55 protein-coding genes and 1 pseudogene (1 of these 56 cut by a window edge) are annotated in these 54295 nt (G+C 66.3%); 30 read left to right on the top strand and 26 right to left on the bottom strand.

The features are described 5' to 3' along the window. A protein-coding gene (locus U5A65_RS07095; RefSeq protein WP_321945914.1) for a 2-aminoethylphosphonate aminotransferase crosses the window boundary here: on the top strand, nucleotides 1-559 show its 3' portion. The gene continues 509 nt to the left of window position 1, outside the view; the window shows 559 of its 1068 coding nt (coding positions 510-1068); its start codon lies off the left edge, out of view; the stop codon is at nucleotides 557-559. A 106-nt stretch (nucleotides 560-665) separates the two neighbouring features. Here the strand turns inward: U5A65_RS07095 and U5A65_RS07090 are convergent, their stop codons facing one another. From U5A65_RS07090 to U5A65_RS07065, 6 genes are all read right to left on the bottom strand, one after another. After that, nucleotides 666-1895, bottom strand: coding sequence for a PepSY-associated TM helix domain-containing protein (locus tag U5A65_RS07090; RefSeq protein ID WP_321938484.1), 1230 nt, complete (start codon nucleotides 1893-1895; stop codon nucleotides 666-668). Between the two features lie 548 nt (nucleotides 1896-2443). Next, nucleotides 2444-3031, bottom strand: coding sequence for a nucleotidyltransferase family protein (locus tag U5A65_RS07085; RefSeq protein WP_321916051.1), 588 nt, complete (start codon nucleotides 3029-3031; stop codon nucleotides 2444-2446). Nucleotides 3032-3186: 155 nt separating this feature from the next. Continuing rightward, nucleotides 3187-5418 carry a xanthine dehydrogenase family protein molybdopterin-binding subunit gene (locus U5A65_RS07080; protein ID WP_321916050.1) on the bottom strand — a complete coding sequence of 744 codons (2232 nt, stop codon included), beginning with the start codon at nucleotides 5416-5418 and terminating at the stop codon, nucleotides 3187-3189. Continuing rightward, nucleotides 5415-6431 carry a xanthine dehydrogenase family protein subunit M gene (locus U5A65_RS07075; protein ID WP_321945913.1) on the bottom strand — a complete coding sequence of 339 codons (1017 nt, stop codon included), beginning with the start codon at nucleotides 6429-6431 and terminating at the stop codon, nucleotides 5415-5417. Before U5A65_RS07075 ends, U5A65_RS07080 begins: the two co-directional genes overlap by 4 nt. A gap of 17 nt (nucleotides 6432-6448) precedes the next feature. Then, nucleotides 6449-7165, bottom strand: coding sequence for a (2Fe-2S)-binding protein (locus U5A65_RS07070; RefSeq protein WP_321916048.1), 717 nt, complete (start codon nucleotides 7163-7165; stop codon nucleotides 6449-6451). Nucleotides 7166-7528: 363 nt separating this feature from the next. Then, a complete protein-coding gene (locus U5A65_RS07065; RefSeq protein ID WP_321916047.1) occupies nucleotides 7529-9181 on the bottom strand; it encodes an FAD-dependent oxidoreductase in 1653 nt (550 codons plus the stop codon). Here U5A65_RS07065 and U5A65_RS07060 point away from each other — a divergent pair. Further along, entirely contained in the window at nucleotides 9180-9359 is a 180-nt protein-coding gene (locus tag U5A65_RS07060; protein WP_321945912.1) for a hypothetical protein, read from the top strand. The genes U5A65_RS07065 and U5A65_RS07060 overlap by 2 nt on opposite strands. 17 nt (nucleotides 9360-9376) lie before the next feature. Here U5A65_RS07060 and U5A65_RS07055 read toward each other — a convergent pair whose 3' ends face one another. Beyond that, complete coding sequence (locus tag U5A65_RS07055; protein ID WP_321945911.1) at nucleotides 9377-10345, bottom strand: LysR family transcriptional regulator; 969 nt, start codon at nucleotides 10343-10345, stop codon at nucleotides 9377-9379. Nucleotides 10346-10416: 71 nt separating this feature from the next. Between U5A65_RS07055 and U5A65_RS07050 the strand changes: the two genes are divergently transcribed. Beyond that, the gene (locus U5A65_RS07050) at nucleotides 10417-11487 is read left to right on the top strand and encodes a zinc-binding dehydrogenase (protein ID WP_321945910.1); all 1071 of its coding nucleotides are present in this window, start codon (nucleotides 10417-10419) and stop codon (nucleotides 11485-11487) included. Between the two features lie 81 nt (nucleotides 11488-11568). Here U5A65_RS07050 and U5A65_RS07045 read toward each other — a convergent pair whose 3' ends face one another. Further along, nucleotides 11569-12861, bottom strand: a complete 1293-nt coding sequence (locus tag U5A65_RS07045; protein ID WP_321916044.1) for an aspartate carbamoyltransferase — start codon at nucleotides 12859-12861, stop codon at nucleotides 11569-11571. A gap of 301 nt (nucleotides 12862-13162) precedes the next feature. On the opposite strand from U5A65_RS07045, the gene U5A65_RS07040 reads away from it, so the two are divergent. The 4 genes from U5A65_RS07040 to dapA all read left to right on the top strand — a co-directional run bounded on the left by U5A65_RS07040 (nucleotide 13163) and on the right by dapA (nucleotide 16144). Beyond that, nucleotides 13163-14113, top strand: coding sequence for a M23 family metallopeptidase (locus tag U5A65_RS07040; protein WP_321945909.1), 951 nt, complete (start codon nucleotides 13163-13165; stop codon nucleotides 14111-14113). Further along, complete coding sequence (locus tag U5A65_RS07035) at nucleotides 14106-14462, top strand: hypothetical protein (protein ID WP_321916042.1); 357 nt, start codon at nucleotides 14106-14108, stop codon at nucleotides 14460-14462. The genes U5A65_RS07040 and U5A65_RS07035 overlap by 8 nt, the downstream gene beginning before the upstream one ends. A 55-nt stretch (nucleotides 14463-14517) precedes the next feature. Continuing rightward, on the top strand, nucleotides 14518-14967 hold the full coding sequence (locus U5A65_RS07030; RefSeq protein WP_321916041.1) for a polymer-forming cytoskeletal protein: 450 nt from the start codon (nucleotides 14518-14520) through the stop codon (nucleotides 14965-14967). A gap of 322 nt (nucleotides 14968-15289) precedes the next feature. Further along, nucleotides 15290-16144, top strand: a complete 855-nt coding sequence (gene dapA, locus U5A65_RS07025; RefSeq protein WP_321916039.1) for a 4-hydroxy-tetrahydrodipicolinate synthase — start codon at nucleotides 15290-15292, stop codon at nucleotides 16142-16144. Nucleotides 16145-16337: 193 nt separating this feature from the next. Here the strand turns inward: dapA and U5A65_RS07020 are convergent. The 4 genes and pseudogenes from U5A65_RS07020 to U5A65_RS07005 all read right to left on the bottom strand — a co-directional run. Next, a pseudogene (locus U5A65_RS07020) lies at nucleotides 16338-16568 on the bottom strand (DUF2866 domain-containing protein); the annotation flags it as partial. Between the two features lie 290 nt (nucleotides 16569-16858). Then, nucleotides 16859-17056, bottom strand: coding sequence for a DUF3562 domain-containing protein (locus U5A65_RS07015; RefSeq protein WP_158760939.1), 198 nt, complete (start codon nucleotides 17054-17056; stop codon nucleotides 16859-16861). 262 nt (nucleotides 17057-17318) lie between these two features. Next, nucleotides 17319-18380: an alkene reductase gene (locus U5A65_RS07010; RefSeq protein ID WP_321916038.1), complete on the bottom strand. Its 1062-nt coding sequence runs from the start codon at nucleotides 18378-18380 to the stop codon at nucleotides 17319-17321. A 114-nt stretch (nucleotides 18381-18494) separates the two neighbouring features. Beyond that, a complete protein-coding gene (locus U5A65_RS07005) occupies nucleotides 18495-18818 on the bottom strand; it encodes a metalloregulator ArsR/SmtB family transcription factor (RefSeq protein ID WP_321916037.1) in 324 nt (107 codons plus the stop codon). Nucleotides 18819-19109: 291 nt separating this feature from the next. Between U5A65_RS07005 and U5A65_RS07000 the strand changes: the two genes are divergently transcribed. Further along, nucleotides 19110-20519 (top strand): cytosine permease, encoded by a 1410-nt coding sequence (locus U5A65_RS07000; RefSeq protein ID WP_321945908.1) that lies wholly within the window; start codon nucleotides 19110-19112, stop codon nucleotides 20517-20519. A gap of 27 nt (nucleotides 20520-20546) precedes the next feature. On the opposite strand, the gene U5A65_RS06995 is transcribed toward U5A65_RS07000, so the two are convergent. Next, a complete protein-coding gene (locus U5A65_RS06995; protein WP_321916035.1) occupies nucleotides 20547-21473 on the bottom strand; it encodes a LysR family transcriptional regulator in 927 nt (308 codons plus the stop codon). Between the two features lie 172 nt (nucleotides 21474-21645). Here U5A65_RS06995 and U5A65_RS06990 point away from each other — a divergent pair, with 172 nt between their 5' ends. The 4 genes from U5A65_RS06990 to argE are packed head-to-tail and all read left to right on the top strand — an operon-like array spanning nucleotide 21646 to nucleotide 25258. Then, nucleotides 21646-22986 carry an NAD(P)/FAD-dependent oxidoreductase gene (locus U5A65_RS06990; RefSeq protein ID WP_321916034.1) on the top strand — a complete coding sequence of 447 codons (1341 nt, stop codon included), beginning with the start codon at nucleotides 21646-21648 and terminating at the stop codon, nucleotides 22984-22986. Beyond that, entirely contained in the window at nucleotides 22986-23417 is a 432-nt protein-coding gene (locus U5A65_RS06985; RefSeq protein ID WP_321916033.1) for a RidA family protein, read from the top strand. Before U5A65_RS06990 ends, U5A65_RS06985 begins: the two co-directional genes overlap by 1 nt. A gap of 10 nt (nucleotides 23418-23427) precedes the next feature. Next, the gene (locus U5A65_RS06980; protein ID WP_321945907.1) at nucleotides 23428-24105 is read left to right on the top strand and encodes a DUF1028 domain-containing protein; all 678 of its coding nucleotides are present in this window, start codon (nucleotides 23428-23430) and stop codon (nucleotides 24103-24105) included. Beyond that, nucleotides 24098-25258, top strand: a complete 1161-nt coding sequence (gene argE, locus U5A65_RS06975) for an acetylornithine deacetylase (protein ID WP_321945906.1) — start codon at nucleotides 24098-24100, stop codon at nucleotides 25256-25258. The genes U5A65_RS06980 and argE overlap by 8 nt, the downstream gene beginning before the upstream one ends. A gap of 6 nt (nucleotides 25259-25264) precedes the next feature. Here argE and U5A65_RS06970 read toward each other — a convergent pair whose 3' ends face one another. Continuing rightward, on the bottom strand, nucleotides 25265-26545 hold the full coding sequence (locus U5A65_RS06970) for an MFS transporter (protein WP_321945905.1): 1281 nt from the start codon (nucleotides 26543-26545) through the stop codon (nucleotides 25265-25267). A 25-nt stretch (nucleotides 26546-26570) separates the two neighbouring features. After that, nucleotides 26571-28004: a M20 family metallopeptidase gene (locus tag U5A65_RS06965; protein ID WP_321938467.1), complete on the bottom strand. Its 1434-nt coding sequence runs from the start codon at nucleotides 28002-28004 to the stop codon at nucleotides 26571-26573. Between the two features lie 129 nt (nucleotides 28005-28133). Between U5A65_RS06965 and U5A65_RS06960 the strand changes: the two genes are divergently transcribed. Beyond that, the gene (locus U5A65_RS06960; RefSeq protein ID WP_321945904.1) at nucleotides 28134-29033 is read left to right on the top strand and encodes a LysR family transcriptional regulator; all 900 of its coding nucleotides are present in this window, start codon (nucleotides 28134-28136) and stop codon (nucleotides 29031-29033) included. Between the two features lie 12 nt (nucleotides 29034-29045). Here U5A65_RS06960 and U5A65_RS06955 read toward each other — a convergent pair whose 3' ends face one another. Continuing rightward, on the bottom strand, nucleotides 29046-29627 hold the full coding sequence (locus U5A65_RS06955; RefSeq protein ID WP_321945903.1) for a cytochrome b: 582 nt from the start codon (nucleotides 29625-29627) through the stop codon (nucleotides 29046-29048). Nucleotides 29628-29891: 264 nt separating this feature from the next. Here U5A65_RS06955 and U5A65_RS06950 point away from each other — a divergent pair, with 264 nt between their 5' ends. Together U5A65_RS06950 and U5A65_RS06945 are read left to right on the top strand one after the other, a co-directional pair. Next, nucleotides 29892-31373, top strand: coding sequence for a methyl-accepting chemotaxis protein (locus tag U5A65_RS06950; RefSeq protein WP_321916026.1), 1482 nt, complete (start codon nucleotides 29892-29894; stop codon nucleotides 31371-31373). Between the two features lie 169 nt (nucleotides 31374-31542). Next, entirely contained in the window at nucleotides 31543-31977 is a 435-nt protein-coding gene (locus tag U5A65_RS06945) for a hypothetical protein (protein WP_321916025.1), read from the top strand. A 195-nt stretch (nucleotides 31978-32172) separates the two neighbouring features. Here U5A65_RS06945 and U5A65_RS06940 read toward each other — a convergent pair whose 3' ends face one another. After that, nucleotides 32173-32868, bottom strand: coding sequence for an NADPH-dependent F420 reductase (locus tag U5A65_RS06940; RefSeq protein WP_321938460.1), 696 nt, complete (start codon nucleotides 32866-32868; stop codon nucleotides 32173-32175). A 103-nt stretch (nucleotides 32869-32971) separates the two neighbouring features. Here U5A65_RS06940 and U5A65_RS06935 point away from each other — a divergent pair, with 103 nt between their 5' ends. Beyond that, nucleotides 32972-33937, top strand: a complete 966-nt coding sequence (locus tag U5A65_RS06935) for a LysR family transcriptional regulator (RefSeq protein WP_321916023.1) — start codon at nucleotides 32972-32974, stop codon at nucleotides 33935-33937. Between the two features lie 41 nt (nucleotides 33938-33978). On the opposite strand, the gene U5A65_RS06930 is transcribed toward U5A65_RS06935, so the two are convergent. Then, complete coding sequence (locus U5A65_RS06930; RefSeq protein ID WP_321916022.1) at nucleotides 33979-34812, bottom strand: isocitrate lyase/phosphoenolpyruvate mutase family protein; 834 nt, start codon at nucleotides 34810-34812, stop codon at nucleotides 33979-33981. A gap of 300 nt (nucleotides 34813-35112) precedes the next feature. Between U5A65_RS06930 and U5A65_RS06925 the strand changes: the two genes are divergently transcribed. Further along, on the top strand, nucleotides 35113-36108 hold the full coding sequence (locus U5A65_RS06925) for a LacI family DNA-binding transcriptional regulator (protein WP_321916021.1): 996 nt from the start codon (nucleotides 35113-35115) through the stop codon (nucleotides 36106-36108). A 30-nt stretch (nucleotides 36109-36138) separates the two neighbouring features. Here U5A65_RS06925 and U5A65_RS06920 read toward each other — a convergent pair whose 3' ends face one another. Continuing rightward, the gene (locus tag U5A65_RS06920) at nucleotides 36139-36885 is read right to left on the bottom strand and encodes an IclR family transcriptional regulator (protein WP_321945902.1); all 747 of its coding nucleotides are present in this window, start codon (nucleotides 36883-36885) and stop codon (nucleotides 36139-36141) included. A 201-nt stretch (nucleotides 36886-37086) separates the two neighbouring features. Here U5A65_RS06920 and U5A65_RS06915 point away from each other — a divergent pair, with 201 nt between their 5' ends. Further along, entirely contained in the window at nucleotides 37087-38274 is a 1188-nt protein-coding gene (locus tag U5A65_RS06915) for a pyridoxal phosphate-dependent aminotransferase (protein ID WP_321916019.1), read from the top strand. Here the strand turns inward: U5A65_RS06915 and U5A65_RS06910 are convergent. The 3 genes from U5A65_RS06910 to U5A65_RS06900 all read right to left on the bottom strand — a co-directional run bounded on the left by U5A65_RS06910 (nucleotide 38271) and on the right by U5A65_RS06900 (nucleotide 39523). Then, nucleotides 38271-38687: a nucleotide triphosphate diphosphatase NUDT15 gene (locus U5A65_RS06910; protein WP_321916018.1), complete on the bottom strand. Its 417-nt coding sequence runs from the start codon at nucleotides 38685-38687 to the stop codon at nucleotides 38271-38273. The genes U5A65_RS06915 and U5A65_RS06910 overlap by 4 nt on opposite strands. Before the next feature lie 99 nt (nucleotides 38688-38786). Then, nucleotides 38787-39020 carry a hypothetical protein gene (locus U5A65_RS06905; protein WP_321938453.1) on the bottom strand — a complete coding sequence of 78 codons (234 nt, stop codon included), beginning with the start codon at nucleotides 39018-39020 and terminating at the stop codon, nucleotides 38787-38789. 38 nt (nucleotides 39021-39058) lie between these two features. Beyond that, entirely contained in the window at nucleotides 39059-39523 is a 465-nt protein-coding gene (locus tag U5A65_RS06900) for an Lrp/AsnC family transcriptional regulator (RefSeq protein ID WP_254320690.1), read from the bottom strand. Between the two features lie 136 nt (nucleotides 39524-39659). Between U5A65_RS06900 and U5A65_RS06895 the strand changes: the two genes are divergently transcribed. After that, nucleotides 39660-40286 (top strand): LysE family translocator, encoded by a 627-nt coding sequence (locus tag U5A65_RS06895; RefSeq protein ID WP_201697519.1) that lies wholly within the window; start codon nucleotides 39660-39662, stop codon nucleotides 40284-40286. Nucleotides 40287-40375: 89 nt separating this feature from the next. Here the strand turns inward: U5A65_RS06895 and U5A65_RS06890 are convergent, their stop codons facing one another. Next, nucleotides 40376-40882, bottom strand: a complete 507-nt coding sequence (locus tag U5A65_RS06890; protein WP_321916015.1) for a DUF1993 domain-containing protein — start codon at nucleotides 40880-40882, stop codon at nucleotides 40376-40378. 335 nt (nucleotides 40883-41217) lie between these two features. On the opposite strand from U5A65_RS06890, the gene U5A65_RS06885 reads away from it, so the two are divergent. From U5A65_RS06885 to U5A65_RS06875, 3 genes are all read left to right on the top strand, one after another. After that, nucleotides 41218-41814 (top strand): hypothetical protein, encoded by a 597-nt coding sequence (locus U5A65_RS06885; RefSeq protein WP_321916014.1) that lies wholly within the window; start codon nucleotides 41218-41220, stop codon nucleotides 41812-41814. Nucleotides 41815-41987: 173 nt separating this feature from the next. Beyond that, nucleotides 41988-42119, top strand: a complete 132-nt coding sequence (locus U5A65_RS06880) for a hypothetical protein (RefSeq protein WP_321916013.1) — start codon at nucleotides 41988-41990, stop codon at nucleotides 42117-42119. A 42-nt stretch (nucleotides 42120-42161) separates the two neighbouring features. After that, nucleotides 42162-42437, top strand: coding sequence for an RNA-binding protein (locus U5A65_RS06875; protein ID WP_321916012.1), 276 nt, complete (start codon nucleotides 42162-42164; stop codon nucleotides 42435-42437). A 19-nt stretch (nucleotides 42438-42456) separates the two neighbouring features. On the opposite strand, the gene nadE is transcribed toward U5A65_RS06875, so the two are convergent. Next, on the bottom strand, nucleotides 42457-43335 hold the full coding sequence (gene nadE / locus U5A65_RS06870; RefSeq protein WP_321945901.1) for an ammonia-dependent NAD(+) synthetase: 879 nt from the start codon (nucleotides 43333-43335) through the stop codon (nucleotides 42457-42459). A gap of 179 nt (nucleotides 43336-43514) precedes the next feature. On the opposite strand from nadE, the gene U5A65_RS06865 reads away from it, so the two are divergent. Continuing rightward, nucleotides 43515-44744 (top strand): L,D-transpeptidase, encoded by a 1230-nt coding sequence (locus tag U5A65_RS06865; protein ID WP_415764692.1) that lies wholly within the window; start codon nucleotides 43515-43517, stop codon nucleotides 44742-44744. Nucleotides 44745-44791: 47 nt separating this feature from the next. Here the strand turns inward: U5A65_RS06865 and U5A65_RS06860 are convergent, their stop codons facing one another. Together U5A65_RS06860 and U5A65_RS06855 are read right to left on the bottom strand one after the other, a co-directional pair. Next, a complete protein-coding gene (locus tag U5A65_RS06860; RefSeq protein WP_321945900.1) occupies nucleotides 44792-45712 on the bottom strand; it encodes a DMT family transporter in 921 nt (306 codons plus the stop codon). A 200-nt stretch (nucleotides 45713-45912) separates the two neighbouring features. After that, nucleotides 45913-47487: an ABC1 kinase family protein gene (locus U5A65_RS06855; RefSeq protein ID WP_321945899.1), complete on the bottom strand. Its 1575-nt coding sequence runs from the start codon at nucleotides 47485-47487 to the stop codon at nucleotides 45913-45915. A gap of 213 nt (nucleotides 47488-47700) precedes the next feature. On the opposite strand from U5A65_RS06855, the gene U5A65_RS06850 reads away from it, so the two are divergent. The 7 genes from U5A65_RS06850 (at nucleotide 47701) to U5A65_RS06820 (ending at nucleotide 54258) form a co-directional block, all read left to right on the top strand. Further along, nucleotides 47701-48456 (top strand): DeoR/GlpR family DNA-binding transcription regulator, encoded by a 756-nt coding sequence (locus tag U5A65_RS06850; RefSeq protein WP_028202504.1) that lies wholly within the window; start codon nucleotides 47701-47703, stop codon nucleotides 48454-48456. A gap of 433 nt (nucleotides 48457-48889) precedes the next feature. Continuing rightward, complete coding sequence (phnS, locus tag U5A65_RS06845) at nucleotides 48890-49972, top strand: 2-aminoethylphosphonate ABC transporter substrate-binding protein (protein ID WP_321916007.1); 1083 nt, start codon at nucleotides 48890-48892, stop codon at nucleotides 49970-49972. Between the two features lie 28 nt (nucleotides 49973-50000). After that, nucleotides 50001-51110 carry a 2-aminoethylphosphonate ABC transport system ATP-binding subunit PhnT gene (gene phnT / locus U5A65_RS06840; RefSeq protein ID WP_415764330.1) on the top strand — a complete coding sequence of 370 codons (1110 nt, stop codon included), beginning with the start codon at nucleotides 50001-50003 and terminating at the stop codon, nucleotides 51108-51110. Further along, entirely contained in the window at nucleotides 51088-52002 is a 915-nt protein-coding gene (locus U5A65_RS06835) for a 2-aminoethylphosphonate ABC transporter permease subunit (protein WP_321916006.1), read from the top strand. Before phnT ends, U5A65_RS06835 begins: the two co-directional genes overlap by 23 nt. Continuing rightward, nucleotides 51992-52867 (top strand): 2-aminoethylphosphonate ABC transport system, membrane component PhnV, encoded by an 876-nt coding sequence (gene phnV / locus U5A65_RS06830; RefSeq protein ID WP_321938445.1) that lies wholly within the window; start codon nucleotides 51992-51994, stop codon nucleotides 52865-52867. The genes U5A65_RS06835 and phnV overlap by 11 nt, the downstream gene beginning before the upstream one ends. A 109-nt stretch (nucleotides 52868-52976) precedes the next feature. After that, entirely contained in the window at nucleotides 52977-53633 is a 657-nt protein-coding gene (locus U5A65_RS06825) for a GntR family transcriptional regulator (protein ID WP_321946424.1), read from the top strand. Nucleotides 53634-53703: 70 nt separating this feature from the next. Continuing rightward, nucleotides 53704-54258 (top strand): phosphonate degradation HD-domain oxygenase, encoded by a 555-nt coding sequence (locus tag U5A65_RS06820; protein WP_321945898.1) that lies wholly within the window; start codon nucleotides 53704-53706, stop codon nucleotides 54256-54258. The last annotated feature ends 37 nt before the right edge of the window (nucleotides 54259-54295 follow it).

The raw sequence follows: 54295 nt of genomic DNA, 5'->3' as shown, positions 1-54295 counted from the left end.
TTCCGAAGCGATCGATTTCGGCGACGCGAGCATCGCGGCGGTGGCCGCGACGGCGAACAAGTGCCTGCACGGCGTGCCGGGCGCGGCCTTCGTGGTGGTGCGCCGCACGGCGCTCGCACAGGCGCATAGCCGCACGTACTATCTCGACCTCAAGCGTCTTGCCACGCTGCAGGATCAGCGCAACACGCCGTTCACGCCTTCCGTGCACGCGTATTACGCGCTCGTCGAGGCGCTGCGCGAACTCGCCGATGAAGGCGGCTGGCAGGCGCGTCACGCGCGCTATGCGGCGCTTTCGGAGCAGGTGCGTGCGGGGCTCGCCGCACGCGGCATGGAGAGCGTGCTGCCGAAAGATGAATCGTCGGTCGTGCTGCGCGCGTTCCGCCTGCCCGCAGGCGTCGATTATCCGTTGCTGCATGACGCGCTCAAGGCGCGCGGCTTCGTGATCTATGCGGGGCAAGGCGGCTTGTCGGCGGAACTGTTCCGCATTTCGACGATGGGCGACATTCACGCCGCCGATGTCGAGCGCTTGCTCGCGGCGTTCGATGAAGTGACGCGCTGAACGCAAGCATGGCGAGCGAGCGGTTTCGAGCCCGTCCAAAAAAAAGGCCTTGCAGCGAGTGATCGTTGCAAGGCCTTTTGTTTTGTCACGCGCGTTTGTTTGCGGATCAGTTCGTGGCGCGCTCGCGCGTGCCGATCGTGCTGGCCGTCCTGGCTTGCTTCGCGGGCTTGCGCCGCGCACGCGCTTTCTTGAGCCAGATGAGTACGCCGGTCACGCTGAGCATCGCCACGACGAGACCGGTGAAGCTGATGGCGATACGGCCCGGCAGCCCGGCGATGCGACCCGAGTGCAACGGAAACTGTGCCTGAAGGAAGATGTCGCCTGCGCTGCCTTTGCCGGGAATCTGCCTGCCGAGCACGTCGCCCGTGCGCGCGTTCATCATGAGCCAGGCGTTGCCGAGGCCCGCGTCGCCGTGATCCATGCCCGGTGCGTAGTAGCCCACGCCATACACGCCGGACGTGGGCAGCCCGAAGAGTCCGCCCGGCGGCGCCGTGATGCCTTCGCGGCGCCCCACGTCGGCGGCTTCGCTCACGATACGTTCGCGCGCGGTCGTGGCCTCTGCGGGCGTGAGCGCGGGGCCAGGCGCCACGATGCGGAACGGGTCCGGCGCGAGTGTCGAGAAAACCGACACCACCGGGCGCACGACCTGCGCGCCGAGATTCATCGAAATGGACGTGACAGCCACGACGATCAGGAGTCCCCACAGCCACACGCCGCCCGAGCGGTGCAGGTCGAAGGTGAGCGCATAACCGCCGCGCTTCACGCGAAACGCGAGCGACTTGCGCCAGCTTTTCAGGCTCGGGAAAGCGAGCACGATCGCGATGAAGCCGTCGAGCAGCCACACGATCCCCACCACGCCCATCGTCCAGACGCCGAAGTCGATGCCCATCTTCGTCGGCATGAACAGCGTGTAGTGGAGTTGGTAGAGGAACGGAATCAGGTTCTGGCGCGCAAGCGATGCCTTGCCCCACATGCGGCGCCCTTGCTCTTCACCCGTTACGGGGTCGAGTGCGACCTGGTTGAAGTCGAGCGCGTAGGGCGCCTCGCTTGCAGGATCGACGCGCGGCGCCACCAGCGCGATCCAGGTATGGCCGGGCTCGACGGCAAGCGGCATGAAGGTCACGACCGCGTGCGGTTCTTCGGCCTCGAGGCGCTTGGCGAGTTCGAGCGCAGGCAGCGGCGTGCCAGGCGTCGCGCTACGGAAGAACGACGGGTTGAGCAGCGCGTCGAGTTCGTGGTCCCACGCGATCACCGCGCCGGTGAGTCCGGCGAGGAACAGGAAGGCGGCGGTGCCAAGACCGAACCAGCGGTGCAGGCGGACCAGCAGCGGTCTCATGCGAAACCTCGGCTCGCCCGCCAGTGTGCGCGGGCGAACGCGATGACGATTGGGCTCACGGCAATCTTGAAAAATACTGCAAATAGGAATCGTTTGCATTCTACGGATCGACCGTCGAAGGCGCAAGCTTTGCGAAAGGCAGGGATATGGGGACGGAAGAAAGGCGGGGCGCGCAGGAAGCGCCGCGGCGCTTGCGAGCCGTCGTCGCGAGCGCCGTTACGGCCGTGAGGTGAGACGCCAGGCGCTGGCGGCCGGGCGTGCCATCAGCCGGTCAGACGGGGTCCTTGTCCGGCGGTCCCTCGGGCTGCTGGGGTTCGTCGTTGTGATGGCCCGGCGCCGGCGGGCTGAGCGGGTCGCGTTCGGGGTCCCGTGTCGGATCGGCGAGCGGATCGGGAAGCGGGTTCGTGTGCGAGCAGATCATCGCGAGGTCCTCTTGCGCTAAAGCGGACGGCTGGAAGGTGCGCGTCAGCTTATAGCCTAGGCGATCGTTTGCATGCCAGGCACTCGCAATTGAACAATCGAACCATCTCAGCGCGGGGGGCGCCGAATCAAAGCCCGTTGAGGTCGGCTGGCGTGTCGACGTCGCGCAGAATGCCGGGGTCGTCGACTTCGACTCGCGTGAGCGGGTGCGCATTCAGCAGGGCGCGTGCGCCCGCGTCGCCATCGAGCGCGACGAGCGCTGCGCGATGCGGGTAGCCGAAGCCCACGGGATGTCCGCGCTGCCCGCGATAGAACGGTGCGACGAGCGACGCGCCGTCGTCCAGCGCACGCGCCACAGCTTCGATCGATGCGACGGCAATGCAGGGCATGTCGGCCAGCGCGACGATCCAGCTTTCCGCGTCATGATCGGTTTCCACGCCGGCAGCGAGGCTCGCGCCCATGCCGCGCGCGGCGTCGGGCGCGAACACGACGTCGCAACCCGCGTCGTTGAGCACGTGCGCGAGCGTTTCCGCCCCGGGACGCACCACGGCGATCACTTTGGGCACGACACGCAGCAGCCGTTGCGCGGACTCGCGCGCGACGCATGTGCCTTCCGGCAGAGGGGCGAGGAGTTTGTTGCGCAGACCGTTGGGATCGAAGCGCGAGCCGGTGCCGGCGGCGAGCAACACGCCGGTGGCGAACGAAGCATAGGCCATGGGTGTGAACGCCCGCGAAGAGGGGGAGCAGTGATTGTGCGGCGCAAGCGCGCGCGAGGCAAGCCCCGCCCGCGCTATTTGCCTTGCGCCGCAAGGATTAGCCGCTCATGCACTATGCGGGTGCAGGATCGTCATTGCAGGCCACACAGTGCCGGTCATACGAGCGAATTCATCTGCGGAACGACCTTGTCGAGCGTGATCGGCAAATCGCGCACGCGCACGCCGGTGGCGTGATACACGGCGTTTGCAATGGCCGCAGGCACGCCGGTTATGCCGATCTCGCCGATGCCGCGCACGCCGAGCGGATTGAAGCGCAGATCCGGCTCGCCCACGAACAGCACGTCCAGCTCGCGGATATCCGCGTTCACGGGCACGTGATACTCCGCGAGATTGTTGTTCGCAATGCGGCCCATGCGCGTGTCGAAAAGCCCCTCTTCGTGCAGGGCCGTGCCCACGCCCCACACCATGCCGCCCATCAACTGGCTGCGCGCGGTCTTTTCGTTGAGCACGCGCCCTACGTCGTACGCGCCGACGATGTGCGCCACGCGTATCGTTCCCGTATCGGCATCGACATGCACTTCGGCGAACACCGCGCCGAATGAGTGAAACGCGTACTGCTGCTTTTCCGCGCCGGGCCTGGTCGCGACCTGCGCCTCCAAAGGCTGTCCGCCCGCGCGTGCGATGACGGCGGCGGCCGGATCGCGGCGCGAGCTGTCGCTGCGGCTCACGACCCAGCCGTCCTGCACGCTCACGTCGTCGTTGGCGAGACCGTAGACGGGCGAACCGCGGTCCGCGCGCGCGAGCGCGACGAGCTTGTCGCGCACGGCGGTGCACGCGGCCTGCACGGCGGGCGAGACGCTTGCCGCCGACTGCGAGCCGCCCGAAACCGGCGCTTGCGGCAAGGTCGAATCGCCCAGCGCAAAGTGGATGCGACTGGGCGGGAAGCCGAGCGCGTCGGCGGCCACCTGGGTCATGACCGTGTAAGTGCCGGTGCCGATGTCCTGAGTGCCCGACGCGACCATCGCAGTGCCGTCGGGCAAGATACGCGCCACGGCGGCGGCTTCGCTGCGATTCGCGGGGTAGGTCGCGCTGGCCATGCCAAGGCCGATGAGCGTATTGCCGTTGCGCATGGCGCGCGGCGTGGCGATGCGCCGCGACCAGTTGAAGCGTTGCGCGCCCGTTTCATAGCATTGGCGCAGCGCTTTCGACGACCACGGCTTGCCGTCCTGCGGCTCGCTTTCGGCGTAGTTCTTCAGGCGCAACGCAACCGGGTCCATCTTCAGCTGCCATGCCAGTTCGTCCATGGCGGATTCGAGCGCGAATGAGCCCGTGGTTTCACCGGGCGCGCGCATGAAGGTCGGCGTGCCGACATTCAGGGGTACGACACGATGGCTCGTGCTGCAATTGGGCACCGCGTACATCATGCGTGTGATGAGGCCGGACATCTCGAGCCAGTCTTCGAACGAGGACGTGTGGGCGAACGTGTCGTGGCGGAGGGCCGTAAGCGTGCCATCCGCGCGCGCGGCGAGCGAGAGATGCTGCTCCGTGTGCGGGCGCGAGCCGACCGAGCCGAACATTTGCGGGCGCGCGAGCGCGAGGCGCACGGGGCGCCCGGTCTGCTTCGCGGCCATTGCGCACAGGCTCACGTGCGACCACGACGACCCCTTGGAACCGAAGCCGCCGCCGAGGAACGGCGAGATCACACGCACGTTGTCCGGCGCGATGCCAAACACGGCCGCCACTGCGTTGCGCGCGCCGCTCACGCCCTGGGTGGCGTCGTAGAGCGTGAGGTCGGGGCCGTCCCAATGGGCCAACGTCGCGTGCGGCTCCATCGGGTTGTGGAACTGCGTGGGCGTCGTGTAGACCGCGTCGAGCCGCACCGCACCTTCGTTCATGCCGGCCTCGACGTTGCCGCGCGTCGATTCGACCGGGCGGCCCATCGGGCTTGGCGGCGCGTGCGCGTCGCCCTTCGCGCGGTTGAAGTCGAGCGTGGCCTGCGTTGGCGAGTAGGCGATGTCGAGGTGGCGCGCGGCATCCGTCGCGTGTTCGAGCGTGTCGGCCACGACGACCGCGACAGGCTCGTTGCTGTAGCGCACGACGTTGTCCTGCAGCAGCGTGAGGTGGCGTCCGGCGGGCGGCTTGAGCGGCGAGCGCCCGCCATTGGGCAGGCGCATCGCGTTCTGGTACGTCATGACGAGCAGCACGCCGGGCATGGACTGCGCACGGCTCGCGTCGATCGACGCGATCGTGCCGCTCGCCATCGTGCTGGTGACGAGCACGGCATGGGCAAGCCGCGTTTGCGGGAAATCGCTCGCGTAGAGGGCGCCGCCCGTGACCTTGAGCATGCCGTCGATGCGGTCCATCGGTTGTCCGGTCAGCGTGCTCATGCAATCTCTCCGGTGTTTTGACCTTGCGTGCCGGCTGCGGCGAGCAGCGTCGAACGAATGATTGCGCGCTGCGCGAGCCCGACCTTGAAGGCATTGCCGCTCAGCGGTCTCGCCTGGGCGAGTTCCGCCGCTGCGGCTTCGCGTAGCGTCGTCGCGCTGAGTGTTTTTCCCGCGAGATGCTGCTCCGCCACGCTCGCGCGCCAGGGCCGATGCGCGACGCCGCCCAGCGCGATGCGCGCCGCGCGTATGCGGTGGCCGTCGAGTTGCAGCGCGCTCGCGACGGAGACGAGCGCGAAAGCATAGCTCGCGCGGTCGCGGACCTTGAGATAGTGCGAGTGCTCACTGAACAAGGGCGGGGGCAAGTCGACCGAAGTGATCAGTTCACCTGACTGAAGCGTTGTGTCGAGATCGGGCCGGTCGCCAGGCAAGCGATGAAATGAGGCGAACGGAATCGAACGTTGACCACGCGGCCCGCTCACCTGCACGGTCGCGTCGAGCGCCGCGAGCGCGACGCTCATATCGGATGGATTGACGGCCACGCATTGCGTGCTCGCGCCGAGGATCGCATGCATGCGGTTGAAGCCGCCAACCGCCGCGCAGCCGCTGCCGGGCGCGCGCTTGTTGCATTGGGAGAAAGCGGTGTCGTAAAAGTACGCGCAGCGCGTGCGTTGCATGAGATTGCCGCCCACGGTCGCCATGTTGCGCAGTTGCGGCGAAGCGCCTGCGAGCAGCGCCTGCGAGAGCAGCGGGTATTGCGTGCGCACGAGCGTGTGATTGGCCGCGTCGCTGTTGCGCACGAGCGCGCCAATGCGCAGGCCGCCGTTGGGCAGCGTTTCGACTTGATCGAGCGTCTCGATGCGCGTGATGTCGATGAGCGTCACCGGATGCGCGACGCCGCCTTTCATGAGATCGAGCAGATTCGTGCCGCCGCCGATGAACACCGCGCCGGGTCGCTGCGCGGCGGCGATCGCGCCGTTCACGTCGGCGGCGCGCTGGTACGAGATGGCATCCATGTTCGTGCCTCCGTGACTCAGGCGCTGGCCGTGTGCGCATCGCGCACGGCGGCCACGATGTTGACATAGGCGCCGCAGCGGCAGATGTTGCCGCTCATGCGCTCGCGTATTTCGGCGTCGCTCAGTTGCGCGGGGCGTGTGCGCACGTCGGGCGTGGCGGCGCTCGCCGTACCTGCTGTGAATTCGCTCAGGCATGCTGTTGCCGAGCACAACTGGCCCGGCGTGCAGAAGCCGCACTGGAAGGCATCGTGTTCGACAAAGGCACGCTGCACAGGACTCAGCGCGGCCGCGCCCGCGAGCCCTTCGACTGTGGTGATGCGCTGACCTTCGTGCATCACCGCGAGCGTGAGGCAACTGTTGATGCGCCGTCCTTCCACGAGCACCGTACATGCGCCGCACTGGCCGCGGTCGCAACCTTTCTTGGTGCCGGTGAGACCCGCATAGTCGCGCAGCGCATCGAGCAGCGTAACGCGCGGTTCGATATGCAGCGCATATTCGCGGCCGTTGATATCGAGCCTGACCGGTTGCGCGGGTGCAGGCGGCGGAGCTTGCGTTGGGGCGGTGGCCGGTGGCGCGTTCTGCGCATGCAGATGAGGCGTTGCGCTCAGTGCGGCAGCGGCAGCGGCCGATTGCAGGAAGCGGCGGCGCGTGACGTCGGCGGGCGCGCGCGAGGGGGAAGCCTGGGAGGCGTCGTCGCTATCGCACGGCGCATCGAGGGGACGTTCGTTGGACATGGCGTTCTGCGGACTCCAGAATGAAGACGGAACGTGAACCGGGGACTTCAAACGCGGGACTTCAGGCGCTGGCCGCGCGGGGTTGCGCAGGGCTTTTTCGCGCAGCGGGGTGCGTCTTTCGTGCAGCAATTCCAATGCCGCGGCCGCTCAGCCGGGCATGGCAGAACTGCAAATTGCACTTCTCGAACCCGAAAGTAAAGCGCTTGCGTGTGAATTTTTCGCTGCACATTGCTTGATGGCGCAACGCTGTCCCATGACTGACGCCAGCCCGGCGCGAAGCTGGCGCAGTGGACAGAAATGCCGTGCTGCAAGAGGAAAAAAGCGTATTGAAAGATCGCGAGCGGCGATCTGTTCTGCGAGATACTACGCGCGGTCTTCCTGGAGGTAGCGATGCACGAAGGCGATCGCCATGCTGCCTTCACCAACGGCGGAGGCCACGCGCTTGACCGGGCTCAGCCGCACGTCGCCGCAGGCAAAGATGCCGGGCACGCTCGATTCGAGCAGGTAAGGATCGCGGCGGTGCGACCAGCGCCCGGCTTTCACGGCATCGTCGCCGGTCAGCACGTAGCCGCGTTTATCGCAGGCAATCTCGGGCGGCAGCCAGCCCGTTTCCGCGTCGGCGCCAATGAACACGAACAGGCCGCCGCATTCGCGCCGGCTCACGCTTGCGCTGGCCGTGTCGAGCACGTCGATGGCGTCGAGATGCGTCTCCCCGTGCACGCCGACCACTTCGGAATTCAGCTCGACGCGCACATTCTCCTTGCCGGCCAACTGCTCGACGAGATAGCGCGACATCTTGTTCTCGAGCGATTCGCCACGCACGACGAGCGTGACGGCGCGCGCATGATTGGCGAAGTACAGCGCGGCCTGTCCCGACGAATTGCCACCGCCGATCAGATACACGTCGAGTCCGTGCGTTCCGCTCGCTTCGCTGCGCGCCGCGCCGTAATAAATGCCCTTGCCGATGAAGCGGTCGAAGCCCTCGATCGCCAGGCGCCGCCACGTGACGCCCGTCGCGAGAATGAGTGTGTGCGCGCGCACCATGTCGCCGCCGTCCAGATGGACTTCGCGCGCGGCGGTATCCACACGCGCGACGGCGCGCGTGACGAGGATCTCCGCGCCGAGCCGCCTGGCTTGCTGCAATGCGCGGCTCGCCAGTTCGTCGCCGGAAATGCCGCCAGGAAAGCCCAGATAATTCTCGATGCGCGACGAGGTGCCGGCCTGGCCGCCCGGCGCTTCACGCTCCACCACAATGGTACGGAGTCCTTCCGACGCACCATAGACAGCGGCGGCAAGCCCGGCCGGGCCGCCGCCGATGATCAGCGTGTCGTACTCCGTGAGGCGTGGCTGGGTTTGCAGCCCGAGGCGTTCCGCGAGGTCGCGCGTCGCGGGGCGGCTTAGCAGCGTGCCGTCGGCGAGACGTAACGTCGGGCAGTCCTGCTCTTCGGGGCACGGCCCGCTCCAGCGCGCTTTGAGTTCGGGCGCATCGGGCGTCATCCACTCGCAGCTGATCTGGTTGCGCGCGAGGAACTGGCGCAGATTCGCGCAGGCCGGGTCCCAGCGCGCGCCTACGAGCGTCACGCGCGTTTTCGGCGGCTCAGCGGAAAGGCCCTGCAAGCCGCCTATGCGTTCGCGCGCGAGCGCGCCCATGCGCGTGGCGACGTCGGACGAGGCGGCGGCCAGCGAGTAGTAGTGCTGCGCATCCACGCGCATGACGCGCGAGGGCAGGGCCGCGCGATACGCGCCCGGAAAGGGCGAGCTGAGCGCGAGCGGCACCTCGCCGAAGATCGTGCCGGGCAAGCGCCACCCAAGCGTGCGCTCGACGCCGTCGAACAGCTTCACGACCTCCATCTTGCCGGACAGCACGGCATACAGCGCGCGCTCGCCGCCTTCATGCACGGCGTATTCGCCGGGATTCAGATGCAGATCCGCGGAGGTTTGGGCGAGGCGCTCGAGTTCGGCTTCGGGGAGCGTGGAGAAAAGCGGGACCGCGCGGATTTCGTCTGGAGTCAGCATGGCTTCGCAAGTAGCGGGCAAGCAGGAAACGACGATGGGACAGCGGCGTGAGGACCGTGCCTGGGTGTGGCGGCGCGGCCGTTTTTTTGACGTCTCATGCAGTATAGCTGGCGCGCATGCGGTCGCTTTCCTGGGGTTTCCTGGGTTCGCCTGGTTGTTCGTCGAAGCAATCGACTGACGAATTGCGCACGCGTTTCAATCGAGAGGATCGCTAACCATGCCGCCGGTAGTCAACGCGGCCACGGTTTCGCGCAGCCACACTAGCGCGGGGTCGGCGTGATTGCGCGGATGCCATGCCGCATGCATCGAAAAGCCGCGTGCCTCGAACGGCAGCTCGAACAGGTCCACGCGGTCCCGGTAGCGCGCGATGAGCCGGTAAGGCAGCGTCGCCACGTAATCCGTGCGTGCAAGCACCTCCGGCACGAGCGTGAAGTGCTGCACCGAGTGCGCCACGCGGCGGCGGCGGCCAAGCGCTTCGAGATGCTCGTCCATGAAGCCGAAGAAGCTCGCGCCGCTCGTGGAAACGAGCACGTGCTCGAGTGCGCAATAGCTGTCCAGGTCGAAGGCGGTGCCGCCGCGCGGGTGCCCTTTGCGCTGCGCCACGACGAAACGTTCGTCGTAGAGCTTTCTGGCCTTCAGCGTGGGCGGCACCTGCTGCGCGGAACCGAGCAGCAAGTCGATTTCGCCGCGCTCGAAACGCTCCGCGAGCGAACCGGATTCAATGGCGATGAACGCCAGCTGCAGCCCGGGCCCAGCCACGCGCGGCCATTCGATCATCAGCGGCAGGCCGAGCACGGCCACGCACTGGTCGCTTGCGGCGACCACGAAGCGCCGCGTGCCCGTGAGCGGATCGAAGGCCGGCTCGCGGCGCACCACGGTTTCGAGCGTCTTGAGCGCCGCATGCAGCGGCTCCATTAGTTCGAGCGCGCGCGCCGTGGGCGCCATGCCGCGGCCAGTGGCGGCGGGAATGAGCAGCGGGTCGTCGAAGAGCTGGCGCAGTCGCGCGAGTTGTGCCGAAACGGCCGGTTGCGTGAGATTCAGGCGCGCTGCGGCGCGCGTCACGTTCGACTCGGCGAGCAGGGCGTCGAGCGACACGAGCAGGTTCAGATCGATGCCGGAGAGATCAATCACGGTGATAGGTGGAATGTCGGCGATTGATTTCAAGAATACGTCTCGCTCGCCTAGAGTTCAATCCGTCAGATCAGCCGTGAACACCCTTTCCACCAGGAGAAGTCATGAAAGCATGGATGCTCGATCAACCGGGCCAGCCGCTCGCGCTGCGCGAGGTGCCGCAACCCGAAGCGCGCCGCGGCGCGCTGCTGGTGGGCGTGGAGGCCGTGCCGCTCTTGAGCTACACGCGCCAGTACGTGCAGGGCAAGCTGCCCTACGGCTACCCGCCGGGGCCGTTTTCGCCCGGGACCAACGCCATCGGCCGGGTGCTTGCGGTCGGCGAAGGCGTGTATGGCTATCGCGCAGGCCAGCGCGTGGCGCTGAGCCCCTACTGGATTGCCGACGAAGCGCTGCGCGAGCCCGCTCAGGCGCTGATCGGGCTGACGGCGATCAGCCCTGACAGCGCACCGATGCTCGGCGATTTCCCGCACGGCACGCTGCGCGAGGCGGTCGAGTTTCCGGCCTCGACGGTGTTCCCGCTCGACGGCCTCGATCACGTACCTTCGGCGCGGCTCGCGGCGCTCGGCAAGCTCGTGGTGCCGTTCGGCGGCCTGCGGCGCGGCCGGCTCGCGGCAGGCGAAACCGTGGTGGTGAACGGTGCGGCCGGCGCGTTTGGCTCGGCGGCCGTGCTCGATGCGCTCGCGCTCGGCGCGGGCCGTGTCGTGGCGCTCGGCCGGCGCGCCGCGGCGCTGGCGCCGCTCACGAAGCTCGGCGCCGGTCGCGTGGTGACGGTGGCGCTCAGCGGCGAGATGGCGCGCGACGTGGAGGCCATCCGCGCCGCCGCGAACGGCGGGGCCGATCTCGCCTTCGACATGGTCGGCCACGCCACCGACCCGGGCGCCACGCTATCGGCGCTGCGCAGTCTGCGCCGCAATGGCCGCATGGTGCTGATGGGCAGCATGGAGGTGGACTTGCCGATCAAGTATGGGGAGATGATGCTCAACAACTGGGAGTTGATGGGTCACTTCATGTACAGCGGCGCGGACTACCGCGCGCTGATCGCGCTCGTGCAGTCGGGCCAGTTGCCGCTCGATGCGATCGAAGTGGAGCGCCACGCGTTCGATGCGCTGGAGACCGCGATCGACGCGGCGGAAAAGGCCGAAGGGCTCACGTGCGTTGCGGTGTGCACGTCGTAAAGCGCACACGCTCCAAAAGCCAATCGGCCCGCAAGCGCGACTGACGCTTGCGGGCCGATTTCGTTGCGAGTGCAACGAGTGTTAGTCGATGCCGTGGAACACGGCGTCGTCCGGGCCGAGGTAGGCGGGCGGACGCCACACTGCGTCGCGCATCGAGTGCTGCACGAGATTTTCCACGCCCAGCAGCACCGCGAAGATCGCCATGCGCACCGGAATGCCGTTGTCGGTCTGGCGGAAGATCGCGAGGCGCGGATCGTGGTTCAGATCGGTCGAAAGATCGTTGGCGCCCGGGCGGCTGTCGCGCGGCAGCGGGTGCATCACGAGCGTTTCGGGGCTGCAGCACTCGTCCATGGTTGCCTGGTTGATCTGGAATTCGGGCGTGTAGCCTTCGAACGACTCGTCGGCGAAGCGCTCCTTCTGGATGCGTGTGGCGTACACCACGTCCGCGCCGCGCAGACCTGCGCGCAGGTCGTGCGTTTGCTCGACCACGTGTCCATTGGTCGAGATCTTGTCGACGATGTACGCCGGCATTTCGAGCTGCGGCGGCGAAATGAGCGTGAACTTGATGCCGCGATACAGTGCGAGCAGCTTCACGAGCGAGTGCACCGTACGGCCGTACTTGAGGTCGCCCACGAGCGCGATATGCGCGCCGTCGACGATCTTGCCCAGACGCGAGAACTCGCGCTGGATCGTGTAGAGGTCGAGCAGCGCCTGGCTCGGGTGTTCGCCGGGACCGTCGCCGCCATTGATCACGGGAATGTTCACCGCGCGCGCGAATTCGGCCACCGAGCCTTGATCAGGATGCCGAATCACCATCGCGTCCACGTAGCCGGCCATCACGCGGCTCGTGTCGTAGATCGATTCGCCCTTGGCCATCGAGGAGAACGTGAAGCCGGTCGTGTCGCACACCGAGCCGCCCAGGCGGCAGAACGCGGCGCCAAAGCTCACGCGCGTACGCGTGCTGGCTTCGAAGAACAGGTTGCCGAGCACCGCGCCTTCGAGCACGCGCGAGATTTTCCGGCGGCGCGCGATGGGCTGCATGATGTCGGCCACGCGGAACAGGGCTTCGACGGAGTCGCGCGAGAACTGGTCCACGGAAAGCAGCTGCGGCTTGCCTTCGAACTGCATCTGGCTCGCGAGCGAACGCGAATCTACGCTTTGCGTATAGTCTTCGCGCGGCTCGCCATTGCCGACGATTTCCGAAACGAAGCGCTCGACGATCTCCGGCATGGCGCGCGATTCCTGCGACTCCTCGGGCAAGAGCCAGGTGTCGAGCGCGCGACGCGATACGCCGATGCGGCTCGCGAATGCGTCGCGGGTCATGTTCAGACGCCGCATGGCGTCACGGAGGAAGGCTTGTTGCGGAACGCTCATGCTGGCACCCGTGAGTTCTGGTTGATGTACGCGGTGCGTATATTAGTTCGGCGGTGCGAGAAGTCAAGTTCTTTTGTCGGAAGAGCGCTCGAGGGGCGTTGCCGCGCCCGCAAAATCGCCGGTCAAGCCGTGTGGCCCTTAATTTGGGATAGCGCTTTTTGCGACGCCACGATAATCGACGTTTTGAATTTTTCCGGGCCGGCGTCCGCCGGCCGTGGCAGCCAAAGATGTCCGCTTTACCTCCCGCATTGCGCTCCCGCTGTGCGAGCGTGCGACTCGCACGGTCCTCACGGAGCCAGCCATGAAATTGCCGTGGTCCAGCTCTGCCGGTGATCTCACCAAGGGCGACGTCCGCTTCGTCACGCACGAGACAGCGCGGCGCGCTGCGATCGCCTCGGCGTGCGCGGCGGCCGTGCTTGCGCTCGCCGGCGGCGTGGCCATCGGCCATTTCGCGCGCGCTCCGGTCGCGTCCGGTCCCGCCGGGGCGAATCAGCATCACTACGTGGTCGGTGAAATCGGGCGCATGGACGCCTCCATCGCCTTGCTCGATCCGCGCATCGAGCGGCTCGCGGCAGAACTCGCGCAATTGCGCCAGTTCGACCAGCGGCTGCGCGCGCAACCGGCTCGCGGCGCTGCAACGGCACCCGCGCCCGCGCGCTCGGGCGACGAAGGCAACGACGCCGACGGTGAGGGCGGCCCCGCGCTCGCGCCGCGCCGCTGCGTGGAGGCGTCCGCCGCGCAGGCGAACGCCAAGGCCGTCAACGGCGCAATCGACTGCATGGCCGCGACGCTCTCCGCACTCGAGCAGGCCACCGCCGAGCACGAGGCGGCATGGGACGCGTTCCCGGGCCGCCGCCCGCTCGATGGCGGCCGCAACGGCTCGCCGTTCGGCAATCGCATCGATCCGTTCACGCAGCGTCTGAGCTTTCATCCGGGCATGGACCTCGTTGCGCCGACTGGCACGCCGATCCTCGCCGCGGCGGGCGGCCGCGTGATCTTCGCGGGTCCGAAAGCGGGCTACGGCAATGCCGTCGAGATCGACCACGGCAACGGCTTCGTCACGCGTTACGGCCATGCCTCGAAGATCGACGTGCGGGTGGGCCAGATCGTGCTGCCCGAGGAGCATATCGCCGACGTGGGCTCGACGGGCCGCTCGACGGGCCCGCATCTGCACTTCGAAGTGCTCGTGCACGGGCAGCCGGTCAATCCCGCCGACTATCTCGCACTCTTCGTTGCGCCCATCAATGGCTGATCCGCGACGTACCCCGCGCACGCATACGAATGCCGATCGTGCTTACGAATTGCAGCCGGTGCGCTCGCTTGCGTGGCGCGTGGGTGGCGCGACGCTTTGGGCCGTGCTCGCCGCGACGGCCGGTGCGGGCGTGACGGCGTGGCTGCTCAAGCCGCAAGCCGAGCCGAGTTGCCCCGTGGTCGCGCCCGACGCCTTGAGCCGCGAACTCGGCGACACGCAATTGCGGCTCGAGCAGGAGCGCGCCGCGCGCGCCGCGCTGCAAACCACGGCGCAAGGCGCGCAGGCCACCATCGCGAAGCTGCAGGCCGAACTCGTGTTCCTGCGAAACCATGGCGCCGGTTCGCGCTGAGCCTCGACGAGCGCCGCACATCTTCATCGACACTCACACCACACGGTAGCTTTCCATGTTCAGCAACAAGAAAAAGCCGCAAGCCGGCATCGAGCAAACCAAGCTGGCGACGTTGATCGCACAGGACATCGCGATCACAGGCGACCTCGAATACGCCGACGGGCTGCGCCTCGACGGCCGCGTGCACGGCAACGTGTCCAGCAAACCCGGCGCGAAAACGTTGCTCGTGTTGAGCGAGCGCGGCGCGATCGAGGGCAACGTGCACGGCTACGACATCGTGGTGAACGGGCGCATAGAGGGCGACGTGATCGCCGATCACTTCGTCGAACTGCAACCGAACGCGCACGTGGTCGGCAACATCTACTACCAGCAGTTGCAGATGGACTGCGGCGCTTCGGTGGACGGCAAGCTCACCAAGCGCGATCCCGGCAGTAGCAGCGATAGCGGCGACATGCAGAGCCTGCTGCTCGATTCGCCCCAGTTCGAGGTCCTGCCGCGCGAGTGAGCGCGAGTGAGTACGAACCGCGCGCCCGCAAATGCGCGATCTCGGTTACACTGCGCGACATGCCACGTCACCCGCTCCGTCACGATCTGCCGAATGTCACCGCCGCCACGCGCGCGGTGTCGTCGCTCGCGCAGGCCGCATCGGAGTGGCTGAAAGCCAAATCCAAAAAACAGCCGCTCATCTGACCGGAGTCTGCTGTTCCGTCAGATGTGCGACGGAACAGCCAGTCGAAGGCGCCCGGCCTTCCGCCTCACTCCCGGCTTGCTTCCCTCCTGCGCACCGCTGAGCGGACCTTCCATACGGTCGAGTTCAAAGGAAAGTCATGTCTGAGTTTTCGGGTATCTGGATTCCGCTCATTACGCCGTTCAACGCCGGCGCGGTCGATCATGCCGCGCTCGACACGCTCGTGCGCCATTACGTCGAAGCCGGCGTGGCCGGCTTTGTCGCGCTCGGCACGACCGGTGAACCCGCCGCCCTAAGCGACGCAGAAGCCGACGACGTACTCGCCACCGTGCTGGCCTCGGCCGGCGGCCTGCCGGTCGTGGCGGGCGTGAGCGGCAATCACACGGCGGCGGTGTGCGAACGCATCGCAGCGCTCAATGAGCGGCCCATCGCGGGCGTGCTGGCGGCGGCGCCTTACTACATCCGTCCGGCGCAGGCGGGCGTGATCGGCCACTTCGCCGCGCTCGCCGATGCGAGCCGCAAGCCCCTGATCATTTACGACATCCCCGCGCGCACGGGCGTGCGCATCGAGTTGCCGAGCCTGCTCGAACTCGCGGCGCACGAGCGTATCGTCGCGGTGAAGGACTGTGGCGGCTCGCTCGACAAGACCCTCGCGCTGATTCTCGACGGCCGTTTGCAGGTGCTCTGCGGCGAGGACATCGACATGTTCGGCGCGATGTGCGCGGGCGCGAGCGGGGCGATCGCGGCGTCGGCGCATTGGCGGCCGGAGCGTTTCGTGGCGATGGCGCGCGCGTTGCAGGAAGGGCGTCTCGCCGATGCGCGCGCGATCTGGCACACGCTTGTGCCGCTCGTGCGCGCGGCGTTCGCGGAGCCGAATCCGGGGCCGGTGAAAGCGGGGCTCGCAGCGTGCGGGTTGATCCGCAATGAACTGCGCGCGCCGATGACGCGCGTGAGCGGGGAACTGGAGGAGTCGCTCGCGCGGCTCGTGATTTGACACTTCCCGTGCGGCACTTCCCGTGCGGCACTGTCCATGCGGGACGGCGGCGTGACGAGATGAGATGCGGCGTGCGCGCCGCCCGAAAGCGGCGCTTCTAGCGCGCCGCGCGTGCGTTCGTGGCGCTCGATGCACGGCGGCGGCGCGTGCGCGGCCGTTCGACTGCAGCGGGTTCGCCGTTCAGCAGAATGCGGCGGCCGGGCACGTGCTGCGCGACGAGGCGAGCGATATCGAGCGCTGTGCTCTCGGCGGGCACGACCTGGCGGCGCGCGCTGTCGTCGAGCGGCGTCGTCCATTCGACGAGCCGGTAGGCGCGGCCCCACGGATGCTGCAGCGGTGTGGAGACCCGGCATGACGCCACCGTCGAAGCCGCGCCGTCGCGCAGCAGGGACTGCAGGTGCACCAGTACATCGTCTTCAACCATGACCTCGCTCCTCCTAGGCTTGCCGCACAAAAAAACGCCGCCGATGTTCCGGCGGCTCAACAGGGGTTGAGCCTATGGTTGCAGCAAAGAATTAAACCAACCTTAAGAGATGGCGCTGAGCGACGAGTGCGGCGGGTAGGGCCAATGGGGGCAGCGGTGCGTGCCCGGTGTGGGCGCGCACCGCTCAGAAAGACGCGGGTGGAGCAGCCGGCCTCGCTCGGCCGGCGTAAAGACAATCTGAAAGACGGTGGCTAGCGCGGGCAGCCAGTGCACGCCGCTAGTATGGGCGACTAGTGCTTCGTGCCATTTTGCCGGAGCGTCGCTCGCGTCTTGCGCGCGGCGAACAGCGGCAGATAGTCCTGGATGCGTGCTTGCGCGCGATATTCATTGAGCGTGTCGGCGTAGATGCGCGCGACCGTTTCCTCCGGCGTGTTGGTTTCTTCGGCGATGGTATGAACGATCTCGGCAACATCGGCGGTCTTCGTCATGACTTGGCTCCGGTCAGCGAGGAGGGGTTGGCAGGCAGGGTTTGAATTCAAGGATATCCGCGCGCGGGATACCAATTGAATCCGCCTATCGGGCGCTAGTGTCGCGGGTGTGTCGACTGCGGGATCTGTGTGAACTTTACCGGCGGCTTGCGCGCGCCCCCGCATTTTCAGGCCTTCCAGCGAAAAACGGCCACGGCGAGGCGGAATGCCTGCGCCGTGGCCGCCAGTTAGCGTGCGGCCATGAGCCGCACACATGCCATGTTTACGCTGCGCTTTCGAGCGACGGATAGTCCGTGTAGCCCGTTTCACCACGCGCGTAATACGTCGAGGGATTCGGCGCGTTGAGCGGCGCGTTCAATTCGAAACGGCGCGCCAGATCGGGGTTCGCGATGAAGAGCTGGCCCCACGCGACCGCGTCGGCTTCGCCTGCCGCGAGCACGGCCTGAGCCGATTCCAGCGAGAACTTTTCGTTCGCGATGAACGGACCGCCGAATTCGGCCTTCAGTTGCGGCCCGAGACGGTTATCGCCAAGCGATTCGCGCGCAAAGACGAACGCGATCTTGCGCTTGCCGAGTTCGCGCGCCACATAACCGAACGTCGCCGCAGGATTCGAATCGCCCATCGTGTGCGCGTCGCCGCGCGGTGCGATATGCATGCCCACGCGATTCGCGCCCCACACGTCGATACACGCGTCGGTGATTTCGAGCAGCAGGCGCGCGCGATTCTCGATCGAGCCGCCATAGGCGTCCGTGCGTTGGTTGGTGCTGTCTTGCAGGAACTGGTCGATCAAATAACCATTCGCGCCGTGAATTTCCACGCCGTCGAAACCGGCCGCCTTCGCGTTGACCGCGCCCTGGCGGAACGCGGCGATCACACCGGCGATTTCTTCGGTTGCGAGCGCGCGCGGCGTGACGAAGCCGCGTTGCGGACGCACGAGGCTCACGTTGCCTTGCGGCGCGATGGCGCTCGGCGCCACCGGCAGATCGCCGTTCAGGAACACGGGGTCGGACACACGGCCCACGTGCCACAGTTGCATGAAGATGCGGCCGCCCGCGGCGTGCACCGCGTCGGTCACGATCTTCCAGCCTTCCACCTGCTCTTGCGACCAGATGCCCGGCGTTTCGGCATAGCCGACGCCTTGCGGCGTGACCGAGGTCGCTTCGCTGATGATGAGGCCGGCCGTCGCGCGCTCGGCGTAGTACTTCGCCATGAGTGCGTTGGGCACGCGTACTTCGCCCGCGCGTTGACGCGTGAGCGGGGCCATGATGATGCGGTTCGGCAGCGTGAGGTCGCCGATCTGGATGGGGTCGAAAAGCGTTGCCATGTAGGGTCACCTTGTCTGCGGGCGCGGCCCGCGGGCTGAAAAGCGATACAGGAATCGAAACGGACGATGCGGCTTCAGCGGATGTTGGGTCGCTGAAGCATCACAACCGCGGCGTCACAACTGTGCGTTCATATGGGCGATAAACGCCTCGATGACCGGCTCGTTGCGCTTGAAGAACACCCACTGCCCCACGCGTTTGGACGTGACGAGCCCGGCCTTCTGCAACACGGCCAGATGCGCGGACACCGTGGATTGCGAAAGCTGGCAATGCGCGTCGATCTTGCCTGCGCAGACACCGTTTTCGAGCGGCAGCTCCTGGTCGCCGAAATGCACCTGCGGCTCACGCAGGCTCGCGAGGATCTCGCGGCGCACGGGATTGGAGAGCGCCTTGCAGATCGCGTCGACATCCAGGGGTGCGGGGGTTGTGCGGTTCTTCATTGCGGTTGCATCGTAACTGTCCGAATCATATATCGGAATTATACGATATGGGCGATGACACTCTTTTCAATAGGGTTGTCGCTGTACATCGCGCTCTCCTTCCCCGCTTTTGCATAGCTTTGGCCTATGCAAAACATCGGGAAACAATGCTTGGCAGTCGAAATTTGTCGTCAGTTAATGCGCTCAACGTTTCGAGTGGGGCGGTCGTTTCGCCCTGGCCCTGCACTTGTTTTGCACCTTCGTCGCGCGTGCCGATTTCATAAACACGCAGGCGAGCCAATGGAGATTGTTATGGCAGACAACCGCAACGCGGTTCCCCTGATCGAGAAGCACACGATCGGCTACGTGCCCGAGAACGAGCGGCACGGCAAGGTTCGCGATCTCTTCACGCTTTGGTTCGGCGGCAATATCGCGCCGCTGCCGATCGTCACCGGCGCGCTCGGCGTGCAGCTTTATCACCTCAATCTCATGTGGGGCATTGTCGCGATCATCGTCGGCCAGGCGCTGGGCGGCATTCTCATGGCGCTGCATTCGGCGCAAGGCCCGCAAATGGGCATTCCGCAAATGATCCAGAGCCGCGCGCAGTTCGGCTCGCGCGGCGCGCTGCTCGTCACGGTCATCGCCGGCATCATGTACGTCGGCTTCTTCGCCTCGAATATCGTGCTGGCAGGCAAGTCGCTGCACGGCATTCAATCGTCGATTCCCGTGCCCGCCGGCATCGTGATCGGCGCGCTCGGGTCTGGGCTCATCGGCATCATCGGATACCGCTTCATACACGTGCTGAATCGCATCGGCACGTGGGTGCTCGGCATCGGGATCGCCGTGGGCTTCGGCTATATCGTCACGCACGTGCAATCGACGGATTTCCTCACGCGCGGCGGCTTCAACTTCGCCGGCTGGCTCGCGACGGTGTCGCTCTCCGCGCTGTGGCAAATCGCGTTCGCGCCGTATGTCTCCGACTATTCGCGCTACCTGCCGAAGAATGTGGGCGTCGCGTCGACGTTCTGGGCAACGTACCTCGGCTGCGTGCTCGGCTCAACGCTCGCGTTCGTATTCGGCGCGGTGGCCGTGCTCGCGGTTCCGGCCGGCGCTGACACGATGGATGCGGTGAAGGCCTCGACCGGCGCGATCGGCCCATTCATGCTCGTGTTGTTCCTGCTGAGCGTGATTAGTCACAACGCGTTGAATTTGTACGGCGCCGTGCTTTCGGTCATCACGTCGCTGCAGACGTTCGCATATCGCTGGATTCCGACCGCGAAGTCGCGCGCGGTGCTCTCGATCATCATCCTGACCGCGTGCTGCTTTGCGGCGGTGGGCGCGTCGAAGGACTTCGTCGGGCATTTCGTCGATCTCGTGCTCGCGCTGCTCGTCGTGCTCGTGCCGTGGACGGCAATCAATCTGATCGACTTCTATGTGATTCACAAGGGCGACTACGACGTTCAGTCGATCTTTCGCGTCGATGGCGGCATTTACGGGCGGTTCAATCCGCAAGCGCTGATCGCCTATGCAGTCGGGATCCTCGTGCAGATCCCGTTCATGAACACGCCGATGTACGTGGGTTCGTTCTCGGCGCACCTGGACGGCGCGGACCTGTCCTGGCTCGTCGGCATCATCGTCACGACGCCGCTTTACTTGTGGCTCGCCACGCGCGACACAGCGTACCGCCGCCGGCTCACCCAGCCGTCCGCGCAGGTCCAGTAAATCGCGCGGATCGCCGCCTTCGACTGATCAATGCTTGAAGCGCAAGCGCCGGATATAGCTTTCGCAGAACGCGGCGAAGCGCTTCACCACTTCGCGTTGCCGCACGGTGCTCGACGTTGCAATGCCGAGCGTCGTTGCGGGAACGGCCTCCTTGAAGCGCTTGACGACGAATTCCTCGCCATCCACGGTGCGGCACGACTCTAGCGGGAAGTTGAGAATGCTGTAGCCCAGACCGTTCGCGACCATGCCGCGCACGACTTCGGGCTGTGCGGAGCGGAACGCGGCGACCGGGCGGCTGCCTGCCGCGTCGAAAAGCGTCGAGAAGTATTCGCGGCTGTGCGGAAGATCGAGCATCACGTAAGGCTCCGGCAGCAAGTCCTTCAGCGAGACCTTCGCTGCGCGTGCGAGCCGGTGATTTTTCGGCAGGATCACGTAAGGCGGCAGCGAGACAACTGGCACGAAGGCGATGCCTTCCGCAATGTCGAGGCTATACGTGAGGGCGATATCCAGCGAGCCGTCGCTGAGCCCGCTCAGCAGGCCGTCCTGATGCGCTTCTCTCGTCATGAACGTGATCGACGCATGTTCGCGCAGGAACGCGCTGATGAGCGACGGCATGAGCGGCGGCGCAAGCGAAACGAGGCAGCCGAGCGAGACGGTGCCGGATACGCCGCCGTCGAGTTCTTGTGCCGTGAGTTGCAGTTCCTCGGCGCTCTTCAGGAGGCTGCGCGCATGCACAAGCAGATCGCGGCCCGGTTGGGTGAGCGAGAGCCCGCTTGCGTGATGGCGGATGAACAATTGCACGCCGAACGACGACTCTAGTTCGGCCAGCGCGGTCGAGATCGAAGGCTGCGAGATGTGCAACCGCTTCGCCGCAGCGGTGAACGAAAGGGTTTCCGCAGTCGCGATGAAATAGCGCAACTGGCGCAGTGAGTAGCGAATCGATACGCCGTCCATTTCAAGGAATCTCTCGTAAAGGCGCAACCTGGGCGGCCGATAGTTCACACCCGGTTGCATAGGTAAATCCGATGCAGGGGATTTTATTTTAATAGTTTTTCCTATCCTGCGTCGCGCGTAGAGTTTGTTTCGACGAGCAGGACGTCATTCGCAAATTTGAAGGAGAACAGCCATGAAGGCTGACAACGTGTCCATCGACACACTGGTCATAGGCGCCGGTCAGGCGGGCGTGGCGATGAGCGAGCATCTCAGCAAGTCGGGCGTGCCGCATCTCGTGCTGGAGCGCGATCGCATTGCGGAGCGCTGGCGCACGGGCCGCTGGGATTCGCTGGTCGCCAACGGTCCCGCCTGGCACGACCGTTTTCCCGGCATGGAATTCGAAGGATTGGACCCCGACGCGTTCGCGGGCAAGGAGCAGGTCGCCGATTACTTCGTCGCGTATGCCAGGAAGTTCAATGCGCCCATCCGCACGGGCGTGGAGGTGACGCGCGTCGAACGCCTTCAGGGACGCCCGGGCTTCGCAGTGCAGACGAATAGCGGCACGTTCGAAGCGAATCGGGTTGTCGTGGCCACGGGGCCGTTTCAGCGCCCGGTGATTCCCGCCATCGCACCGAAGGACCCACGTCTCACGCAGCTGCACTCGGCCGACTATCGCAATCCGGCGCAGTTGCCCGCCGGCGCGGTGCTGGTGGTAGGTGCAGGTTCGTCGGGTACGCAGATCGCCGACGAACTGCGTCGTTCGGGCCGCACGGTGTACCTGTCGGTCGGGCCGCACGATCGGCCGCCGCGCGCTTATCGCAACCGCGACTTCTGCTGGTGGCTCGGCGTGCTCGGCGAATGGGACAAGGAGGTGGCAGGGCCCGGGCGCGAGCACGTGACGATTGCCGTGAGCGGCGCATATGGCGGCCAGACCATCGATTTTCGCCGGCTCGCGCATGAAGGCATGACGCTCGTCGGCGTCACGAAATCGTTCGACAACGGCGTCGTGACGTTCGAGCAGGATCTGGTGGCCAATCTCAAGCGCGGCGACGAGAACCTGATGTCGCTGCTCGACGCTGCCGATGCTTATGTCGAGCGCAACGGCATCGACCTGCCGAACGATCCTGAGGCACGCCACATCCCGGCCGATCCCGAGTGCGTTGCGCATCCACTGCGCGAACTGGATCTCGCCGCGGCCGGCGTGACGACGATCATCTGGGCAACCGGCTATGCCGTCGATTACAGCTGGCTGCATGTCGACGCGTTCGACGCGCAAGGCAAGCCGAAGCATCAGCGCGGCGTCTCGACGGAGCCGGGTGTTTATTTTCTCGGCTTGCCGTGGCTGTCGCGCCGAGGCTCGTCGTTCATCTGGGGCGTTTGGCACGACGCGAAGCACATTGCCGATCACATCGGCACGCAGCGCAAGTACCTCGACTATCGCGATGCAGCCCAACGCGAACGCGTGGCGCTCGCCACGAAAAAGACGTGCGACGAATCGCACGCAAGCACCCTCAACGAAATCGGAGTGAACTGATGCCTACCCATACCCGCATCCGCATGTTCAACACGAAGGACACCTATCCAAACCAGACGCTCGACAACGATCTGTGTCAGGCCGTACGCGCGGGCAACACCGTCTACGTGCGCGGTCAGGTCGGCACCGACTTCGACGGCAAGCTGATCGGCCTCGGCGACCCGCGCGCGCAGGCCGAGCAGGCGATGAAGAACGTCAAGCAGTTGCTCGAAGAAGCGGGCAGCGACCTGTCGCACATCGTCAAGACGACGACCTATATCATCGATCCGCGCTATCGCGAACCGGTCTATCAGGAAGTCGGCAAGTGGCTCAAAGGCGTGTACCCGATTTCGACTGGCTTGTGCGTGAGTGCGCTCGGCCAGCCGCAATGGCTGATGGAGATCGACGTGATCGCGGTGATTCCCGAGAACTGGACGCCTCGCGAGGCATAAGGAGCGGCGCATGACATTCTCGATCGTCGGACGTTGCCGGGAAACCGGCCAACTGGGTATTGCCATCAGTTCCTCGAGTATTGCCGTGGGCGCGCGTTGCCCCTGGGTGCGAGCAGGCGTCGGCGCGGTCGCGACGCAGAATGTCACGCTGCCCGCGCTTGGGCCCCGAATCCTCGATCTGATGCAGCGGCAGGAGCTTGCGCCGCATATCGCGTTGAAGCAGGCCCGCGACGCCGATGCGTTCAACGCGTATCGGCAAGTCACGGTGATCGACGCGCAGGGCCGCACCGCGTACTTCACAGGCGAGAACGCGCTCGGGGTGCATCATGCTTCGGCCGGTGATCAATGTGTTGCAGCGGGCAATATGCTCGCCGCGCCGCAAGTCATTGATGCGATGGTGCGTACATTCGAGCGCACTCAAGGGCTGCTTGCCGAGCGTCTGCTCGCTGCAATGCATGCCGCGGTGGAGGCGGGCGGCGAAGCGGGCCCGGTCCATTCGGCCGCGCTCAAGGTCGTCGACACGCAGGTCTGGCCAATCGTGGATTTGCGAGTCGATTGGGCCGACGACGATCCCATCGGCCAACTCGCGCAGCTGTGGAAAGCGTATCTCCCGCAGATGCAGGACTACGTCACGCGCGCGTTGAACCCGACCGCGGCCCCAAGCTATGGAGTGCCAGGCGATGAGTGATCGCTCCAGCCGCGCGCTGCTTGAACGGCTGATCGGCTTCGAGACCGTCAGCCGCGAATCGAATCTCGAACTGATCGCGTTCGTGCAGCGCTATCTCGCGGATCTTGGTGTCGAATGCGAGCTGTTTCATAACGCCGAGCGCACGAAAGCCAGCCTCTATGCGACTATCGGTCCGCGCGACAAGGGCGGCGTCGTGCTGTCGGGTCATACAGACGTCGTGCCCGTCGAGGGCCAGGCATGGACCGTCGACCCGTTCCGCCTCACAGAAAAGAACGGACGGCTTTACGGGCGCGGCAGCGCGGATATGAAGGGCTTTCTGGCATGCGTGCTCGCGGCGGTCCCCAGGTTCGCCGAGCGCAAGCTGAACGTGCCGGTCCATATCGCGTTTTCATACGACGAAGAAGTGGGCTGCCTCGGTGTGCGCCCGATGCTCGCGGAGCTCGAAAAGCGCGCTCACAAGCCGCGTTTGTGCATCATCGGCGAGCCGACGGAAATGAAGCCTGTGCTCGGCCACAAGGGGAAGCTCGCCATGCGCTGCCGCGTGAAGGGCGCGGCGTGTCACTCGGCGTACGCGCCGTATGGCGTGAACGCCATTCAATACGCGGCCCGACTCATCAATCGGCTGGAGAATATCGGCGAAGAACTCGCCCAGCCCGAACATCACGACGAACGTTTCGATCCGCCGTATTCGACGGTGCAAACGGGCGTCGTCACGGGCGGACGCGCGCTGAATATCGTGCCTGCCGAGTGCGAGTTCGATTTCGAAGTGCGCGCGGTGCCGGGCTTCGAGGCGCAAACGGTGGCTGAGCGGATCGAGTCGTATGCGCAGGCGGAACTGCTGCCGAAAATGCGCAAGGTTCACGCCGATGCCGATATCCGCTTCGAGCCCTTGAACGCTTATCCTGGCCTGGCAACACCGCCGGATAGCGAGGCGGCGCAGCTGCTCGCCGTGATCAGCGAGCTGCGCGACTTCGGCACGGTTGCGTTCGGCACCGAGGGTGGATTATTTACGCGCGCGGGCATTCCCACGGTCGTGTGCGGGCCCGGCAGCATGGAGCAAGGCCACAAGCCCGACGAGTTCGTGAGCGTCGATCAACTCGGCCGCTGCGATGCGATGCTGGCGCGGCTTGTCGAGCATATCGCGCGCGCGTAGCGCTTTTTACGCGGTCGCCCGCTGTGCAACCGTGGCCGCGACCTTCACGCGGCTCACGTACGCCAGCGCGGACAAACTGATCATGGCGGTCGCGATCAGCCAGTAGCTCGGCGCGCTCTTGTCGCCGGTCGCACTCAGCATCCACGTGACGATGGCCGGCGTGAAGCCGCCGAATACGGTCACGCCGATGTTGTAGCCGATCGACATGCCGGTGGCGCGCGTCGCGGCCGGGAAAATCTCCGCCATGAGTGCGGGCACGGCGCCGAAATAGATGGATTTCAGCAGCGCCAGCCACGCAATCAGTACGAAGAGTGGCATCGCACTCGCGTGGCTGGTCGCCCAGGCGAAGCCCGGGTAGGCGCTCACGAGAAAGAGGAGCGCGACGCAGGTCATCTGTGTGCGCCGTCCGATACGGTCGGAAAGATGCCCCGCGAACGGCGTGACGACAGTGAGAATCACGCCGCCAGCCATCGTCGCCGCGAATCCGGTTGCCGCAGGCAGATGCAACTGGCGGATGGCGAACGTGGGAATGTACTGCAGCAGGTAGTTGACCGCTGTCGAGACCGTCATCAAGCCGATTGCCGTGAGCACGAGCCGCTTTTGGTGACCCAGTACTTCTCGCACGGGCGTTTCGGTACGCTCGGCGTGCTTGAAGTCCTCGGCGTCTTCAATGTAGCGGCGCAGGTAGAGACCCGCCGGGCCAATCAGCAGTCCGAAGAAGAACGGCAGACGCCACCCCCAGGCTGCGAGGTCGGCAGGCGCCATGAGGCGGGCGAGACCATAGCCGAACGAGGCCGCGAGCAGCGTGGCGAGCCCTTGCGTGGCGAACTGCCAGCTGGCGAGAAAGCCGCGCCGGTGTGGCGCATGCTCGATCAGCATGGCCGTGGAGGCGCCAAACTCGCCGCCCGCCGAAAAGCCCTGGATGAGCCGCGCGGCAAACACCGCGAGCGGCGCGGTCACGCCGATCGTTTCGTAGCCGGGTATCAGCGCGATGATCGCCGTGCCGACCATCATGAGGCTGACCGAGAGCATCAGCGCGGCCTTGCGTCCGCGGCGGTCGGCATAGGCGCCGAGCACCGCGCCGCCAAGCGGGCGCACGAGATACGACGCGCCGAACGTGCCGAACGTGAGCAGCATCGACACGGTTTCGTTGACGGCCGGAAAGAAATGCTTGCCGATGTACACCGCGAAGAACCCGTAAATGGCGATGTCGAACCATTCGAGCGCGTTGCCGGCGGAGGTGGCGATGACGAGCCTCGCAAGGCTCACGGGTTGCTTTGCTGACATGGCGGCGGGCACCTTTATGTGGTCTTCAGGCGAGGGCGTCGGTGGGTTGCGTCGATGCGCGCGTCCTGGCGAGACGCGCGGCGTCGTCGCCCAGGTCCCACCAGAGTCCGGCCATCACCGCGAGCGCCTCGCGCGCGACGGAGCCGAGCAGGTGTTCGTTCGGCGCGTGCTGCGCGCAAGCCGGATACGAGTGCGGGACCCACAGCGTCGGCAGTCCGAGCGTGTACGCGAAGACGTCGTTGGGCACCGTGCCGCCGAGGTTCGGCAACAGCGCGGGCTTCTTGCCCGTCGACGCGCGCAGCGAGTCGAGCGCCCAATGCACCCAGGCGTCGTCGGGGTCGAGCCGCGTGGCAGCGGAGGTCTGCGTGACACGCACTTGCACGTCGTCAAAACCAAGCCGCGCGAAGTGCGCTTCGAGATGCTCGCCCACGCGCGCGGCGTCCGTGCCCACCACGAAGCGCAACTGGCAGGTGGCCTTGGCCGTGGGCGGGATCGCGTTGACGGGCGCATCGGGATTGCCGGTCTTGAACGCGAGCACTTCGAGCGTGTTCCAGGCGATCACGCGTTCGGTGGGCGTGAGGCCGGGCTCGCCCCAGTTGGGATCGATCGCGGGGGCGTCGTCGTCGCCGCCGAGCACAATGTCGGCGAGTGCTTCGCGCACGCTGGCCGGCACCGGCGGCGGACGCAACCCGTCCACGACGATGGCGCCGCGCCGGTCGACAAGGCTCGCGATCGCGTGCGAGAGCACGACACCCGGATTGCGCAGCGCGCCGCCCCAGTTGCCCGAGTGATGCGCGCCCTTGCGCAGATCGACAAGCAGTTCGAACGTCACGCCGCCGCGCGAGCCGAGGAAGAGCGTGGGCCGCTCGGCCAGCACGCGCGGGCCGTCCGAGGCGATGAACACGTCTGCCGCGAGTGCTTCGCGATTGGCGGCGCACACGGCGTCGAGACCCGGCGAGCCGATTTCCTCGCCGGTTTCGAAGATCAGCTTCACGTTGTAGCCGAGCTTGCCGCCGCGCGCGTCCAGCACCGCGGCGAGGGCCGCGAAGTTCACCGAGTGCTGGCCCTTGTTGTCGGCGGTGCCGCGACCATACCAGCGGTCGCCTTCCACCGTGACGCTCCAGGGCGCGAGACCTTCGCGCCACTGTTCGTCGTAGCCGCGCACGACGTCGCCGTGGCCGTAGGTCAGCACGCTCGGCAGCGCGGGGTCTTCGATGCGCTCGGCGATCAGAAACGGCGCGCGCGAGCTGGCGGGATTCTCGACCACGCGGCAAGTGAAGCCGAGCGGCGTGAGGGAAGGCATTACCTCGTCCGCGAGATAGGCGACGAGCGCACGGGCCTGCTCGGGATTCTGGCTTTCGGTGCGAAAGCCCACGCGGCGCTGGAGGTCGGTGAAGAACGCGCCGGAGTCGTAAGCGCGCAAGGCGCGGTCGATGGCGGTTTGTCGGGTCTCGTTCAAAAGGGCTCCTCTCATGCCTGGGTGCGGGGAATGAAAGCAGTCTAGGAACGCCAAAAATTCGCAACAATTTCAAAATTTGCGGATAGCATTGCCAAAATGGCAACGCACGTACACTGAACGGATACGCCGATGCTTCATGGAATCGCCTTGCGCTACTTCGTCGAGGTCGCGCGCACGGGGTCGCTGGCGGCGGCTTCGGAAAACCTGCACGTCGCCGTATCGGCGATCAGCCGCCAGATCAGCAAGCTGGAGGAGGACGTGGGCACGGCGCTCTTCGAGCGCATGCCGCGCGGCATGGTGCTGACCGAATCGGGCGAACGGCTGGCCGAGCACGCGCGGCGCGCGCTGCTGGAGGGCGACGCGGTGCTCGCCGAGATCGCCACGGCCAAGGCGCTCGGGCACGGCATCGTGCGCATCGGCTGCACGGAGGGCTTTACGCGCTCGTTCCTGCCCCACGTGCTCGCGCAACATCACGCCACGGCGCCGCACGTGCATTTCAATCTGCGCTCGGGCACGCCGTCGCAGGTCGAGCAGTGGGTCGCCATGGGCGAGGCCGATCTGGGGCTCGCGTTTTCGAGCGGCGATCCGGCGAAGGTCTACGTGCAGTACAGCGCACAGGCGCCGGTCTGTGCGCTGCTCGATCCGGAGCATCCGCTCGCGCAACGCGACTCGCTGACGCTCGCGGACCTGCGCGAGTATCCCGTCGCGCTGCTCGAACGCGGCAACACGGCCCGGCAGTTATTCGACGAGTGCTGCGCGCGCCATGGCATCAAGCTCGAGCCTATTCTCACGAGCAACAATTCGAGCGCCTTGCATGCGTTCGCGGCGCTGGCCGGCGCGATCACGCTCGGCAGCCGGCTTTCGCTTGCGGGCCTCGCGGACGATCTTTCGCTCGTGGCGAAGCGCTTCGACGAGCCGACGCTCAACCAGCGCAATCTGTGCGTGATGACGATGCGCGAGCGGCGGTTATCACGCCCTGTCGAAGGTGTGCTAAGCGCGTTGATCACGGCGATCGAACAAGCGCTGTGAGGACTCGGGGCATCAGCGCTTTCCGGCGCGCCCCGTCATGCGGCCGAGGATGTCCACGCGCTGCACCAGTTGATGGTAGATCACCGCGAGCACGTGCCCGGCGATCAGCACGTACGTGAGATACGCGAGCCAGTAGTGAACCTTCGAGCCGAGATGGCCGAGCGCCTTGTCTGCCGGCACGACGGCGGGCACCTGAAACAGCCAGAACCAGTTCACCGGATGGCCGCCGCCATACGAGTTGAGATATCCACTGATCGGCATGGCTAAGAGAATCAAATACAGCAAGCCATGGCCGATATGCGCGAGCTTCCGCTCGAAGGCCGGAATGCGCTGCGGCAGCGGCGGTGCGGTGCCCGAAAGCCGCGTCACCACGCGGATCAGCGTGAGCAGCAGGACGGTCATGCCAATCGATTTGTGGAAAGTCATCCAACTGCCGCGCGACGGGTCGTGGCGGTCCATCGTCGTCATGTACCACGCCACTGGGATCACCACGAACATGCAAAGCGCGGTCAGCCAATGCAGCACGCGCAGCGTCAGGCTGTATGCCGGGGCTGCGAAGGAAAACGCAGAAACAGAGTGCGGAGTTCGGGACATGGTCGAGGCCTTTTAAAGGTCGGATCGACAAAGCCTGCCACAAAAATGCCGCTGCGGAGCGTCTCCCGCGAGTGCGGTTTTGTTAGGCCTCGTTACAACGCCGGCCTTCAAAAATGAATGTAGATGATAAGTCAACCATAAATTCTCAATGGATTTCCCTTATGTAGACATCAATTAGCCTGCCGATAACTGCGAAGATGTGATTCGATCTGTCTGCTGCGCCCCAATCGTAAGTTGAATTGTCAATCAGGAGTCGGGAATCCCATGTCCAGCAGTTTCGCAGAAGCCCCGTTCGACGGGGCGTACGCTCCGGCCAGTGCCGCCCGCCGGGCAGCGGTCGTCGAGAGCCCGCTCATGAATGCGCGCAAACGCGCCGATCGCGCTTGCGCGCTGGTCAACTGGATTCTTCTGGCGGGGGCCTTGGGTGTCGGCTGGCACTTCAACGCACTCGCGCCCGTGCTCGTCGTCGGGCTGCCGCTCGCGCTCGTTTCCACCGTGCTCGCGCTTGCCTTGCCAGGCCTCAAGATCACCAGAATGGGTTCCGCACTGACCTTCATGGGCGGCGCGGCCCTGTTGATCGACGTGGGAGGCGGGCAGGACGAGTTTCACTTCGTGGTGTTCATCCTCCTTTCGCTGCTGCTCGCGTATCGCGACGTGCAGGTCGTCCTGCTCGCGACCGCTTTCATCTCCGTTCAGCAACTCGCGTTCAACTACTTGCAGGCGTGGGGCTGGCCCGTCAGGGTCTTTTCGCAAACGGGTTTCGACGTCGTGGCGCAGCACTGGGCGTTTCTCTGGCTTCAAACCTTGTTTATCGCGGCGATTTCGGCGCGCCAGGAGCGCGACGCCAATATCGCGGGCGAACTCGCGGCCATGTCGGAGGGGATCGGGCAGGCGTCGGGCTACATCACGCTGGGCGAGCAAGCGAGCCGGCCGTCGAGCGACGTGGCCGGCGCTTTTCACGCCACGCTGGCGGCCGTGCGCAAGACGCTGCTGCAGGTGCGTGACAGCGTGGGTGAGGTTTCGGAGTCGGTTGCCGGCACCAGCGCGCGCAATGCCGTGCTTTCGGATCGGACCGAGCAGCAGCGCCGTTCGCTCGAAAGCATGGTCGCGGCCATGGAGCAGCTCAAGCAAAGCGTGCACGAGAGCGTCGATCACGCCATGGCGGCCAGCGCGCTGGCGGACTCGGCGAGCGAGGTCGCGTCCCGCGGGCGCGGGGCGATCAAGGCGGTGATCGATACGATGGGCGACATTTATCGCTCGTGCGACCGCATTACCGACATCATCGGCGTGATCGACGGCATCGCGTTCCAGACCAACATTCTTGCGCTCAACGCGTCGGTCGAGGCCGCGCGCGCGGGCGATCAGGGGCGAGGGTTCGGCGTGGTGGCGGAGGAGGTCCGCACGCTGGCTCAGCGCAGCGCCGCCGCCGCGAAGGAGATCCGGGCGCTGATTGGCGAGTCGGTCGAGCGCGCGCGCACGGGCAATGGCCTCGTCGAAAGCGCGGGCAACACGGTGGGCCAGGTGCTCGAGGGCGTCACACGGCTGTCGTCCATCGTTCACGAGATGGCGACTGCCGCCGGCGCGCAGCGCGCGGGCATCGACCAGATGGGCGAGAACATCGCCGGTATCGACGTGGCGATACGCGAGAACGCGGCGCACGTTGCCGACACCGTCGAGCAGGTCAGGCAGCAGCATCGCCAGACCGAACTCCTCGCCAGCGCGGTCCAGGTGTTCAGGCTCGATTGAGTGCCACATCGCGTCGCATTTTCGGGGCGCGACCGCGAAGTTCGAGCAGGGGTCCGTTCCGTCGGACTATTTTGTTACACCTCTTACGGCGCTTGGCCAGTGGCGTTACAAAGACCTTTCACATTGGCCGCTATACTCGGTTCCGTCTCAAAAACGTAAGAGAACAACTATGTCGAAGAAACTCATCCAGATGGTTGCCGTTGCTGCGCTGACTGCTGCGGCCTCGCTGCCGGCGCTGGCCGGCGATATGAACAACGCACTGGGTGGCGCGCTTGGCGGCGTCGCCGGCGCGGCTTTGGGTGGCGCAGTGGGCGGCAGCACCGGCGCCGTGATCGGCGGCGCGGTGGGTGGCGGCGCGGGTGGCGCGGTCACTTCGAATCGTCGCGAGCGCACGGGCGCCATCATCGGCGGCGCGCTCGGCGGCGGCGCGGGCACGGCGGCGGGCAACGCCATGGGCGGCCGCACCGGCGGCCTGATTGGCGCAGCGGTGGGCGGCGGCGCAGGTTCGGCGCTCGGCGGCAATATCTCGCGTTCGAACTCCTACGCCGACGACTATTCGCGCGGCTATCACGGCAAGCGCCACAAGCACCGTCACTACGACTAAGCACAGCTTGCAAGGCGCAGCGGCTGCTGCGCCTCGTTGTTTCGCGCCGCCGCATCCGGTGGCGCACGCCGGGCCGTTCTGGCCCGCGCGTCACTTCCTCTTGGCTTGAGCCTGACGTCATCCGCATGCCGGGTGATGACGCCTTCGTGCCATTTGATTCGGTATGCCAGGCAATCGTCAAGACTTCAGCATGCGTCATTCCGGCCGCGGTTTGCGTCGCCATGAGCCATGCGGCAGTTCCTTGTCGCGCTCGGCGGCGGCAAGCGCGGCGCGCAGTTGCGTGCGGTTCAGTGGAATGCAATAGGCCGGTTTGGCGCGCTCGAAGCGCCAGCTGTCGGCGAGCGCACCCGTGTCGAGCGCGTCGAAATCGAGCTGCGCATGCAACGCGGCCACGAGCGCCTTCGCCTGCCCATCGTCTCCGGCAACGGGCAGCGCGCGGCGCCCGCCCTCGACAGGCGGCCGCTCTTCGCGCGGCAGGTCGTACGCGAGAATCGCATTGAACGCCTTGACCACACGTGCGCCATTCAGGTGCTGCGCAACGTGCTCGCTCGTGGCGGCGCGGTATTCGTCGAACGCGGCGATGGCGCCGTCGCGCGCCGGGTAGTAGTTCATGGTGTCGATGACGACTTTACCGGCGAGTGTTTCGACCGGTATCTCGCCGAGCGCGGACAGCGGCAGCGCCACGATCACGATCTCGCCGAAGGCAGTGGCCTCCTCCAGCGTGCCGATACGGCAACCCAGCGCTGCCGCCTCTTCCGTGCGCGCCTCGGGATGACGCGACGAGAGCATGACCTCATGCCCCGCCTGCACGAGCAGTTTGCCTAGCGTCGAGCCGATCTCGCCCGCGCCGAGAATGCCGACAGCCAATCGATGTTCACGATGTTCGTTCATGGGAATCCCCGAGTTTCGTCATGGAGACCTCAGCGTAGCGCCGAAACTCCCGTGCGATAATCGGCTATCCAGGCGAAACACTTGAAATGGCGGGTTTCTAATCGTGGACAAATTGACCAGCATGACCGTGTTCGTGAAGACGGCCGAATCCGGTTCGTTCACGGCGGCGGCGCGCATGCTCGCGATGACGCCGCAGATGGCGGGCAAGCACGTCGACGCGCTGGAAAAGACGTTAGGCGTGCGCCTGCTCCAGCGCTCGACGCGCAAGCACGCACTCACGGAAGCGGGCCGCGCCTATTTCGAAGCCTGCCGGCGTGTGCTCGACGAGGCGGCGGCGGCGGATGCCGTCGCGCTCGCGCAAACCGCCCACCCGCAAGGCACGCTGCGCGTGACGGCGCCCGTTTCGTTCGGCGCTTTTCGGCTTGCGCATGAAATCAAGGCCTTTCTCGCGGATTGCCCGGACGTGAAAGTCGATCTCGTGCTGAGTGACCGGCAGTTCGATCTCTTGCAGGACGGGTTCGATGTCGCGTTTCGCATTGGCGCGCTGCCCGATTCGCAACTGGTCGCGCGAGCGCTCGCGCCCTATCGGCTCGTGCCGTGCGCCGCGCCGTCCTATCTCGCCGCGCATGGCACGCCGGCGCATCCGCGCGAACTCGCGCAGCACGTGTGCCTCGATTACGCGTTCGACAGCTTTCCGGCGCCCCAAACGTGGATCTTCAAGGACGGCGACACGCAGATCGAAGTCGAGCCGCGCGGCCAGCTGCGCAGCAACGACACGCGCGCGCTGATCGCGGCGGCGGAAGCAGGCGTGGGCATCGTGCTCGCGGGCGAGCCGAACCTGGCGCCTTCGGTGGCGGCGGGGCGGCTCGTGCCGCTGCTCGAGGCGTACGCCGCGCCGGTGCGGCCCATGCATCTGCTTTACGCGGATCGCCGCGCGCAGGCGCCCAAGCAGCGCGCGTTCGTGGCGTGGGCGCTGGCGTGCTTTGGCGGGGCGGGCAACGTCACCGGCACGCGGGCGGCGCCGGTGTCACCTCGCGTTCGTCGTTCCGCGCGCAAGCCGCGTGCATAGCTCACATCGCCCACATCGCCCACATCGCGCACGCAGCGTAGTCAGGCCTCGCTGCGGAAGGCGGCGTTGAGCGTCGCGCCGGGCGCCGCGCCTTCGAAGCCGTCGAAACGCCCTTCGGTGAGCCGTTGAGCCGCGTGCATGAAAGCGCCCCATGCGGTGCGGGCGAGCGCACCGCCAACGCTCACGCGGCGCACGCCGAGTGCGGCGAGATCGTCCAGCGTGAAGGCCGACTTCGCACCGATCAGCACGTTCACCGGCTTCGGCGCGACTGCGCTCACGACGGCCACGATCTGCTCGCGTGTCTGGATGCCGGGCGCGTAGAGGCAGTCCGCGCCCGCCGCTGCATACGCCTGCAAGCGCGCGATGGCGTCGTCGAGGTCGGGCACGCCCGCCACGAAGTTCTCGGCGCGGCCAACGAGCAAGGTGTCGCCGCCACGCGCATCGATAGCGCGGCGAGCGGCCCGCATGCGCTCGACAGCCACCTCGATCGGCAGCAGCGGTGCTGCGTCGTCGCCAGTCGAGTCTTCCACGGAAAGCCCGGCGACACCGGTCTCGACGGCGAGGCCCACGCTTGCTTCGACGCCTGCGGGATCTGCGCCGAAGCCGCTTTCGAAGTCGGCGTTCACAGGCAGGTCGGTGGCCGCGACGATCTCGCGCAGGTGCGCGAGGATCGCGTCGCGCGGCAGGGTGTTGTCGGCATGGCCGCGCGACCATGCGAACCCGGAGCTGGTGGTCGCGAGCGCCTTGAAGCCGAGGCCCTGGAGGTAGCGCGCGCTGCCCACGTCCCACGGGTTCGGCAGTACGAAGCAACCGGCGGCATGGAGTGCGCGAAATTCGGCGCGTTTCTCGGCAATGGTGCGGGCGGGTCCTGACATGGCAAGTCTCCTCCTGGCTCGTGGTGGGCGGCGGGCGTGTGCGCGGGAATGCGCATTCTGTCGCGCCGGTCTTCGATTGTGACCGAATTTACGGATTTCCGAGTCGGGCGGCACACGCTTGCACAGCAAGTTCGTGTAAAGATCAGGATGGCGAATTAAATGAACGCCTACGAAAACGATCACATTCAGCGGCGCGAAACGAGGAAAAGAAAGGCGCAGCCGTTATGATATGCGTTCTTTTTATTTTGCCGTCCAGCCGCGATGTCCAAAACCAGCGCTCCGAAAGCCTCGCCGCCCCGCATGTCCGATGTCGCCCGTCTTGCGGGCGTTTCGAAGATGACGGTGTCCCGCGTGATGGCGGGGCGCAGCGCGTCGGAGGCGACACGCGAGCGCGTGCAGCGCGCCATCGACGAACTGGGTTACGTGGCCGACGCGGCGGCCGGCGCGCTCTCCTCTGGGCGCTCGTCGTTTGTCGCCGTGCTCGTGCCGTCGCTTTCGAGTTCCAACTTCTCGGACACCGTGAGCGGCCTTACGGCCGTGCTCGAGCCGCAGGGGCTCGAACTGCTGATCGGCGACACCGACTACTTCCTCGACCGCGAGGAACGACTCGTGCGCCAGATGCTGCGCCACCAGCCGCGCTGCATTGCGCTCACGGGCGCGCAGCATACGGACGCCACGCGCACGCTGCTGCAGCGCTCGGGCGTGCCGGTCGTCGAGATGTGGGACTTGCCCGCGGAGCCGATCGACATGGCCGTGGGCTTTTCCAACGTGAGCGCGGCGCGCGAGATGGTGCGCTATCTCGCGGACAAGGGCCATCGCCGCATTGGTTTTCTTGGTGGCGCGGGCGATCTGGACCGGCGCGGCCTCGACCGCCTCAAGGGCTATCAGATGGAGATGAAGGCGCTCGGGCTCGACAGGCACCGCGTCGTGCAACTGGGCGGCTCGCCGGTCACGATGAGCCACGGCGCGCCTGCCATGGCCGAGCTGCTCGAGCGTTGGCCCGACACAGAGGCCGTGATGTGCGTGAGCGACATGTCGGCGTTCGGCGCGATTATGGAGTGCCAGCGGCGCGGCCTGAGCGTGCCCCGCGATATGGCGGTCGCGGGCTTCGGCAACTTCGAGATCGCGGAGTGCTGCTATCCGGCGATCACCACGATTTCGGTCGATGCCTACGGCATTGGCCAGCGCACGGGCGAGGCGATCGTCGCCGCCCTCGCGGCAGCGGACGGTGCGAGCGCGCAGCATCCCGTGAAAACGCGCATTCAATACACGGTCGTGCCGCGCCAGAGCGCTTGAGCACGCGAGCGCGCGGCAGCGTTAGCGTCGTCACAGCCCCTTGGCGATGCGCTGCGCCATCTCGACCACCGCGATGGCCAGGCGCTTTTCGCGGCGCGCATCGAGCCGCTCCAGCGGCAGGCTCGCGCTGACCGCCACGCGCTTGCCGAGCGCCGTCACGCCCACGAACGCCGCGAAACACGCAATCCCCGCCGTCACTTCTTCCCGCTCGTGCGCAAGGCCGGAGCGGCGTATCGCGGCGAGCGCCGCAAGCAGGTCCGGCTTGCGCGTGATGGTGTTGGCCGTCACGGCGGGAAGCTGGCGCGGCAGGATCGCGCCGACCTCTTCATCGGGCAGGCTGGCGAGCAGCGCCTTGCCCAGCGCGCAGCAGTGCGCGGGCAGCCGCGAGCCGAGATCGGAGATGAGACGTACGGGCCGCGCGGGGTCTTCGCGCGCGAGATACACGACTTCGGCGCCATCCAGCACGGCAAGCTGAACGACTTCGTTATGCGTCGCGACGAACACGGTCGCCTCCTGGCGGAACACTTCCTGGAGCCGGTCGTGCCGCACGTAGGCGCTGCCGAGTTCGAACAGCGTGAGGCCGACGATATAGCCGTCGGCGCGTTTTTCGATCCAGCGCCGGCGTTCGAGCGAGTCGAGCATCAGGTAGAGCGTGCTGCGCGAAAGGCCGGTGGCCTGCGCGATGGCCGACGCGCGCAGCGGGCCTTTTGCGTGAGCGAGCACGTCGAGAATATCGTGTATGCGCCGCAGCGCCGGGACTTCGTAAGGTGAGGACATGGAGCTGCGCGCCGCAAATAAGATCATCCAGCAGGCTGGAAATACTAACATCACGTTGGACACGTGCATGAGCGCGTCGACATTTCTCAGCGGCATCGTTCCTTGGTATCGTTGCAGACGCGTTGCACACACGAATCAACAGGAACGGTTTGAATGCCCAGGCGCGCGATGCGCGCCGCATGTTCGGGAGAGTCGCGGAAGATGAAGTATTCGAATCTGGTCGAGCGGTTGCAGGGCCGTCGCACGACGGCGTGGGAGATCCATCACGCGGCGGTGCAGGCCGCTGCGCGGGGCGAGGACGTGATCGTGCTGAGCGTGGGCGACCCCGACTTCGGCACGCCCGCGCCCATCGTCGAGCGCGCCGTGGCCGCGCTGCGCGAAGGCGATACGCACTACTCGGCCATCATGGGCCGCGAGCCGCTGCGCGAGGCGATTGCGCGCGAGCACGCACTGCAAAGCGGGCGCGCGGTCGGTGCGCAGAACGTGATTCTCTGCGCGGGGGCGCAGAACGGTTTGTTCGCCTCGTCGCTCTGTTTGCTGGAAGCCGGCGACGAAGTGCTCGTGCCCGAGCCGATGTACCTGACCTACGAGGCCGCGATTCGCGCGTCGGGCGCCACGCTCGTGCCGGTGCCCGTCGATCCGGAGACCGGCTTTCATCTCGACTGCGACGGACTCGAGGCCGCCGTCACGACGCGCACTCGCGCGATCTTCTTCGCGACGCCGTGCAACCCCACCGGCGCGGTGATGCCGCGCGCGCACCTCGAACGCGTCGCGCAATTAGCCCGGCGGCACGACCTGTGGGTGCTCTCCGACGAGGTTTATGCCGACCTCACGTTCGAGCGCGAGCACGTGAGCATCGCCGCGCTCGACGGCATGGCGGAGCGTACGGTCACGCTCGGCAGCCTCTCGAAGTCGCATGCCATGCCGGGCTGGCGCCTTGGTTGGGTAATCGCGCCGGAAACGATGATCGCGCATCTGGCGCGGCTCGCGCTCTGCATGCTGTACGGGCTGCCCGGCTTCATTCAGGAGGCGGCAATCACGGCGCTCGACAACCGTGCGCAGATTGTCGCGCAGATGCGCGAGATCTATCGCCGCCGGCGCGACATCGTCTACGAGCGGCTGGCGGGCGTGCCGGGACTCAAGTGCCTGTTGCCGGAAGCGGGCATGTTCATGATGATCGACATTCGCGGCACGGGCCTCGACACGCAGGCGTTCACCTGGCAGCTTTTCGAGGCGCAGAAGGTGTCCGTGCTCGACGCGAGCGCGTTCGGGGAAACCGCAAACGGCTATGTGCGGCTGGGTTTCGTCGTGGACGAAGCGAGGCTCGTCGAGGCCTGTGAGCGTATTGCGGCCTTTGTGCAGGAGCGCGCTGCCGCCGCGGCGCGCTAGCGGGCTTCGCAGCGGGTTTCAAAGTACAGGCGGGTGGGCTCGAATAGTTCGGCAGGCAACGCGTCGCGCGTGAACCACGCCCACCGCGCGCACTTATCGGGCTCGGCGACAACCGGCGTGCCCGCCGCGGCAGCCTCGACGAACAGTGTCACATGGCGCACGCGGCCGGCTTCGAGCCAGCCGCTGGCCCAGCCTGCTGCGTGCGCCTCGATCAGTTCCAGGCCGGTTTCCTCGCGCAGCTCGCGCGCGGCCGCGGCGAGCGGATCTTCGCCGGGGTCGACCTTGCCGCCGGGGAAGGCCCACGTGTCGCGTCCCCATGTGCTTTTGCGCAGGCCGAGCAGCCACGCGTCGCCGTTGCGTACGACGACGCCCACGCCGAGCACGGTGACGGCAACGCCGATGTCATCAGTCATGTTTTGCGGATATTGATTGGGAATCCGAATTGTTTGGGAAATCGATCGTTCGCTGCGCACTCGTCAGACTAGCGGGGCGCGCAGCGAACCCGTGCCGATTCAACGCTCGCCGTCGAGCAGGTCGTTGAGCATTTCGTCGAAGGCGGCCTGGGCGTCTTCCAGTTCCTGGAGCGCCATATCGAAGGTCTGCAGCGCGAATTGCGACGGACGGCCGTCGCCTTCCGGCGGAAACTGCGACTGCAGCGAGGTAAACGCCGACTTCACGCGCTGGGTCGCGGTCAGCACGCGCTCCATGGCGGCGGCTTCTTCGGCTCGTGCCTGTTCTGGGTTCATCGAAAGCTCCGTTCTTACGTGTTTGATGTTGGGTGTGTTCAGGGCAGGGGCAGTCCGCCCTCCGCCTTCACTTCGCGCAGCGACAGCGCCGATTCGACCGACGTGACGCCGGGCAAGCTGCGCAACTGGTCGCGCATGAAGGTGCCGTAGTCGTCGAGATCGCGGGCCACCACCTGCAAAATATAGTCCGCCGTGCCGGATACGTTGTGGCACGACAGAATGCGCTCGATCGCCAGCACCTCGCGCTCGAAGCGGTCGGCAAGCGCGCGGTCGTGCACGGCAAAGCGCACCGAGACGAATCCCACCACGCCGTAGCCGAGCGCACGGCGCGAGAGCACGGCCCGGTAACGCTCGATATAGCCGTCCTGTTCGAGACGCTTGAGGCGCCGCGCGCAGGGCGTTTCGCTCAGGCCGACGGTTTCGGCGAGCCGCGCGTTCGGCATGCGACCGTCGGTTTGCAGCGCGCCGAGTATCGCCCGGTCGAGTTTGTCGAGGTCGCTCATGGCAGGGAGGGGAGTTCTGGTGAGGATTCGGAAATCTTAGCGCATTCCACTAATCTCTGGTGTGCGTGGTATGAAAAACGCCAGAAATCGCTCTGCATGTAGCGGCAAGATAGAGCCTCTTTCACACGAGGCAAACATGATTTCCGCCCACCTGCTGTTGATGTTCATCGTCGCCCTGATTATTGTCTGCGCGCTGCCCGGCGCCGACATGGCGCTCGTGATGCAGACCAGCATGAGCCGCGGCACGCGCAGCGGCTTCGCGGCGGCCTGCGGCCTCGCGCTCGCACGCGCGACCCACGTGACGCTTTCCGCCTGCGGCCTCGCGGCCTTGCTGCGCAACGCGCCGTGGCTTTATGAAGTGGTGCGCTACGTGGGCGCGGCGTATCTCACATGGATCGCCGTGCAGATCTTCCGCGCGCCGGCGTTCGCCATGCCGGAACAGGAAGGGGTGGCCGTGGCGCGGCCGCGCCGTGCCGATTTCACCAAGGGGTTGCTAACGAACCTGCTGAACCCGAAGGCGCTGCTGTTCTGCTCGGTGTTGCTGCCGCAGTTCATCCGGCCGGAGGCGGGCTCGGTCTGGCTGCAGGTTTCGGTGCTGGGCGTGTTGCTGGTGGCCGTATGTGCGCTCTTCGACGTGATCTACGTGCTGGGCGCCGCGCGCATCGCCGTATGGCTGCGCCGCCATCCGCTCGCGCAAACGGTCCAGAAGTGGGCGTTCTCGTCCGCGTTGATCGGCTTCGCGCTGCGGCTCTCGCTCGATTGATGCTTCTGGCGTGCAGGACGGTCGTGTGAAGGCGTGCGGCGCGCAAGGCGCCGCACGCTTTTTTATGGCTCGCGTTTTAGCGCCGCGCGTTAGCGCGCGCCCAGGTAGTCGAGCTTGCCCAGCTCCACGCCGTTGTGGCGCAGGATGTCATAGGCCGTGGTGACATGGAAGAAGAAGTTGGGCAGCACGAAGCCTAGCAGATAGCTCTGGCCCGTGAATTCGATCGGACCGGTGCGCATCTTGAGCGTGATGCTGCGCGCTTCCGTGCCGTCGATCTGCTCCGGCTTGAACGTATTCAGATAGTCGATGGTCTTCTGGAGACGCGCGTGCAACTCGTCGAACGTGACTTCGACATCTTCGAACTTCGGGGGCTCCACACCGGCGAGGCGCGCGGCGCAGCCCTTTGCCGTGTCGGTGGCGATGTAGATCTGGCGCGTGAGCGGCAGCATGTCGGGGAAGAGCCGTGCGCCCGTCAGCACGGAGGGGTCGATCTGCTTTTCCGCCGCGTGTGCCTGCGCCTTGCCGATGATGTTCTGCAGATTGGTGAGGCCGCGCACGAGCACGGGCACCGATGCTTGATACATGGAAATGGACATGGGGTTTCCTCGTTTCTTCGAATGCGCGCGATGCGCTCCGCTTTGGAGCTGACCGGGCGGCCCATTATGCGCTATCGCGTCGCGTGCTGCCATCGGCCTAACGGCCAGGGCATCTTCGCCGGTCGCATAGATTACCTGGGATTACAGATCAAAAATTTCTTGTGAAGCGTTGAGTTTGCGAGCGCTCGCGGGGAGGGCGTGCGAGCCGTCGCGCGACGCGCGACACTGCGCGCCTCTTTGCCGATGTGCGCAATTGCCCCGATAAATATTGATTGTGGTCTAATAACCCCGGACCAACCATCCTTTCCGCATCGTGCAGCACGATGCGCTCAACCATGAACGCAGAAAAGGCAGCAATACGCCGCATCGCGCGCCGCATGGCAGAAGGCATTGTTTGTCGCACTGGCGCGCCGCAGTGGCGCACACGAGTGCTGCGCATTACGCTGCTGGCGCTCGCAACAGGCAGCGTGGCGCAGGGCGCATTCGCGCAAGATCCACGGCTTCTCGATACACGTGTCACGCAAGAGTCGGTGACTGACACGATCTGCCGCCCGGGCTATGCTGACACCGTGGCGCCGCCGTTCGACCAGACCATGGCACTGAAGGACCGCATGCTCGCCGCGCGCGGCATCGACGCCGACGACGGCGTGGGCTACGCGCTCGACCGGCATGTGCCGATCGTCCTTGGCGGGTCACCGGACGCCACGGCCAATTTCGACCTGATTCCGTGGGGCGGCCATACCGGCGAGCGGCGCAAGTCGCTGCTGACCGTCCGCCTGAAGCGTTGCGTGTGCGCGGGGCGCATGACGCTCGCCGAGGCGCAGGCTGCAATCACCGGCAACTGGGTGCACCAGTACGATCGCCTCACCCGCATGGACTGCGGCGGATCCGCCGACGACACGACCTCGGCGAGCCGCGACGACGGGTCCTGAAGCGCCAAACCGGTTCGCAATCAACGCCTCCTCGGGCACGCTGATTGCGAACCGGGTCGGGCATGCGCGGTGGGCAATCCGTTGCTCGTCCGCTGCCAGACAATATGCCGCAGCACACCGCTCAGCAAATGCGACTATGCTGACATTCATCAACAAAAAAGGGAGTCACAACAATGCTTACTTCCAGCCTTTTGCTGCTTGGCGTCGCTGCCGTGCTCGGCCAGGTGGCGTGGACCCGTTCGCGTGCTCGCGCGAGCCTGCAGCCCGTACGCGTACGCGCGTCGCAACCGCGCCGGTTCCGCTGAGCGCGGCACGCCAGGTCCGAAGTTCTCGCGAGGTAGGCCGCCATGCACGTGACCGTCTGGAATGTTCCCGAATCCTGCAGCGAGCAGGACGTGCGCAGCTTTTTCGAGCGCGAACTCGGCAAGTACGCCAAGGGCATTACCGTTTATGACGCGGGCACGCCGAACGCGCACGCGGACCTCGAACTCGACTCCGACTTGCCCTACGTAGCCGACGCCGTGGCGCACGAACTTCAATCCCGCCGCCTCGCAGGCGTCGCGCTAAAGGTGAGCGCGCCGCCGTTCGAAGACGACGAGCCGCCGAAACACCCACGCAACTGATCGCCCGCGCAACTGAGCTTCAGCGCGCCTCGTACGGCGTGTAGGGCAGCGAGCGCTTGTGGCGCGTCGCCTCGTAGAAGCGAAAGATCGTCTCGTACGCGTGTTCGCTCACCGGCTTGCCTTCCAGAAAGTCATCGATCTCGTCATAGCCGATCCCGTAGGCGTCTTCGTCAGGATGCAGCGGGCGCAACGTTTCCAGATCCGCAGTGGGCGTTTTGTCCACCAGCGTGGCCGGTGCGCCGAGCAAACGCGCGAGCGCACGCACGCGTCGCTTGTTCAGGCCCGCGAGCGGCAGCACGTCAGCGCCGCCGTCGCCGAACTTCGTGAAAAAGCCCATCAACGATTCCGCCGCGTGATCCGTGCCGATCACGAGTCCCGCGCGCGCGCCTGCCACCGCGTACTGCGCGATCATCCGCTCGCGCGCCTTGATGTTGCCGTGAACCTTGTCCTGCGCGCTCTCGTCGGCGAACGCGAGACCGCTCGCCGCGAGCGAGGCGAGCATCGCGTCGGCGGCGGGGCGCATGTCGACGGTCAGGGTTTCGTCGGCGGAGACGAAGGCAAGCGCGGCGGCCGCGTCCGCTTCATCGCGTTGCGTGCCGTAGGGCAGACGCATGGCGATGAAGCGTGCCGCCGTCTGGCCCTGCGCACGCAGGCTTTCCACGCTCAGTTGTGCAAGGCGGCCCGCCGTCGCGGAGTCGATGCCGCCGCTGATGCCGAGCACGAACGTCTGCAGTCCGCTCGCTTGAAGGCGCTGCGCGAGAAAACGCACGCGGCGCCCGATTTCGGCTTGCGCGTCGAAATGCTCCGCGACGTCCAGTTCGGCGATGATGCGTTGCTGGCGGGCGAGGCGGTCGGCTTCGGCATTGGTGTCCGGTTGGGCATCCGGTTTGGCGGCCATGGGCGGTTCCTCAATTGGCTGCGCACGCGACTTGCGCGCGCTGTCTGCGTTGTCTGGTTTAATGTCGGGTCGTCGTGGCGCTGTCAGCGACGCCGCATAGCACGGCGCTCGACGTATCCGACTTCATAGAAGACGCACAATCAGCCGGACTCACGATGAACGACGAATTTTTGCGGCGCATGGGCGCTCGCTTGCGAGACGGCGTCCGGGGCGACGCCTCGAACCTTCCCCATCATAGAACGCAGTGGTTTGGCGCGCAGGCGCACCGCGCAGTGGTGGCCGCGCTCTGCGCCTCGTTTTGCGTTGTGTGGGCGGCAAGCACGGCTTACGCCGCCGACGGCGTGACGGCCTCCAGCACGCACGTTGCTTCCGGCGCCTTGCATAGCGCGCCGGTGCGGGAAGCGTCGAAGCCTGTCGCTTCGGGCGCATCCGCAGCGTCGGGCGCGTCTGCGGCTCGGCCTGTTGCCCAAGCCGCTTCCGCCGCTTCGGGGCCAGCGCCCGCATTGGCAGCCTCGGGCGCTTCGGGGGCGTCGACCGCGTCTTCTGCTTCCTCGGCTTCCGCCGCGTTAGCTGCATCCGCTCCGCCCGCGCTCGTGCTACCCGTTCACCGGACGCTCACGCCAGAGGAGGCCGCCGAAGAAACCCGCGGTGCGCTCGAAATGCGCAAGCGCTTCGCGCGCGACGTCAACCGGCGTCTGCGTGTGCCGCTCGCCGACCAGCGCGCCTACGGCCAGCGTTTGCAGGCGGCGCTCGAAGAGAAGGACCTCGGCGCGCTGGCGGGCGAGTTCGTCATCCTCGTCGATCGCAGCGCGAATGTGCAGGCGCTCTTCATCTACTTCCGGGCCATGCCCAACGAGCCTTGGCTCATGATTGGCGCGTCGCCGGTCGCGACCGGACGTCCCGGCGAGTTCGACCACTTCCTCACGCCGCTCGGCGTGTTCGAGCACACCCCGCAGAACATGGACTTCCGCGCGGAAGGCACCATGAACCAGAACAACATACGCGGGTACGGCCGGCGCGACATGCGCATCTATGACCTCGGCTGGGTGGACGGCGAACGCGGTTGGGGCAAGGGCGGCTATTCGCAGATGCGCTTCCAGATGCATGCCACCGACCCCGACCGTCTCGAGCCGCTGCTCGGCATCCGCCACTCGAAGGGCTGCGTGCGGATTCCGGCCACACTCAATGCGTTCATCGACCACAACGGGATCATCGACGCCGAATACCAGGCGCTGGTCGACTCGGGCAAGTCGCTATGGGTGCTCCACTCGGATCGCGAGATCACGCCGTGGGCGGGACGCTTTATCGTCGTGGTCGATTCGGAGCGCAAGACGCGCCCGGCGTGGTCGCCCGCGCCAGGCGGCAAGGCGCGCGCGAAGGTGCCAGCCGGCGCCGACACCGCAGACTGAGCGCGCGATCCGGCGGGGGCGCGGCCCCCGCGCACGATTGAAGCGCGCTAGGCGCGCCGCGCGATCAGCACGCCTGCGAGCGCGACGCCGAAGCCCGCTATCTGCATGGGCGTGAGCGTTTCGCCGAACAGCAGCCAGCTTTCGAGCGCCGCGAGCGGCGGCGCGAGAAAGAGCAGCGCCGTGGCGCGGGCGGCGTCGCCGTGGCGCACCATCCATACGAGCAACGTCACGCCCGCGCCGGAAAGCATCGCAATGCCCCACGCCAGCGAGAACCACAGCGTCGGCGTGGCGATCCAGCGCGTCTCGCCGAGCACGAGCGCGAGCACCGCGGCCACAATGGCCGCGCCCAGGTTCTGCACGGCGCTTGCGCTGCGAATGTCGGCTTGCGCGAGCGAGGTCTTCTGGTAAAGCGTGCCCGCCGTGATCGATCCGACCGATACCACCGCGACCACCACCACGAGCAGCGGATTCACGTGAGTGTGGGACGGCGTGGCGGCGGCAGCCGCAGCGGCGTCGGCGATCGCGCCACCGGCCGCGTGCATGGCGGCATACAGCTTCGGGCTCAGCACGAGCACGACGCCTGCGAGGCCGAGCGACATGCCCGACCAGCGCCGCGGCGGCAGGCGCTCGCCGAACATGCGCGCCGCGATGGCGGCCGTCAGGAGCGGCTGGAGCGCGCCGAGGAGCGCCATCACGCCCGCGCTCAAGCCCTGTGCGACCGCCCAGTAGCCCGCGCCCAGATACACGCCTTGCAGCAGCGCGCCAGCGAAGAGATGCTTGCCGATTTCGCGTCCGCGCGGCCAGGGCGCGCGCATCGCCAGCGCGACGATCGCAAACAGCGCTGCCGTGCCGGTGAAGCGCGCCAGCAGGAAGAGGTTGGGATCGGCGTAGGGCGCAATGGCGCGCGCGACGACGAAACCCGTCGACCACAGGACGACGAAAAGGGCAGGGGCGAGAGTGGCGAGCATCGGTGTCGAAAAGGGCGCGCTGGCGCAACGCCTGAGAAACACGAAAGGCCCGGAGTATCGCGCGATGCGCAGGTTGCAGTCTTGTTCAGGACTGCACTCGCTTGGGGGCGTGCCGATCGATGTATCGAATGCAACTAACCGCCTGGCCCGATCGGCAACCGCGAACGCAAACCACGCGTAACCGGACACGCTAGCAGCAACTAGCTTCCAAACAACACCGCCGTCACGCCAATCAAGCCGCCGCAGACCGCGCAGGCGAGCAGCAGTGCGCGCGTGCGCCGATGCTCGCGGCGCCACGCATCGAGCAACGCGGCCTGCTGCGCGGCGTGTCCCGCAGCGCTGCCGTGCCCGGGCTTCGCGTGGTGCTCGAGGAAGCGAAACACCATCTGCGGCACGCGCGGCGCAATTTGCGCGAGGTGTGGCAACTCCTGCGAGAGCCGCCGGATCCAGCCGTGATGACCGAGATCCTGGCGCGCGATGTCGGCGAGCGTGTGACGTGCAATGCCCCACGCATCCACGCCTGGATGAATCGAGCGCGCCAGTTCCTCCGCCTGGCCGAACGCGCGCTGCGCCGCCACGAGTCGCGGTGAGACTTCGCCTCCGAACGGCTGCACGGAATGCAGCAGATGATGGAACAGCGCGCCCGCGCTGCGCTCGTCGGTGTCGCTCGCGAAATGCGCTTCGCTGCGCGTACGCAATTCCGCCTCGATCTGTTCGGTGCGCGCGTGCGTGGGCACGTGGCCCGCCACGTGATGCAGCGTCGCGAGCCGGCCATAGTCCTGTTCGAACAGCGCGGTTGCGCCGTGCACGAAGAATTCGCGCTCTGGTGAGGAAAGGCTCGTCATCAGCGCCGCGCCCGCGAGCACGAGGCGCCCGCGCGTCTGCGGCTCGACGCTCACCGCGACCCGCCTCGCGTCGAGGGCCGCATGAAAGAAGCCGTGTTCGAACGCCTGGCGCGTGACCACTTCGATCAGATGCGCCGCCACCTGCGTGACGTTGATGTGATGCTCGGCAAGTCCGGCGATATCGGTCGCGCGCACGGTGTCGATGTGCTGCACCGCGAGCGTCTGCGGGGTGCAGAGGTCCCAGATCACGTCGGGCACGACGATACGCGGGTCGTCGCCGAGCTGGTGGCCGCTCTGGCTCAGGTTCGCGGCCTGGGCGCGCAGATCGAAGCGCCGCTGCAGATCCTCGCGCAGCGCCTGCGCGAGCGCGTGCAGCTGCAGCTTGCGCGCGGCGCGCGAAAAGCGCTCGATCCAGCGGGCTACGCCGCACAGGAGCGCGGCGTCATCGTCGACTTCCTGGACCTGTTTCGTGCGCAGCACGCGTAGCGTGATGGTCTGGTGGCCGTTCACCGGCAGCGCGAGCCGCGCGAGGTGCGTCTGCTCGCACCAGCCGTTGTGGGCCGGCGCGGGGTCGATCCACGTGAGCACTGTTTCAGGCGGCTTGCCGAGCGCGGCGCGCAGCGTGGTGTTGAGCGCCTCGCCCGCGAGGGGTTCTTCGAAATGCTCGATGGCGTCGATCGCGTCATGCAAGGTCGCGCCCGCGAGTTCGGGGCGCGTGGCGAGCGTTTGCGCGAAGGCCGTGGCGAGCGGGGCGAGACGCGGCAGCGAACCATGCAGGCGCGAGGCGAGACGCGGGTCGCCGTGCAGGCTCGAGGCGAGCGTGAGGAACCAGTGCAGCTTGTGATGCTCCGGCGCTGCGAGCCAGATCAGCCTGAAGCCATAACGCAGTGCACAAAACAGCAGACGCAATTGACGAAGTCGTGAACGCATGAATTCCAATGGTCGGCAAAGCGGGCGTCGCGTGAGCGCGCGGTCTCCACGAGATTAGCAGGGATGCTCGCGGGATGGCAGCGCAGGCTCGTTGCGCGCATGCGTAATACAATACGGCGGCTTTTCCGGATTCGCGTCGGATGCACTTCGAATGCACGCCGGATTCACCTGATTACCCGCGTCTTTATCCACGCACGACCCGCGCCCACCGAGATGCTCGCTGAACAACGTCACCAATACATCCTCTCGCAAGTGAACCGGACGGGCGCGCTTTCCGTGGCGGATCTCGTGCGCGAACTGCGCGTTTCCCGCGAGACGATCCGGCGCGACCTCAACACGCTCGCGGAGCGCGGGCTGCTCGTCACGACCCACGGCGGCGCGCTCTCCAGCGACCGCCGCGAGCCCGATCTCGACGTGCGCGAAGCCGCCAACGCGAGCGCCAAGCGCGCGATCGGCGAACGCGCGGCGGAGTTCGTGCCCGACGGCGCCTCGGTCATCATCGATTCGGGCAGCACCACGCATGCGCTCGCGCGTGCGCTCACCGACCGTCATCGGCTCACGGTCTACACCAACGACTGGCGCATTGCGCTCCTGCTCGGCCGCCGCAACGAGAACCGCGTCACGCTGCTCGGCGGCGAGCTGTCCGATCACGAGGAAGCGACCTTCGGTCTCGACACCGTGCAGCAGCTCGCCCAGTACCACGCCGATTTCGCGTTCGTCGGCGCGGGCGGCATCACCGCCGACGGCTGGCTCACCGACTACTCGCGCATGGTCGCCGAGGTGCGCAGCCGCATGCTCGCGGCCACGGCCTGCGCGATCGTCGTCGCCGACCATTCGAAGTTCGGGCGCGTGACGCCCGTGCGCATCAACGGCTTCGAGCAGGCGCGCTACGTCATCACCGAGCTGGCGCCCGAAAAGAGCGTCGCTCGCGCCATCACGGCGCGCGGGCCCGAACTCGTCATCGCCTGAGTCTTCTTGCGGCGCCGCGCGCGCCGCGTTTGTTTTTGCACATGTAGACAAAGCCTATGCCAGCCGCCAACGCGCGAGCGGCGGAATCTGCTCGGCTATGTGGCTTGTCGAATATTGGCGAATTGTGGAATTTTTTGACAAACGCCACAATCGTCATGCGCGTGTCATCAAAACCTGTGATTCTTGCGGGGCCCGGCCAGATGGGCCGGTCAGCGAGGCGAGCGGCAATACCGCGCCTTCGCCGGCCCGGCTGGTTCAGGTGGAAAGCGTCGGATTGTAGACAATCTGCAATCCGCGACGCGGGACCACCAGCAGGCGGGCAATGACAGGCGGCGCAGTCCGCCGAAGTTCGGATTGTTCAGCTCAGTTCGATCCATTCAATCACAAACGCATCGGGTATCCCGAGCATCTGGTTTTGCCTTCGGAGAGTGACATGAACCACACGAATTCCCATCGCGCGGGTTTTGCACGCAAGCTGTTGCCGATCGCGGCCGCCGCGGCGCTGCTGGGCGCTGCCGCGAGCGCGCACGCTGCCGACGCCGTCGTGCTGTACACGGCCGACGGCCTCGAAAATCTCTACAAGGACGTGCTGCCGGCCTTCGAAAAGAAGGAAGGCGTGAAGGTCAACATCGTGACGGCGGGCAGCGGCGAAGTGGTGAACCGCGCGAACGTCGAGAAGGACTCGCCGAAGGCCGACGTGATCGTCACGCTGCCGCCGTTCATCCAGACGGCGCAGCAAAGCGGCCTGCTGCAGCCGTACCAGAGCGTGAACTACAAGAACGTGCCGGCGATCGCGAAGGCGACGGACGGTTCGTGGGCCACATTCGTGAACAACTACTTCTCGTTCGCGATCAATCCCGATGTCGTGAAGAACGAGCCCAAGACGTTTGCTGACCTGCTGCACCCGGACTACTCGGGCAAGGTCGCGTACTCGAACCCGGCCACGGCTGGCGACGGCATGGCCGTGATCATCCTCACGACCTCGCTGATGGGCGAAGACAAGGCGTTCGACTACCTCAAGAAGCTCGAACAGAGCGCGAAGTTCCACACCAAGGGCACGGGCTACCTCGACGTGCTGCTCTCGCGCAACGAAATCTCGGTGGCCAACGGCGACCTGCAGATGGATCTCGACGACGCAGCCAACGGCGGCCTCTCGCTCAAGCCGATCTTCCTCGCGGCCGACGCTGGCGGTCATCCCACGACGTTCCAGCTGCCGTACGCCATCGGCCTGATCAAGAACGGCCCGAACCAGGCGGAAGGCAAGAAGCTGATCGACTACCTGATGTCGACGGAAGTGCAGTCGAAGGTCCCGGACATCTTCGGCATTCCGGGCCGCACGGACGTGGCGCTCACGGGCAAGAACGGCGAAGCGGTCAAGCAGGCCATCAAGGGTGTGAAGCTCATTCCGGTGGACTGGAACCAGGTGATGGCGAAGAAGGCCGACTGGACGGCGCGCTGGAAGAGCGAAGTGATCGGCTCGTCGGACAAGCAGCTCGAAGTCGTGAAGCCGAAGTAAGCAACCGTACTTGCAGGAGATGAACCCGGTGAATACCGCAAGCCTCGCGCCGGCCGGCATGGCCCGCGCGCTGCCGGATGCGTCCGGACTGACTGATGCCACGGACGCGCCCGGCGCCGCGGGCGTGCAGATCGACCACCTGAGCGTGCGCTTCGGCGCGCGCACTGTCCTCGACGATCTGTCGCTCACGATCCGCCGCGGCGAACTGCTGACCGTGCTGGGCCGCAGCGGCTGCGGCAAGACGACCTTGCTGCGTTTCATCGCCGGGTTCATCGAAGCCGATGGACTCGCGGGCTCGCTCACCGTGGCGGGCCGCGACCTGACCCATGTGCCGCCGCATCAGCGCAACCTGGGTCTGCTGTTCCAGAGCTATGCGCTCTTTCCGCATCTCTCGGTGTTCGAGAACGTCGCGTTCGGCTTGAAGGCGCGCCGCGTGCCGTCGCGCGACATCGCGCGCCGCGTGGCTGAGGCCCTCAAGCTCGTGCAGCTCGGCGACGCGGGGCACATCATGCCCGCGCAGCTCTCGGGCGGCATGCAGCAGCGCGTGGCGCTCGCGCGAGCGCTCGTGATCGAGCCGGACGTGCTCCTGCTCGACGAACCGCTCTCGGCGCTCGACGCCAATCTGCGTGCTTCGGTGCGCTCCGAATTGAAGGCGCTGCACGAGCGCTTGCCCGATCTGACGATCGTGTGCGTAACGCACGATCAGGACGACGCGCTCGTGCTCTCCGACCGCACGCTCTTGATGCGCGATGGCCATATCGCCCAGCTCGGCACGCCTCAGGAACTCTACGACACGCCCAACGACGCTTACGTGGCGCGTTATCTCGGCGCAGCGAACCTGCTGCCGCCGAACGTCGCGTTCCCGGTGGGCGACGCGCGCCACGGCGTGCGCGACAAGCTCGCGTGCCTGCGGCCTGAAAGCCTGCGCGTCGTGCCGCTCGGCGAAGGCTCGCTGCACGGCACGATCGAATCGGTCGAATGGTATGGCTCCGTGCTTTCGGTGCCGGTGCTGCTCGACGCGATGCCGAACGAACCGGTGCTCGTCACCATGCAGCGCGGCCACGGCATGACGCCGGCGAAAGGCATGCGTGTGTCCCTGCGTTACGAGGCTGACGATGTCGTCCTTATCAACCCCTGATTCCTCCCTGGCGCTGCCCGGCGCCGAAGCGCACGCGGCCGCCGTGCGCCGCCGCGAACGGCGCGCGCAATGGCATATCGCGTTTCTGCTCGTGTTCGTGCTCGGGCCGCTCGTCGTCTATCCGCTCGTGCGCCTCGTGCTGCTGAGTCTTTCGGGCGCGCACGGCCTGAGCTTCCACGCGTACGAGACGTTCTTCGGCAATCCCGATTCGCGCGGCGTGATCGCCACGACCTTGTGGATTCTGTTTCTGAGTGCCGGTCTCGCTTCCGTGCTTGGTGTCGCACTTGCGGCGCTGCTGTTCTTCAAGCCATTTCCGGGCGCAGGGCTCGTCACGCGCTTTCTGGAACTGTTCGTGGCGTTCCCGTCGTTTCTCGTCGCCTTCACGCTGATCTTTCTGTATGGCTCGCAGGGCTCCGTAAGCATCGGGCTGCAGCGGCTCTTTCATTTGCAGGCGCCGCCGCTCGACTTCCTGTTCGGCATCGGCGGGGTCGTGCTCGCCGAAGTGGTGTTTTACGCGCCATTCGTCGTGCGCCCGACGCTCGCTGCGTTCGCGCTGCTCGACATGCGCCTGATCGAAGCCGCACGCAGTCTCGGCGCGAACACACGGATGGTCGCCCTGCGCGTGATCCTGCCGCTCGCGTGGCCGGGCATCGCCGCGGGCACGATCCTGTGTTTCCTGCTGACGTTCAACGAGTTCGGCATTTTGCTCGTGCTCGGCAGCGCGCACCTCATCACGCTGCCGGTGGCGATCTACAGCTCGGCCACGGTCGATCTCGATCTGCCGACGGCCGCGGCTGGCGCCGTGGTCATGCTTGCCATGTCGCTTTCCCTGTATGCGCTGTATCGGCGCGTGAATCGCCGCAGTCATGGAGGCGCGCGCAATGTCAACTAATCCTGCCGCCGGTTCCGAACGCATCGCGCTGCCGCCCAAGCATCTTCGTGCGCGGCCCGTGGAGCGCAGCCTCTTTGCGCGTTTTGCGAGCGCGGCATTGCTTGGCTTCGCGGCGCTGTTGTGCTTCTGGCTCTTCGTGTTGCCGGTGATCGTCGTCGCGTTGTCGAGCGTCGCATCGCACTGGTCGGGCACGATCTTGCCCGATGGCTTCAGCACGCGCTGGTTCGAGCGCCTCGGCTCCTCCGACTTTGATGCGCTCGCAACGAGTCTCGAAATCGGCTTCGGCGTCGCAGTGCTCGGCACGGCGCTCGGGCTGTGGCTCGCACTCGCGCTCGAAGGGCGCGACCGGCGGGGTTTGGGCGCGGTCGTCGACACGCTTGCGATGGTGCCCAACGGCGTGCCGAGCGTGGTGCTTGGCCTCGCGGTGCTGATCGCTTATCACAAGGCACCGGTGGATCTGTCGAGTTCGGCTGCGATCGTCGTGTTCGTGCAGCTCGCACTTGTACTGCCGTTTTGCTATCGATGTGCGGCCGCAGCGCTGCGGCCCGAGCTGACCGTGCTGCGCGAAGCGGCAGCGAGTCTCGGCGCGCCGCCTTCGATGGTGCTGCGCCGCGTGGTGCTGCCGCAACTCGTGCCGGCTATCCGTGCGAGTCTCGCGCTCGGTTTCGCGCTGTCGCTCGGCGAACTGGGCGCAACGCTCACGGTGTATCCGCCGGGCTTTGCGACGGTGCCGATCGTCGTGGTGGGCGCGGTCGAGCGTGGGTACTACCTGCCGGCTTCGGCGCTCTCGCTGGTCCTGTTGCTCGTTTCGCTGGCGGCGCTGCTGCTCATCGCAGCGCGTGCGCCGCGCCGGCGGCCGGACTGAGTGGGTGGATGCCATGCGGTTCCATGCGCCGCAGGCGCGTAACAGACGTGCAAGGCTGGACGTGCAAGATTCGATGACCAATGAGCAGGGGAGTGGCGCTGCGGGCGATATGGGCCGCGATCCTCAGGCGTTGTCCGACACGACGCCGCTTGCGATGGTGCGCCAGCATTCGCTCACGGCGCTGGTGCGCGACGAGATCGAGCGGCGCATCGCAACAGGCGTGCTGGCGCCCGGCGACAAGCTCAATGAAGCCGACTGGGCGGCTCGTCTGGCCGTATCGCGCGGACCCGTGCGCGAGGCGTTCCGCGCGCTCGAGCAGGCGGGCCTCGTGCGCAACGAGAAGCATCGTGGCGTGTTCGTGCGCAGCGTTGGCGCGGCGGAGGCCCAGGAGTTGGGTGAGGTGTGCGCGGCATTGCGCGAAGCGGCGTGCCGGATGCTCGCGCCGCGCATTGACGCGGCGCAGGTCGCCGAGTTGCGCGAGCACCTGAACGCGATGCGGGACGCGGTGGTCGCCGAGAAGGCACAGGCCTTCCTGCAAGCGCGCGACGCGTTTCGCGGGTCGCTCGTCACGGCGGCTGGCAACGCCAGGTTGCGCGAGACCTATGAGCGTACCGTGAGCGAATTGCGGCTCTCGTTGCAGTGTGCCGCGCCGGCGCACAGCGCAATGGACGCATCGTACGCGGGGCATCGGGCGCTGTTGAGCGCGCTCGCCTCGCGCGACGCCGATGAATCGGCCAATCGCATGCGCGAATCCTGTGGCGACTGAGCGCGGCAGGAACGATGAGTGGCGGCCCGGTGCGGGCCGTCGCCGCATTCACATAGTTGAGGAGTAGAAGATGGCACTGAGCCTCGCGGACATTCGTGGGCTGTTCGAGACGTACGGCGCGCTGGCCTATAGCGGCGAGCCGGTCACGCAACTCGAGCACGCGCTGCAAAGCGGCGCGCTGGCGGAAGAAGACGGGGCGAGCGAAGAGCTGACCGCGGCGGCCTTCCTGCACGATCTGGGTCACCTGCTCAATCGTCAGGGCGAAACGCCGACCGAACGCGGCATCGACGATCTGCACCAGTACTATGCGCTGCCGTTCCTGCGGCCCGTGTTGCCAGATAGCGTGCTGGAGCCGATCCGCCTGCACGTCGATGCGAAGCGCTATCTTTGCGCAGTCGATGAAGCGTATTTCGGCTGCCTCTCGGCAGATTCGGTGCGCAGCCTCGAATTGCAGGGCGGCATCTTCAGTGCAGATGAGGCGCGCGATTTCGCTGCGCGCCCTCACGCGGAAGACGCGGTGCGCCTGCGCCGCTGGGACGATCTCGCGAAGATGGCCGGCAAAGCGACGCCGGGCCTCGACCACTATCTGCAGCTCGTCGAACGCGTCATGCAACGCCACGTTTGAGGCGATTGCACTTACGCGTTTCTCCGGATTTCACGAG

The sequence above is a fragment of the Paraburkholderia sp. J10-1 genome (genome assembly GCF_905220165.1).
GTDB lineage: Bacteria > Pseudomonadota > Gammaproteobacteria > Burkholderiales > Burkholderiaceae > Paraburkholderia.
The sequence above is the reverse complement of the archived record's forward strand: the minus strand, read 5'-3'. Positions and strand labels throughout refer to the sequence as shown.

What these genes read in the sequence shown, in the direction of transcription:
- U5A65_RS07000 (WP_321945908.1), top strand. Translation starts at nt 19,110, where the DNA reads ATGGCAGACAACCGCAACGCGGTTCCCCTGATCGAGAAGCACACGATC.
- argE (WP_321945906.1), top strand. Translation starts at nt 24,098, where the DNA reads ATGAGTGATCGCTCCAGCCGCGCGCTGCTTGAACGGCTGATCGGCTTC.
- U5A65_RS06990 (WP_321916034.1), top strand. Translation starts at nt 21,646, where the DNA reads ATGAAGGCTGACAACGTGTCCATCGACACACTGGTCATAGGCGCCGGT.
- U5A65_RS06885 (WP_321916014.1), top strand. Translation starts at nt 41,218, where the DNA reads ATGAACGCAGAAAAGGCAGCAATACGCCGCATCGCGCGCCGCATGGCA.
- U5A65_RS07045 (WP_321916044.1), bottom strand. Translation starts at nt 12,861, where the DNA reads ATGAGCGTTCCGCAACAAGCCTTCCTCCGTGACGCCATGCGGCGTCTG.
- U5A65_RS06890 (WP_321916015.1), bottom strand. Translation starts at nt 40,882, where the DNA reads ATGTCCATTTCCATGTATCAAGCATCGGTGCCCGTGCTCGTGCGCGGC.
- U5A65_RS07040 (WP_321945909.1), top strand. Translation starts at nt 13,163, where the DNA reads ATGAAATTGCCGTGGTCCAGCTCTGCCGGTGATCTCACCAAGGGCGAC.
- U5A65_RS07050 (WP_321945910.1), top strand. Translation starts at nt 10,417, where the DNA reads ATGAAAGCATGGATGCTCGATCAACCGGGCCAGCCGCTCGCGCTGCGC.
- phnV (WP_321938445.1), top strand. Translation starts at nt 51,992, where the DNA reads ATGTCAACTAATCCTGCCGCCGGTTCCGAACGCATCGCGCTGCCGCCC.
- U5A65_RS06915 (WP_321916019.1), top strand. Translation starts at nt 37,087, where the DNA reads ATGAAGTATTCGAATCTGGTCGAGCGGTTGCAGGGCCGTCGCACGACG.
- U5A65_RS06945 (WP_321916025.1), top strand. Translation starts at nt 31,543, where the DNA reads ATGTCGAAGAAACTCATCCAGATGGTTGCCGTTGCTGCGCTGACTGCT.
- U5A65_RS06955 (WP_321945903.1), bottom strand. Translation starts at nt 29,627, where the DNA reads ATGTCCCGAACTCCGCACTCTGTTTCTGCGTTTTCCTTCGCAGCCCCG.
- U5A65_RS07015 (WP_158760939.1), bottom strand. Translation starts at nt 17,056, where the DNA reads ATGACGAAGACCGCCGATGTTGCCGAGATCGTTCATACCATCGCCGAA.
- U5A65_RS07030 (WP_321916041.1), top strand. Translation starts at nt 14,518, where the DNA reads ATGTTCAGCAACAAGAAAAAGCCGCAAGCCGGCATCGAGCAAACCAAG.
- U5A65_RS06875 (WP_321916012.1), top strand. Translation starts at nt 42,162, where the DNA reads ATGCACGTGACCGTCTGGAATGTTCCCGAATCCTGCAGCGAGCAGGAC.
- U5A65_RS06825 (WP_321946424.1), top strand. Translation starts at nt 52,977, where the DNA reads ATGGGCCGCGATCCTCAGGCGTTGTCCGACACGACGCCGCTTGCGATG.
- U5A65_RS06900 (WP_254320690.1), bottom strand. Translation starts at nt 39,523, where the DNA reads ATGAGCGACCTCGACAAACTCGACCGGGCGATACTCGGCGCGCTGCAA.
- U5A65_RS07070 (WP_321916048.1), bottom strand. Translation starts at nt 7,165, where the DNA reads ATGTCCAACGAACGTCCCCTCGATGCGCCGTGCGATAGCGACGACGCC.
- U5A65_RS06880 (WP_321916013.1), top strand. Translation starts at nt 41,988, where the DNA reads ATGCTTACTTCCAGCCTTTTGCTGCTTGGCGTCGCTGCCGTGCTCGGC.
- U5A65_RS06950 (WP_321916026.1), top strand. Translation starts at nt 29,892, where the DNA reads ATGTCCAGCAGTTTCGCAGAAGCCCCGTTCGACGGGGCGTACGCTCCG.
- U5A65_RS07075 (WP_321945913.1), bottom strand. Translation starts at nt 6,431, where the DNA reads ATGGATGCCATCTCGTACCAGCGCGCCGCCGACGTGAACGGCGCGATC.
- U5A65_RS07080 (WP_321916050.1), bottom strand. Translation starts at nt 5,418, where the DNA reads ATGAGCACGCTGACCGGACAACCGATGGACCGCATCGACGGCATGCTC.
- U5A65_RS06910 (WP_321916018.1), bottom strand. Translation starts at nt 38,687, where the DNA reads ATGACTGATGACATCGGCGTTGCCGTCACCGTGCTCGGCGTGGGCGTC.
- U5A65_RS06940 (WP_321938460.1), bottom strand. Translation starts at nt 32,868, where the DNA reads ATGAACGAACATCGTGAACATCGATTGGCTGTCGGCATTCTCGGCGCG.
- phnS (WP_321916007.1), top strand. Translation starts at nt 48,890, where the DNA reads ATGAACCACACGAATTCCCATCGCGCGGGTTTTGCACGCAAGCTGTTG.
- U5A65_RS07005 (WP_321916037.1), bottom strand. Translation starts at nt 18,818, where the DNA reads ATGAAGAACCGCACAACCCCCGCACCCCTGGATGTCGACGCGATCTGC.
- U5A65_RS06820 (WP_321945898.1), top strand. Translation starts at nt 53,704, where the DNA reads ATGGCACTGAGCCTCGCGGACATTCGTGGGCTGTTCGAGACGTACGGC.
- U5A65_RS06850 (WP_028202504.1), top strand. Translation starts at nt 47,701, where the DNA reads ATGCTCGCTGAACAACGTCACCAATACATCCTCTCGCAAGTGAACCGG.
- U5A65_RS06970 (WP_321945905.1), bottom strand. Translation starts at nt 26,545, where the DNA reads ATGTCAGCAAAGCAACCCGTGAGCCTTGCGAGGCTCGTCATCGCCACC.
- U5A65_RS07085 (WP_321916051.1), bottom strand. Translation starts at nt 3,031, where the DNA reads ATGGCCTATGCTTCGTTCGCCACCGGCGTGTTGCTCGCCGCCGGCACC.
- U5A65_RS06835 (WP_321916006.1), top strand. Translation starts at nt 51,088, where the DNA reads ATGTCGTCCTTATCAACCCCTGATTCCTCCCTGGCGCTGCCCGGCGCC.
- U5A65_RS06925 (WP_321916021.1), top strand. Translation starts at nt 35,113, where the DNA reads ATGTCCGATGTCGCCCGTCTTGCGGGCGTTTCGAAGATGACGGTGTCC.
- U5A65_RS07065 (WP_321916047.1), bottom strand. Translation starts at nt 9,181, where the DNA reads ATGCTGACTCCAGACGAAATCCGCGCGGTCCCGCTTTTCTCCACGCTC.
- U5A65_RS07035 (WP_321916042.1), top strand. Translation starts at nt 14,106, where the DNA reads ATGGCTGATCCGCGACGTACCCCGCGCACGCATACGAATGCCGATCGT.
- U5A65_RS06960 (WP_321945904.1), top strand. Translation starts at nt 28,134, where the DNA reads ATGCTTCATGGAATCGCCTTGCGCTACTTCGTCGAGGTCGCGCGCACG.
- U5A65_RS06985 (WP_321916033.1), top strand. Translation starts at nt 22,986, where the DNA reads ATGCCTACCCATACCCGCATCCGCATGTTCAACACGAAGGACACCTAT.
- U5A65_RS07060 (WP_321945912.1), top strand. Translation starts at nt 9,180, where the DNA reads ATGGCTTCGCAAGTAGCGGGCAAGCAGGAAACGACGATGGGACAGCGG.
- U5A65_RS06855 (WP_321945899.1), bottom strand. Translation starts at nt 47,487, where the DNA reads ATGCGTTCACGACTTCGTCAATTGCGTCTGCTGTTTTGTGCACTGCGT.
- U5A65_RS07010 (WP_321916038.1), bottom strand. Translation starts at nt 18,380, where the DNA reads ATGGCAACGCTTTTCGACCCCATCCAGATCGGCGACCTCACGCTGCCG.
- U5A65_RS06930 (WP_321916022.1), bottom strand. Translation starts at nt 34,812, where the DNA reads ATGTCAGGACCCGCCCGCACCATTGCCGAGAAACGCGCCGAATTTCGC.
- U5A65_RS07090 (WP_321938484.1), bottom strand. Translation starts at nt 1,895, where the DNA reads ATGAGACCGCTGCTGGTCCGCCTGCACCGCTGGTTCGGTCTTGGCACC.
- U5A65_RS06860 (WP_321945900.1), bottom strand. Translation starts at nt 45,712, where the DNA reads ATGCTCGCCACTCTCGCCCCTGCCCTTTTCGTCGTCCTGTGGTCGACG.
- U5A65_RS06980 (WP_321945907.1), top strand. Translation starts at nt 23,428, where the DNA reads ATGACATTCTCGATCGTCGGACGTTGCCGGGAAACCGGCCAACTGGGT.
- nadE (WP_321945901.1), bottom strand. Translation starts at nt 43,335, where the DNA reads ATGGCCGCCAAACCGGATGCCCAACCGGACACCAATGCCGAAGCCGAC.
- U5A65_RS06995 (WP_321916035.1), bottom strand. Translation starts at nt 21,473, where the DNA reads ATGGACGGCGTATCGATTCGCTACTCACTGCGCCAGTTGCGCTATTTC.
- U5A65_RS06905 (WP_321938453.1), bottom strand. Translation starts at nt 39,020, where the DNA reads ATGAACCCAGAACAGGCACGAGCCGAAGAAGCCGCCGCCATGGAGCGC.
- U5A65_RS06920 (WP_321945902.1), bottom strand. Translation starts at nt 36,885, where the DNA reads ATGTCCTCACCTTACGAAGTCCCGGCGCTGCGGCGCATACACGATATT.
- U5A65_RS06865 (WP_415764692.1), top strand. Translation starts at nt 43,515, where the DNA reads ATGGGCGCTCGCTTGCGAGACGGCGTCCGGGGCGACGCCTCGAACCTT.
- dapA (WP_321916039.1), top strand. Translation starts at nt 15,290, where the DNA reads ATGTCTGAGTTTTCGGGTATCTGGATTCCGCTCATTACGCCGTTCAAC.
- U5A65_RS06895 (WP_201697519.1), top strand. Translation starts at nt 39,660, where the DNA reads ATGATTTCCGCCCACCTGCTGTTGATGTTCATCGTCGCCCTGATTATT.